At 54.4% G+C, this 57315-nt stretch carries 58 protein-coding genes, 2 tRNA genes and 1 pseudogene (1 of these 61 only partly in view); 32 read left to right on the top strand and 29 right to left on the bottom strand.

Annotated features, from left to right (window positions below; genetic code table 11):
* Both APU11_RS18025 and add read left to right on the top strand, forming a co-directional pair.
* Positions 1 to 1030 carry the 3' portion of a MalY/PatB family protein gene (locus APU11_RS18025; protein WP_038980399.1) on the top strand. It extends 143 nt beyond the left edge of the window, so the window shows 1030 of its 1173 coding nt (coding positions 144-1173); its start codon lies off the left edge, out of view; its stop codon occupies positions 1028 to 1030.
* A gap of 96 nt (positions 1031 to 1126) precedes the next feature.
* Positions 1127 to 2128, top strand: a complete 1002-nt coding sequence (gene add, locus APU11_RS18020) for an adenosine deaminase (RefSeq protein WP_038980397.1) — start codon at positions 1127 to 1129, stop codon at positions 2126 to 2128.
* Positions 2129 to 2172: 44 nt separating this feature from the next.
* Here add and APU11_RS18015 read toward each other — a convergent pair whose 3' ends face one another.
* The gene (locus tag APU11_RS18015) at positions 2173 to 3213 is read right to left on the bottom strand and encodes an oxidoreductase (protein ID WP_029882780.1); all 1041 of its coding nucleotides are present in this window, start codon (positions 3211 to 3213) and stop codon (positions 2173 to 2175) included.
* Between the two features lie 243 nt (positions 3214 to 3456).
* On the opposite strand from APU11_RS18015, the gene blr reads away from it, so the two are divergent.
* From blr to gstA, 12 genes are all read left to right on the top strand, one after another.
* Entirely contained in the window at positions 3457 to 3582 is a 126-nt protein-coding gene (blr, locus tag APU11_RS18010) for a division septum protein Blr (protein WP_168112406.1), read from the top strand.
* A 232-nt stretch (positions 3583 to 3814) separates the two neighbouring features.
* Complete coding sequence (gene ydgT, locus APU11_RS18005; protein WP_013096896.1) at positions 3815 to 4030, top strand: transcription modulator YdgT; 216 nt, start codon at positions 3815 to 3817, stop codon at positions 4028 to 4030.
* An 87-nt stretch (positions 4031 to 4117) separates the two neighbouring features.
* A complete protein-coding gene (locus tag APU11_RS18000) occupies positions 4118 to 4558 on the top strand; it encodes a DUF2569 domain-containing protein (protein ID WP_060578684.1) in 441 nt (146 codons plus the stop codon).
* A gap of 76 nt (positions 4559 to 4634) precedes the next feature.
* A complete protein-coding gene (gene rsxA, locus APU11_RS17995) occupies positions 4635 to 5216 on the top strand; it encodes an electron transport complex subunit RsxA (protein WP_013096898.1) in 582 nt (193 codons plus the stop codon).
* The gene (gene rsxB, locus APU11_RS17990) at positions 5216 to 5794 is read left to right on the top strand and encodes an electron transport complex subunit RsxB (protein ID WP_013096899.1); all 579 of its coding nucleotides are present in this window, start codon (positions 5216 to 5218) and stop codon (positions 5792 to 5794) included. Before rsxA ends, rsxB begins: the two co-directional genes overlap by 1 nt.
* Entirely contained in the window at positions 5787 to 7907 is a 2121-nt protein-coding gene (gene rsxC, locus APU11_RS17985; protein ID WP_058651528.1) for an electron transport complex subunit RsxC, read from the top strand. Before rsxB ends, rsxC begins: the two co-directional genes overlap by 8 nt.
* Positions 7908 to 8960: an electron transport complex subunit RsxD gene (rsxD, locus tag APU11_RS17980; RefSeq protein ID WP_058651527.1), complete on the top strand. Its 1053-nt coding sequence runs from the start codon at positions 7908 to 7910 to the stop codon at positions 8958 to 8960.
* A 10-nt stretch (positions 8961 to 8970) separates the two neighbouring features.
* Entirely contained in the window at positions 8971 to 9591 is a 621-nt protein-coding gene (gene rsxG, locus APU11_RS17975) for an electron transport complex subunit RsxG (protein WP_040023044.1), read from the top strand.
* Positions 9592 to 9593: 2 nt separating this feature from the next.
* Positions 9594 to 10280: an electron transport complex subunit E gene (locus tag APU11_RS17970; protein WP_023622212.1), complete on the top strand. Its 687-nt coding sequence runs from the start codon at positions 9594 to 9596 to the stop codon at positions 10278 to 10280.
* Positions 10277 to 10912 (top strand): endonuclease III, encoded by a 636-nt coding sequence (gene nth, locus APU11_RS17965; protein ID WP_020688297.1) that lies wholly within the window; start codon positions 10277 to 10279, stop codon positions 10910 to 10912. Before APU11_RS17970 ends, nth begins: the two co-directional genes overlap by 4 nt.
* Before the next feature lie 617 nt (positions 10913 to 11529).
* Entirely contained in the window at positions 11530 to 13038 is a 1509-nt protein-coding gene (dtpA, locus tag APU11_RS17960; protein ID WP_013096905.1) for a dipeptide/tripeptide permease DtpA, read from the top strand.
* A 98-nt stretch (positions 13039 to 13136) separates the two neighbouring features.
* Complete coding sequence (gene gstA / locus APU11_RS17955) at positions 13137 to 13742, top strand: glutathione transferase GstA (RefSeq protein ID WP_058651526.1); 606 nt, start codon at positions 13137 to 13139, stop codon at positions 13740 to 13742.
* 86 nt (positions 13743 to 13828) lie between these two features.
* Here gstA and pdxY read toward each other — a convergent pair whose 3' ends face one another.
* The 5 genes from pdxY to anmK form a co-directional block, all read right to left on the bottom strand.
* Positions 13829 to 14689: a pyridoxal kinase PdxY gene (gene pdxY, locus APU11_RS17950; RefSeq protein WP_058651559.1), complete on the bottom strand. Its 861-nt coding sequence runs from the start codon at positions 14687 to 14689 to the stop codon at positions 13829 to 13831.
* Positions 14690 to 14755: 66 nt separating this feature from the next.
* Entirely contained in the window at positions 14756 to 16030 is a 1275-nt protein-coding gene (gene tyrS / locus APU11_RS17945) for a tyrosine--tRNA ligase (protein WP_014831636.1), read from the bottom strand.
* Between the two features lie 125 nt (positions 16031 to 16155).
* Positions 16156 to 16812 (bottom strand): pyridoxamine 5'-phosphate oxidase, encoded by a 657-nt coding sequence (pdxH, locus tag APU11_RS17940; protein ID WP_013096909.1) that lies wholly within the window; start codon positions 16810 to 16812, stop codon positions 16156 to 16158.
* A 57-nt stretch (positions 16813 to 16869) separates the two neighbouring features.
* Positions 16870 to 17193, bottom strand: coding sequence for a C-type lysozyme inhibitor (gene mliC / locus APU11_RS17935; RefSeq protein WP_013096910.1), 324 nt, complete (start codon positions 17191 to 17193; stop codon positions 16870 to 16872).
* A 93-nt stretch (positions 17194 to 17286) separates the two neighbouring features.
* Complete coding sequence (gene anmK / locus APU11_RS17930; RefSeq protein ID WP_029882777.1) at positions 17287 to 18411, bottom strand: anhydro-N-acetylmuramic acid kinase; 1125 nt, start codon at positions 18409 to 18411, stop codon at positions 17287 to 17289.
* Between the two features lie 254 nt (positions 18412 to 18665).
* Between anmK and slyB the strand changes: the two genes are divergently transcribed.
* Both slyB and APU11_RS17920 read left to right on the top strand, forming a co-directional pair.
* A complete protein-coding gene (slyB, locus tag APU11_RS17925) occupies positions 18666 to 19133 on the top strand; it encodes an outer membrane lipoprotein SlyB (RefSeq protein ID WP_013096912.1) in 468 nt (155 codons plus the stop codon).
* A 198-nt stretch (positions 19134 to 19331) separates the two neighbouring features.
* Positions 19332 to 20693 (top strand): GGDEF domain-containing protein, encoded by a 1362-nt coding sequence (locus APU11_RS17920; protein WP_058651525.1) that lies wholly within the window; start codon positions 19332 to 19334, stop codon positions 20691 to 20693.
* Positions 20694 to 20726: 33 nt separating this feature from the next.
* Here APU11_RS17920 and slyA read toward each other — a convergent pair whose 3' ends face one another.
* The gene (gene slyA / locus APU11_RS17915) at positions 20727 to 21170 is read right to left on the bottom strand and encodes a transcriptional regulator SlyA (RefSeq protein WP_020688303.1); all 444 of its coding nucleotides are present in this window, start codon (positions 21168 to 21170) and stop codon (positions 20727 to 20729) included.
* A 186-nt stretch (positions 21171 to 21356) separates the two neighbouring features.
* Here slyA and APU11_RS17910 point away from each other — a divergent pair, with 186 nt between their 5' ends.
* Genes APU11_RS17910 through APU11_RS17900 form a run of 3 tightly spaced genes read left to right on the top strand, consistent with a single transcriptional unit; the run spans position 21357 to position 24483 of the window.
* The gene (locus APU11_RS17910) at positions 21357 to 21593 is read left to right on the top strand and encodes a DUF1656 domain-containing protein (RefSeq protein WP_013096914.1); all 237 of its coding nucleotides are present in this window, start codon (positions 21357 to 21359) and stop codon (positions 21591 to 21593) included.
* Between the two features lie 2 nt (positions 21594 to 21595).
* Positions 21596 to 22456, top strand: coding sequence for an HlyD family secretion protein (locus tag APU11_RS17905; protein WP_058651523.1), 861 nt, complete (start codon positions 21596 to 21598; stop codon positions 22454 to 22456).
* A complete protein-coding gene (locus APU11_RS17900; protein WP_058651522.1) occupies positions 22456 to 24483 on the top strand; it encodes an FUSC family protein in 2028 nt (675 codons plus the stop codon). The genes APU11_RS17905 and APU11_RS17900 overlap by 1 nt, the downstream gene beginning before the upstream one ends.
* Here the strand turns inward: APU11_RS17900 and sodC are convergent.
* The 3 genes from sodC to APU11_RS17885 form a co-directional block, all read right to left on the bottom strand.
* Positions 24462 to 24980, bottom strand: coding sequence for a superoxide dismutase [Cu-Zn] SodC (gene sodC / locus APU11_RS17895; protein ID WP_013096917.1), 519 nt, complete (start codon positions 24978 to 24980; stop codon positions 24462 to 24464). The genes APU11_RS17900 and sodC overlap by 22 nt on opposite strands.
* An 81-nt stretch (positions 24981 to 25061) precedes the next feature.
* Positions 25062 to 25958 carry an aldo/keto reductase family oxidoreductase gene (locus APU11_RS17890; protein WP_038419214.1) on the bottom strand — a complete coding sequence of 299 codons (897 nt, stop codon included), beginning with the start codon at positions 25956 to 25958 and terminating at the stop codon, positions 25062 to 25064.
* A 48-nt stretch (positions 25959 to 26006) separates the two neighbouring features.
* Entirely contained in the window at positions 26007 to 26246 is a 240-nt protein-coding gene (locus APU11_RS17885) for a DUF1289 domain-containing protein (RefSeq protein WP_038420902.1), read from the bottom strand.
* A 148-nt stretch (positions 26247 to 26394) separates the two neighbouring features.
* Between APU11_RS17885 and eptA the strand changes: the two genes are divergently transcribed.
* The 5 genes from eptA to rnt all read left to right on the top strand — a co-directional run bounded on the left by eptA (position 26395) and on the right by rnt (position 31067).
* Entirely contained in the window at positions 26395 to 28020 is a 1626-nt protein-coding gene (eptA, locus tag APU11_RS17880; protein ID WP_058651521.1) for a phosphoethanolamine transferase EptA, read from the top strand.
* Positions 28021 to 28061: 41 nt separating this feature from the next.
* Positions 28062 to 28661, top strand: a complete 600-nt coding sequence (locus APU11_RS17875) for a TetR/AcrR family transcriptional regulator (protein WP_028028082.1) — start codon at positions 28062 to 28064, stop codon at positions 28659 to 28661.
* 53 nt (positions 28662 to 28714) lie between these two features.
* Entirely contained in the window at positions 28715 to 29812 is a 1098-nt protein-coding gene (locus APU11_RS17870) for an alkene reductase (protein WP_013096922.1), read from the top strand.
* Positions 29813 to 29912: 100 nt separating this feature from the next.
* A complete protein-coding gene (gloA, locus tag APU11_RS17865) occupies positions 29913 to 30320 on the top strand; it encodes a lactoylglutathione lyase (protein WP_013096923.1) in 408 nt (135 codons plus the stop codon).
* 96 nt (positions 30321 to 30416) lie between these two features.
* Positions 30417 to 31067 (top strand): ribonuclease T, encoded by a 651-nt coding sequence (rnt, locus tag APU11_RS17860; RefSeq protein WP_013096924.1) that lies wholly within the window; start codon positions 30417 to 30419, stop codon positions 31065 to 31067.
* 43 nt (positions 31068 to 31110) lie between these two features.
* Here the strand turns inward: rnt and grxD are convergent, their stop codons facing one another.
* Entirely contained in the window at positions 31111 to 31458 is a 348-nt protein-coding gene (grxD, locus tag APU11_RS17855; RefSeq protein WP_003832760.1) for a monothiol glutaredoxin 4, read from the bottom strand.
* 338 nt (positions 31459 to 31796) lie between these two features.
* On the opposite strand from grxD, the gene APU11_RS17850 reads away from it, so the two are divergent.
* Positions 31797 to 32570, top strand: a complete 774-nt coding sequence (locus tag APU11_RS17850; protein WP_029882772.1) for a C40 family peptidase — start codon at positions 31797 to 31799, stop codon at positions 32568 to 32570.
* Positions 32571 to 32692: 122 nt separating this feature from the next.
* Positions 32693 to 33274 carry a superoxide dismutase [Fe] gene (gene sodB, locus APU11_RS17845; protein WP_029882771.1) on the top strand — a complete coding sequence of 194 codons (582 nt, stop codon included), beginning with the start codon at positions 32693 to 32695 and terminating at the stop codon, positions 33272 to 33274.
* 35 nt (positions 33275 to 33309) lie between these two features.
* Here sodB and APU11_RS17840 read toward each other — a convergent pair whose 3' ends face one another.
* Both APU11_RS17840 and APU11_RS28140 read right to left on the bottom strand, forming a co-directional pair.
* Positions 33310 to 34476 carry an MFS transporter gene (locus APU11_RS17840; RefSeq protein WP_040023026.1) on the bottom strand — a complete coding sequence of 389 codons (1167 nt, stop codon included), beginning with the start codon at positions 34474 to 34476 and terminating at the stop codon, positions 33310 to 33312.
* Between the two features lie 163 nt (positions 34477 to 34639).
* Entirely contained in the window at positions 34640 to 34729 is a 90-nt protein-coding gene (locus APU11_RS28140) for a YnhF family membrane protein (protein WP_020688313.1), read from the bottom strand.
* Between the two features lie 297 nt (positions 34730 to 35026).
* Between APU11_RS28140 and purR the strand changes: the two genes are divergently transcribed.
* Complete coding sequence (gene purR / locus APU11_RS17830; protein WP_013096929.1) at positions 35027 to 36052, top strand: HTH-type transcriptional repressor PurR; 1026 nt, start codon at positions 35027 to 35029, stop codon at positions 36050 to 36052.
* Positions 36053 to 36068: 16 nt separating this feature from the next.
* Here the strand turns inward: purR and punR are convergent, their stop codons facing one another.
* Positions 36069 to 36980: a DNA-binding transcriptional activator PunR gene (gene punR, locus APU11_RS17825; RefSeq protein WP_013096930.1), complete on the bottom strand. Its 912-nt coding sequence runs from the start codon at positions 36978 to 36980 to the stop codon at positions 36069 to 36071.
* Between the two features lie 115 nt (positions 36981 to 37095).
* On the opposite strand from punR, the gene punC reads away from it, so the two are divergent.
* Together punC and cfa are read left to right on the top strand one after the other, a co-directional pair.
* On the top strand, positions 37096 to 38295 hold the full coding sequence (punC, locus tag APU11_RS17820) for a purine nucleoside transporter PunC (RefSeq protein ID WP_038980360.1): 1200 nt from the start codon (positions 37096 to 37098) through the stop codon (positions 38293 to 38295).
* A gap of 298 nt (positions 38296 to 38593) precedes the next feature.
* Positions 38594 to 39742 carry a cyclopropane fatty acyl phospholipid synthase gene (gene cfa / locus APU11_RS17815; RefSeq protein WP_013096932.1) on the top strand — a complete coding sequence of 383 codons (1149 nt, stop codon included), beginning with the start codon at positions 38594 to 38596 and terminating at the stop codon, positions 39740 to 39742.
* Between the two features lie 32 nt (positions 39743 to 39774).
* Here cfa and APU11_RS17810 read toward each other — a convergent pair whose 3' ends face one another.
* Positions 39775 to 40416: a riboflavin synthase gene (locus APU11_RS17810; RefSeq protein ID WP_040023023.1), complete on the bottom strand. Its 642-nt coding sequence runs from the start codon at positions 40414 to 40416 to the stop codon at positions 39775 to 39777.
* Between the two features lie 226 nt (positions 40417 to 40642).
* On the opposite strand from APU11_RS17810, the gene mdtK reads away from it, so the two are divergent.
* The 3 genes from mdtK (at position 40643) to APU11_RS17795 (ending at position 42327) form a co-directional block, all read left to right on the top strand.
* Positions 40643 to 42016 carry an MdtK family multidrug efflux MATE transporter gene (gene mdtK, locus APU11_RS17805; RefSeq protein WP_013096934.1) on the top strand — a complete coding sequence of 458 codons (1374 nt, stop codon included), beginning with the start codon at positions 40643 to 40645 and terminating at the stop codon, positions 42014 to 42016.
* Positions 42017 to 42169: 153 nt separating this feature from the next.
* Positions 42170 to 42246 (top strand) — tRNA-Val (locus tag APU11_RS17800).
* Positions 42247 to 42250: 4 nt separating this feature from the next.
* Positions 42251 to 42327: transfer RNA gene (locus APU11_RS17795), tRNA-Val, on the top strand.
* Between the two features lie 301 nt (positions 42328 to 42628).
* On the opposite strand, the gene APU11_RS17790 is transcribed toward APU11_RS17795, so the two are convergent.
* From APU11_RS17790 to APU11_RS28495, 14 genes and pseudogenes are all read right to left on the bottom strand, one after another.
* Positions 42629 to 43108, bottom strand: a complete 480-nt coding sequence (locus APU11_RS17790; protein WP_040023021.1) for a hypothetical protein — start codon at positions 43106 to 43108, stop codon at positions 42629 to 42631.
* Between the two features lie 42 nt (positions 43109 to 43150).
* Positions 43151 to 43792, bottom strand: a complete 642-nt coding sequence (locus APU11_RS17785; RefSeq protein ID WP_040023019.1) for a hypothetical protein — start codon at positions 43790 to 43792, stop codon at positions 43151 to 43153.
* A gap of 192 nt (positions 43793 to 43984) precedes the next feature.
* Positions 43985 to 44428 (bottom strand): type VI secretion system baseplate subunit TssE, encoded by a 444-nt coding sequence (gene tssE / locus APU11_RS17780; RefSeq protein WP_040023017.1) that lies wholly within the window; start codon positions 44426 to 44428, stop codon positions 43985 to 43987.
* A gap of 1 nt (position 44429) precedes the next feature.
* On the bottom strand, positions 44430 to 44972 hold the full coding sequence (tssJ, locus tag APU11_RS17775; protein WP_040023015.1) for a type VI secretion system lipoprotein TssJ: 543 nt from the start codon (positions 44970 to 44972) through the stop codon (positions 44430 to 44432).
* On the bottom strand, positions 44947 to 46005 hold the full coding sequence (gene tssG / locus APU11_RS17770) for a type VI secretion system baseplate subunit TssG (protein WP_080396972.1): 1059 nt from the start codon (positions 46003 to 46005) through the stop codon (positions 44947 to 44949). The genes tssJ and tssG overlap by 26 nt, the downstream gene beginning before the upstream one ends.
* Complete coding sequence (tssF, locus tag APU11_RS17765) at positions 45999 to 47765, bottom strand: type VI secretion system baseplate subunit TssF (protein WP_040023011.1); 1767 nt, start codon at positions 47763 to 47765, stop codon at positions 45999 to 46001. Before tssF ends, tssG begins: the two co-directional genes overlap by 7 nt.
* 29 nt (positions 47766 to 47794) lie before the next feature.
* Entirely contained in the window at positions 47795 to 49372 is a 1578-nt protein-coding gene (tssA, locus tag APU11_RS17760) for a type VI secretion system protein TssA (protein WP_060578683.1), read from the bottom strand.
* Positions 49372 to 52788, bottom strand: coding sequence for an ImcF-related family protein (locus APU11_RS17755; RefSeq protein WP_040023007.1), 3417 nt, complete (start codon positions 52786 to 52788; stop codon positions 49372 to 49374). Before APU11_RS17755 ends, tssA begins: the two co-directional genes overlap by 1 nt.
* 21 nt (positions 52789 to 52809) lie before the next feature.
* The gene (locus APU11_RS28395) at positions 52810 to 53991 is read right to left on the bottom strand and encodes a hypothetical protein (protein WP_040023005.1); all 1182 of its coding nucleotides are present in this window, start codon (positions 53989 to 53991) and stop codon (positions 52810 to 52812) included.
* 3 nt (positions 53992 to 53994) lie between these two features.
* Complete coding sequence (locus APU11_RS17745; protein ID WP_040023003.1) at positions 53995 to 54252, bottom strand: PAAR domain-containing protein; 258 nt, start codon at positions 54250 to 54252, stop codon at positions 53995 to 53997.
* Positions 54253 to 54261: 9 nt separating this feature from the next.
* The gene (locus APU11_RS17740) at positions 54262 to 54795 is read right to left on the bottom strand and encodes a hypothetical protein (protein WP_058651519.1); all 534 of its coding nucleotides are present in this window, start codon (positions 54793 to 54795) and stop codon (positions 54262 to 54264) included.
* Positions 54796 to 54921: 126 nt separating this feature from the next.
* Positions 54922 to 55857, bottom strand: coding sequence for an SUMF1/EgtB/PvdO family nonheme iron enzyme (locus APU11_RS17735; RefSeq protein ID WP_155686880.1), 936 nt, complete (start codon positions 55855 to 55857; stop codon positions 54922 to 54924).
* Between the two features lie 30 nt (positions 55858 to 55887).
* Positions 55888 to 56859: an SUMF1/EgtB/PvdO family nonheme iron enzyme gene (locus APU11_RS17730; RefSeq protein ID WP_058651517.1), complete on the bottom strand. Its 972-nt coding sequence runs from the start codon at positions 56857 to 56859 to the stop codon at positions 55888 to 55890.
* Positions 56859 to 57315: pseudogene (locus APU11_RS28495) on the bottom strand (hypothetical protein); the annotation flags it as partial. The pseudogene APU11_RS28495 and the gene APU11_RS17730, both read right to left, overlap by 1 nt.

Genomic DNA, 57315 nt, shown 5'->3' with positions numbered 1-57315 from the left:
TGCGCTACATCAACGTATTGATCACCGCGTGTTTGGCTACAGCCGCTGGAAAAACGAAGAATTCCTGGCCGCGGTGGCGCACTGGTTCCAGCAACGTTTTAACAGCCGGATTGATACTGAAACCGTTGTTTATGGCCCTTCCGTGATCTATATGGTCTCTGAGCTGATTCGCCTGTGGTCGATGCCGGGAGATGGTGTGGTGGTGCATACCCCGGCTTATGACGCGTTTTATAAAGCCATTGAAGGCAATGCGCGCCGCGTGGTGCCAGTGGCGATGGAGAAACAGGCGACGGGCTGGCAGGGAAATATGGCCGCGCTTGAGGCCGCCCTGGCGAAACCGGAAAACAAAATATTGCTGCTGTGCAGCCCGCAAAACCCGACCGGCAAGGTCTGGACGCAGGAGGAGCTGGCGCAGATGGCTGAACTGTGCGCGCGCTATGACGTGGCGGTGATAAGCGATGAAATTCATATGGACATGGTATGGGGAGAACATCGCCACACGCCATGGAACAGGGTCGCGCGCGGTAAATGGGCACTGCTGACCTCAGGCTCCAAGAGCTTTAATATCCCGGCACTGACCGGCGCATATGGGTTAATAGGCGATGAGGAGAGCCGTAATGCGTATCTGAGCGCGCTAAAAGGCCGTGACGGCCTCTCCTCTCCCTCCGTGCTGGCACTGACGGCGCATATTGCCGCCTATCAGCAGGGTGAGCCGTGGCTTGCCGCGCTGCGCGACTATCTGGAAGAGAACCTGAAATTTATCGCACGTGAAATGAACAGCGCTTTTCCGGTACTAAACTGGACGCCACCCGAGGCGACCTATCTCGCCTGGATTGACCTGCGCCCGTTAAATATTGACGATCGCGCCCTGCAAAACGTACTGATTGAGCAGCAAAAAGTCGCCATCATGCCGGGATATACCTACGGAAACGAAGGCATCGGTTTTATCCGCCTGAATGCCGGCTGCCCGCGCAGCAAGCTGAAACAAGGGGTGCAGCGGCTGATTGCGGGTATCAACACGCTCCTGTAGTTTGTTTGCGCAACGGAATATTCCCTTGCGCAAATAGCTTTTTACCTCGTTTTGTTTTTATAATGTGGCGCACTTTAACCAGAAAAGAGTGCGACCATGATTGATACACGCCTGCCTTTAACAGATATTCATCGTCACCTTGACGGTAACATTCGTGCCCAAACCATCCTCGATCTTGGCCGCCAGTACAATTTAACGCTCCCTGCTCAATCGCTTGAAACCCTGATCCCGCACGTTCAGGTCACCTCTAATGAACCGGATCTGGTCAGTTTTTTGAGCAAACTCGACTGGGGCGTAAAGATGCTGGCCTCACTGGATGCCTGTCGCCGTGTCGCTTTTGAGAACATCGAAGATGCCGCCCGTAACGGCCTGCACTATGTCGAACTGCGCTTTTCGCCAGGCTATATGGCGATGACCCACAGCCTGCCCGTTGCAGGCGTGGTTGAAGCCGTTATTGAAGGTGTCCGTGAAGGGTGCAAAGCCTTCGATGTGCAGGCCCGTTTGATTGGCATCATGAGCCGTACCTTCGGCGAAGCGGCCTGTCTGCAGGAACTGGAAGCGCTGCTGGCGCATCGTGACGCGATCACCGCAGTCGACCTGGCCGGGGATGAACTGGGCTTCCCGGGCAGCCTGTTCCTGTCACATTTCAACCGCGCACGTGATGCCGGCTGGCATGTAACCGTTCACGCCGGTGAAGCGGCGGGGCCGGAGAGCATCTGGCAGGCCATCCGTGAACTGGGTGCCGAGCGTATCGGTCACGGTGTAAAAGCGGTGGAAGATCGCGCCCTGATGGACTTCCTGGCCGAGCAACGTATCGGGATTGAATCCTGCCTGACCTCCAATATGCAGACCAGCACCGTGCCCGCGCTGGATAAGCACCCGCTGAAAACCTTCCTTGAGCACGGCGTGCTGGCCTCGCTGAATACCGATGACCCGGCGGTACAGGGCGTGGACATTATCCACGAGTACACTGTCGCCGCACCGCAGGCGGGCCTGAGCCGCGAACAGATCCGCCAGGCGCAGATTAATGGGCTGGAGATGGCCTTCCTCACGCCGGAAGAGAAGCAGGCGCTTCGGGATAAGGTGGCAAACGCGTAACCCCTTTGCCGGGTGGCGGCTACGCCCTACCCGGCCAACAAAACTTATGCCAGACAGAGCGTGGCGCGATGTTTGGCAGATTCAATGCCCAGTTCAATCAACTCCATGATCTGAATCGCCTGGCTGGCTGGTACCGGGTTTTCCCCCGTGCCGTTCAGCGCATCACGCACGGCCGCATAATATGCCGGGTAGTTCCCCGGGCTCGTCAGCAAGGTTTCTTCCACCAGCGTCTCCCCCTCCACTTTGGTCACTACCCCGTCTCGCATATCATATCCCCAGTCTTCCTGAGGCAAACGCTCGCCGTTTTTCAGCCGGTCTTCCTGCGGATCCAGACCAAACTTCACATAGCTCCCCCGCGTGCCGTGAATGATATAACGCGCAGATTCCGCAGCCGCAACCATCGTTCCGTGCAGCACTATCCGCCGTTGCGGGTAGCTCAGGATGGCATGAAAATAATCGGTCGTTTGCGCGCCGGGTCTGAGCTGGGCCAGATCAACCGTCATACTCACCGGCAGACCAAACAGATTCACGGCCTGGTCGAGCAGGTGTGGGGCTAAATCGTACCAGATGCCGCTGCCTGGCCCGGCTTGCTCACGCCAGCGGTTTCGCACCTGCGGCCGAAAGCGGTCAAAGTGCGATTCAAAGAAGGTTATCTCCCCGAGCGTTCCCTCGCTGAGCAGCGCTTTTACCGTGAGAAAATCGCTGTCCCAGCGGCGGTTATGAAACACCGACAGCAGTCTGCCAAGGCTTTTCGCCAGCGCGTCCAGCTCGCGTGCCTGAGACAACGTCACGGTAAAGGGTTTATCGACGACGACATGCTTACCGGCTTCCAGCGCCGCTTTCGCCAGCGGGAAATGGGTATCATTCGGCGTGGGGATCACAATTAAATCGATATTCGGATCATTGAAAAGGTGCTTAGGCTCAGAGACAACCGGAACGGTGGGCCAGTCGGCATGCACCTTGGTGGCATCGCTGCTCGACATCGCCGCCAGCGCCATTCCCGGCGTACCGGCAATTAACGGCGCATGGAATGTTTTGCTCGCATACCCGTAACCAATAAGCCCGACACGGATGCTATCACTCATAGTGTTGCCCTCTCCTGTGATGTTCTTATTTCACACTGGCTAACCTGGCCTCATGACAGATTAAGCATGTGCCATATGACTTAAAATAGCATCCTGCTCCGCTTGTTTTTGTTATATGGGGTTAACCCGCTGATTGTGCTTAAGGGAACCGTTCCCAAAGCACTTGCTGTCTCCCCCCTGGCGCTGTAACATTTGCAACCGGTATTTATGGATAAATTACAAACACGAATTATGACGTCAATTATTAATCGAATCATTGAATTAGCGGGATGGATTGTTCTTGGGGTATCGGTCATTTTGCTTGGCGTTGCCAGCCACATCGATAACTACCAACCGCCGGAGCCTGTCACTGTCGCCCAACCTAAGTAACCGGTTACGGTAATAAAGAGTGACATAATATGTCAGTTACTTATTGCCACTCCTGGTGAACACGGTTAACCTTCTCTTCCAGGCATCATCAGATGCCTGAATCTTTCGCAAAGAAAACTCCTAATTTAGTCGCGTTACCTGAGTGGGCAGTTTACGTCTTTATTAATCCGTTTATTATTCAAACGAATTACCTTAACGGGTATGACTCACTTTTATATGGAAACTTATTAATATGACAGTTCAGGACTATTTATTAAAATTTCGCAAGATCAATTCCCTTGAGAGCCTGGAAAAACTGTTTGACCACCTGAACTACACGCTGTCGGATAATCAGGACATCATCAATATGTATCGTGCAGCGGATCATCGCCGTGCGGAGCTGGTCTCCGGTGGCCGTTTGTTTAACGTCGGCGAAGTGCCTAAGTCCGTATGGCGTTACGTTTTATAAGAAAGTAGCCATCCGCGCGAAATGTTATATACTCTCCGCCCTGCAAACTGGCTGTACAACATTTCGCGCAGATTTATGGGAGAGTTCATGACCGCAACGCCTGGAGAAAGAATTGGAGGCTGGTTAATCGCCCCACTGGCATGGCTGCTGGTTGCCTTATTAAGCGCATCACTTGCGCTGCTGCTTTATACCACCGCGCTGGTTACCCCTCATGCAATCCAGACCCTGATGTCGCAAAGTGTGCCGAATATTACGCTGTGGTTCGTGTCGTTCGTCTTCGCCATTGGCATGTGGTACTACACGCTGTGGCTAACCATTGCGTTCTTTAAACGCCGCAAAAATGTGCCTAAGCACTACATCATCTGGCTGCTCGTTTCCGTACTGCTGGCGGTGAAAGCCTTTGCTTTTTCACCGGTTTCGGACGCGCTGGCCGTTCGTCAGCTGCTTTTCCCGTTACTGGCGGCGGCGCTTCTGGTGCCCTATTTCAAGCGTTCGACGCGGGTGAAGAACACCTTCGTGAATCCGTAATAACCTTACAGATAACCTGTTGTCGCCTGTTGTGGTTTATCCGATAATAGGCGGCTTTTTTATTTCAGGCTGAATAATGACCGATTACTTACTGCTCTTTGTCGGCACAGTGCTGGTTAACAACTTCGTTCTGGTGAAGTTCCTTGGCCTGTGTCCGTTTATGGGCGTGTCCAAAAAGCTGGAAACGGCAATGGGCATGGGGCTGGCAACCACCTTCGTGATGACGATGGCGTCCATCTGCGCCTGGTTGATTGATACCTGGATCCTCATCCCGCTGGGTTTAGTCTATCTCCGTACGCTGGCCTTCATTCTGGTCATTGCCGTGGTGGTGCAATTTACCGAAATGGTGGTGCGTAAAACCAGTCCGGCGCTCTATCGTCTGCTGGGTATCTTTCTGCCGTTGATCACCACCAACTGTGCCGTTCTTGGCGTAGCGCTGTTGAACATTAATCTCGGGCATAATTTCATGCAGTCGGCGCTGTACGGTTTTTCTGCCGCCGTCGGTTTCTCGCTGGTGATGGTGCTGTTTGCCTCTATTCGTGAGCGCCTCGCCGCAGCGGATATCCCTGCGCCCTTTCGCGGAAACGCGATTGCGCTGGTGACCGCAGGTTTAATGTCTCTGGCCTTTATGGGCTTTAGTGGTCTGGTGAAGTTGTAATGAATACCATCTGGATTGCCATCGCCTCCATCAGCGTGCTGGGGTTGGTGTTTGGCCTGATTCTGGGTTACGCCTCCCGCCGATTCGCGGTGGAGGACGATCCTGTTGTTGAAAAAATCGATGAGCTTTTGCCGCAAAGCCAGTGTGGGCAGTGCGGCTATCCTGGCTGTCGTCCCTATGCAGAAGCCGTGGGTATTCAGGGTGAGAAAATCAACCGCTGTGCGCCAGGTGGCGAAGCGGTAATGCTGAAAATTGCAGCGCTGCTAAACGTCGACCCGCAACCCATTGACGGCGATGCACAGGTGCAGGAGCCCGTGCGCGCCCTCGCGGTGATTGACGAAGCGAACTGCATTGGCTGCACCAAGTGTATTCAGGCATGCCCTGTCGACGCCATTGTTGGCGCCACCCGCGCCATGCACACCGTTGTGGCGGATCTGTGCACCGGCTGTAACCTCTGCGTGGCCCCCTGCCCGACGCAATGTATTGAGTTGCGCCCGGTTGAAACGACTACCGAAAGCTGGAAGTGGGATCTTCAAACCATTCCGGTTCGCAATATTCCTGTGGAACAACATGCTTAAGTTATTTTCTGCTTTCAGAAAAGAGAAGATTTGGGACTTTGACGGCGGGATCCATCCGCCAGAGATGAAAACCCAGTCCAGCGGCACGCCGCTGCGTCAAATTCCGCTGGCGACCCGTTTCGTCATGCCGCTGAAGCAGCACATTGGCGATGAGGGTGAGTTGTGCGTTAAAGAAGGCGATACCGTCCTTCGCGGCCAGCCATTGACCTTTGGTCGTGGGCGTATGCTGCCGATCCACGCCCCGACATCCGGTAAAGTGGTGGCGATTACCCCTCACACCGTTGCACATCCGTCAGCCCTCTCCGAACTGAGCGTCATTATTGAAGCCGACGGCGAAGACCGCTGGATAGAACGTGATGGCTGGAGCGACTACCGCGCCCGCAGCCGGGAAGCGCTTATCGACCGTATTCATCAGTTCGGCGTTGCCGGGCTGGGTGGCGCAGGGTTCCCGACCGGCGTCAAACTGCGCGGTGGCGGCGATAAAATTCAGACCCTGATTATCAACGCCGCTGAATGCGAACCCTATATCACCGCCGATGACCGCCTGATGCAGGACTGCGCCGCGCAGGTCGTGGAGGGGATCCGTATCCTCGCCCATGTGCTGCAGCCTCGTGAAGTGCTGATTGGCATTGAGGATAACAAACCGCAGGCCATTTCCATGCTGCGCGCGGTGCTCGCCGGTAGCCACGATATCAGCCTGCGCGTCATTCCGACCAAGTACCCGTCAGGCGGTGCAAAACAGCTGACGCAAATACTCACCGGAAAGCAGGTTCCCCACGGCGGCCGCTCGTCGGATATTGGCGTGCTGATGCAAAACGTGGGTACCGCCTACGCCGTGAAACGCGCGGTGATTGACGGTGAACCCCTGACCGAACGCGTGGTGACGCTGACGGGCGAATCAGTGTCTCGTCCGGGGAACGTCTGGGCGCGTCTGGGCACGCCGGTTCGTCATCTTCTGGAGCAGGCCGGATTCTGTCCCGGCAGCGATCAGATGGTGATCATGGGCGGTCCATTGATGGGCTTTACCCTGCCGTGGCTGGACGTTCCGGTCGTAAAAATCACTAACTGCCTGCTCGCCCCCTCCCCCACCGAAATGGGTGAAGAGCAGGAAGAGAAAGGCTGCATCCGCTGCAGCGCCTGTGCCGATGCCTGCCCGGCCGATCTGCTTCCACAGCAGTTGTACTGGTACAGCAAAGGTCAGCTGCACGATAAAGCGCAAGCGCATAATCTGGCTGACTGCATCGAATGCGGCGCGTGCGCCTGGGTCTGCCCTAGCAACATTCCGCTGGTGCAGTACTTCCGTCAGGAGAAGGCCGAGATTTATGCCATCTCGATGGAAGAAAAACGCGCTGCCGAAGCGAAAGCCCGCTTTGAAGCCCGCCTGGCTCGTCTGGAGCGTGAAAAACTGGCCCGTCAGGAGCGTCATAAGCAGGCTGCCGTTCAGCCAGGCGAGAAAGATCAGGATGCCATTAACGCGGCGCTGGCTCGCGTGCGCGAGAAAAAAGCGACCGCAGCGCAACCTGTGGTGATCTCCGCCGGTGAGAAGCCAGATAACAGCGAAGCCATTGCCGCACGTGAAGCGCGTAAGGCCGCGGCGCGCGCGCGTCAGGCGGAAAAAGCGCAAACAGGGCAACCGGAAGAAACCCGTGTCGATCCGCGTAAAGCGGCCGTTGAAGCGGCCATCGCCCGCGCCAAAGCACGGAAAGCGGGAGAGCAGCAGGTAGTCGTTGAGCAAGAGGCCACAGACCCGCGCAAAGCCGCCGTTGAAGCCGCGATAGCCCGCGCTAAAGCGCGTAAAGCGGCGCAGCAACCGCAACCAGCCACAGAAGAGGCGCCGGTCGATCCGCGCAAAGCGGCTGTCGAAGCGGCCATCGCCCGCGCCAAAGCACGGAAAGCGGCGCAGCAACCACAACCAGCTGCAGAAGAGGCACCAGTCGACCCGCGCAAAGCCGCTGTCGAAGCGGCCATCGCCCGCGCCAAAGCGCGGAAAGCGGCTCAGCAGGAAGTACAACAGCCTGCCGCGAACGACGATCCACGCAAAGCCGCCGTCGCCGCCGCGATTGCACGCGTTCAGGCGAAGAAAGCCGCACAGCAAGCAGTTAACGAGGATTAAATGGTTTTCAGAATCGCAAGTTCCCCTTACACCCATAACCAGCGCCAGACGTCGCGCATTATGATGCTGGTCTGCCTGGCTGCACTGCCGGGTATTGCCGTTCAGTTCTGGTTTTTCGGCTGGGGAACCCTGTTCCAGTTAGCACTGGGCTGTGCCAGCGCCGTAGCAGCCGAAGCGCTGGTGCTGAAGCTGCGTAAGATGAACATCTCCCGTATTCTCAGCGATAACTCCGCTCTGCTGACGGGCCTGCTGCTGGCCATCAGTATTCCGCCGTTTGCGCCGTGGTGGATGATCGTGCTCGGTACGGTGTTTGCGGTGATTATTGCCAAACAGCTGTACGGTGGGCTGGGCCACAATCCCTTTAACCCGGCGATGGTCGGCTACGTCGTACTGCTTATCTCCTTCCCGGTACAAATGACCAGTTGGCTGCCGCCGAACGATATCGCCGCCACGGTGCCGGGTTTTATGGATGCCCTTCAGGTGATCTTTACCGGCCATACGGCGTCCGGTGCCGATATGAATGCGTTGCGTATGGGCGTGGATGGTGTCAGCCAGGCCACACCGCTCGATACGTTTAAAACGTCCCTGCGTGCCGGGCACAGCGTTGAGCAGATCATGCAATCAGCTATCTACAGCGGCGTGCTGGCCGGTGCAGGCTGGCAGTGGGTTAACCTGGCATATCTGTTGGGCGGCCTGTTTCTGCTGCAGCAGAAAGCGATCCGCTGGCATATTCCGGTGAGCTTCCTGGTCACGCTCGCGGTCTGCTCCACGCTGGGCTGGTTCTTCTCTCCTGAATCCCTGGCGAGCCCGCAGATGCATCTGCTCTCAGGTGCCACCATGCTGGGCGCGTTCTTTATTCTGACCGATCCGGTAACCGCCTCGACCACCAATCGCGGTCGTCTGATCTTCGGTGCGCTGGCCGGTCTGCTGGTGTGGCTGATCCGCAGTTTCGGCGGATACCCGGATGGCGTAGCGTTCGCCGTCCTGCTTGCCAACATCACCGTTCCGCTCATTGACTACTACACGCGCCCGCGCGTGTACGGCCATCGGTAAGGGTTTCGCGATGCTGAAAACAATGCAAAAACATGGCGTCACGCTGGCCATTTTCGCTGCTGTCCTCACCGGGATGACGGCACTGGTGAACGAACTGACCAAAACGACCATTGATGAACAGGCCGCAAAGCAGCAACGCGCGCTGTTCGATCAGGTGATGCCGTCTGATTTCTACGATAATGACCTGCAGAAAAGCTGTTTCGTGGTACAGGCGCCGCAGTTAGGTAAAGGCCCGCATCGTCTCTATATCGCCCGTAGAGGCGATAACGCGGTGGGCGTGGTGATGGAGGCCACGGCACCAGACGGGTATTCCGGTGCCATTCAGCTACTTGTGGGTACCGATTTTTCCGGTACCGTGTTGGGTACCCGCGTGACTCAACACCACGAAACGCCGGGCCTTGGGGATAAAATTGAGACACGCCTGAGCGACTGGATTTTGCATTTTGCCGGTAAGGTGATCCACGGCGAAGCGGACACGGCATTTGCCGTCAAGAAAGATGGCGGCGAGTTTGACCAGTTCACCGGGGCCACCATTACGCCGCGTGCCGTCGTGAATGCCGTAAAACGTGCCGGGTTGTATGCAGAAACGCTGCCTGCGCAGATTAACAATCTTCCGGCCTGTGAGGAGTGAGCATGAGCCAGGTTAAAGAGGTCATTGTCCAGGGGTTGTGGAAGAACAACTCCGCGCTGGTACAGCTGCTGGGATTGTGCCCGCTGCTGGCGGTGACATCCACCGCTACCAACGCATTGGGGCTGGGGCTTGCCACCACGCTGGTGCTTACCCTGACCAACCTCTCCATTTCCACCCTGCGCCGCTGGACGCCGTCGGAAATCCGTATTCCGATTTACGTCATGATCATTGCGTCAGTGGTGAGCGTCGTTCAGATGCTGATTAACGCCTACGCGTTCGGTCTGTATCAGTCCCTGGGGATTTTTATCCCGCTGATCGTTACCAACTGTATCGTGGTGGGGCGTGCAGAAGCCTTTGCCGTGAAGAACACCCCGGCGATGTCGGCCCTGGATGGTTTCTCCATCGGAATGGGGGCCACCTGCGCGATGTTCGTTCTGGGCTCACTGCGTGAAATTCTTGGCAACGGTACCCTCTTCGACGGCGCAGACGCGCTGCTGGGAAGCTGGGCTAAAGTTTTACGCATCGAGGTGTTTCATACTGATACGCCGTTCCTGCTGGCTATGCTGCCACCGGGTGCGTTTATTGGCCTTGGCATGATGCTGGCGATAAAATACCTGATTGATGAAAAACGTAAGCGCCGCGCGGCTGAGCGCAGCGTGCAGGAAGGGATACCCGGGAAAGCCTCATGAACAAAGAAAAGCGCATTGCAATCCTCACCCGTCTTCGGGACGCAAACCCGCACCCGACGACTGAGCTGAATTTCACTTCGCCGTTTGAGCTGCTGATCGCAGTGCTGCTTTCGGCTCAGGCCACTGACGTGAGCGTGAATAAGGCCACCGCCCTGCTCTATCCGGTGGCCAATACCCCGAAAGCCATGCTGGAGTTGGGCGTGGAAGGGGTGAAGTCTTATATCAAAACCATCGGGCTGTTTAACAGCAAAGCGGAGAACGTCATTAAGACCTGCCGCATTTTGCTGGAGCGTCATGGTGGTGAAGTGCCGGAAGATCGCGAGGCGCTGGAAGCGTTGCCGGGTGTGGGACGTAAAACGGCGAATGTGGTACTTAACACCGCGTTTGGCTGGCCGACCATCGCGGTTGATACCCATATTTTCCGTGTCGCTAACCGAACCAACTTCGCTCCGGGTAAAAATGTCGAACAGGTGGAGGAGAAACTGTTAAAAGTGGTTCCCGCTGAATTCAAAGTCGACTGTCATCACTGGCTTATCCTGCATGGCCGTTATACCTGCATTGCCAGAAAGCCTCGCTGCGGCTCATGTATCATTGAAGATCTCTGCGAATATAAAGAAAAAGTGTATCCCTGAGCGGCGTTATTCCTTTTTACTTTCGCATCATCAAGACCTTACTAAAGGAAGGCTTAACTAAAAACCTTCCTTTAGGCCGCAAGTTGTCCGCTTATGTTCTCTTATGCCCTGTCAATTGTTCGGTCATTTAACGCTCAAACAGGTTAATAGTTTTTTCACTACCGAAAATTTCTATACATTTGTGATCGCGATCACTCTGATAACTTCATGTTGATTTTTTGTTGTCAGATCCCACCTAAACCCTTTGCCAGACAAGATGTAATCCTTCAATGGCCGCAGATAAGACCACTCATTTTTCAGAATATGGGCTATATGACTGCATTTAACGGCAAATAGCAGAACATATCGCCACACAACCCTCTCCGCCGGTTTTTCGCAGTCAAAAAAACCAACAAAATCCATTGTGTGAAATTTAACGCTGAATAACATTTGCAGAAACCGAGGATTATAGCGGCTCAGTTATATGTAACAGATTATTACAAACGTATTGCCAGACGGGTCAGGATAGTGAACATTACCCGCCGTTTCTCCTCCCAATATAACTATAAAGCGGATGGACTCCGACCATCACGCTATGAACACCCCCGTTAATATGGGATGTAAAAAAAGAGGTATATGTGTCAACTGCAAACAATAAACCAACAGATGAAAGCGTGAGTTTGAACGCTTTTAAACAGCCAAAAGCGTTCTATCTCATCTTCTCTATCGAGTTATGGGAGCGTTTTGGTTATTACGGCCTGCAAGGGATCATGGCGGTTTACCTGGTAAAACAGCTGGGTATGTCCGAAGCCGATTCCATCACGCTGTTCTCTTCATTCAGTGCCCTCGTTTACGGTCTGGTCGCGATTGGCGGCTGGCTTGGTGATAAAGTTCTGGGTACGAAGCGTGTCATTATGCTGGGCGCCATTGTTCTGGCAATCGGCTATGGTCTGGTTGCCTGGTCTGGTCATGACGCAGCCGTAGTCTATATGGGTATGGCAACCATCGCCGTTGGTAACGGATTGTTCAAAGCGAACCCGTCATCCCTGCTCTCTACCTGCTACAGCAAAGATGACCCACGTCTGGACGGTGCATTCACCATGTACTACATGTCCATCAACATTGGTTCATTCTTCTCCATGCTGGCAACCCCATGGCTCGCCGCAAAATTCGGCTGGAGCGTGGCGTTTGCGCTGAGCTTTGTCGGTATGCTGATTACCGTTGTGAACTTCCTGTTCTGCCGTAGCTGGGTTAAGGACTACGGTTCAAAACCTGATTTCGAACCGGTGCATATGGGCAAACTGCTGGCCACCATCGTGGGTGTTGTTATCCTCGCGGCCATCGCCACCTGGTTGCTGCATAACCAGGGTGTTGCACGTGCCGTTCTGGGCGTGGTGGCACTGGGTATCGTCATCATCTTCGCGAAAGAAGCCTTCGCGATGCAGGGTGCGGCCCGTCGCAAGATGATTGTGGCTTTCATTCTGATGCTGGAAGCGATTATCTTCTTCGTGCTCTACAGCCAGATGCCAACCTCGCTGAACTTCTTCGCTATTCGCAACGTTGAGCACTCCATCCTGGGTATCGCGTTCGAGCCGGAGCAGTATCAGGCGCTGAACCCGTTCTGGATCATGATTGGTAGCCCAATTCTGGCGGCTATCTATAACAAGATGGGTGACCGTCTGCCAATGCCGCACAAGTTCGCCATCGGTATGGTGCTGTGCTCTGGTGCGTTCCTGGTGCTGCCACTGGGTACCAAATTTGCGACTGACGCCGGTATCGTCTCCGTTAACTGGCTGATCCTGAGCTATGCCCTGCAGTCTATCGGTGAACTGATGATCTCCGGTCTGGGTCTGGCGATGGTTGCACAGCTGGTGCCACAGCGTCTGATGGGCTTCATCATGGGTAGCTGGTTCCTGACCACTGCCGGTGCAGCCATCATCGCAGGTAAAATCGCAAACCTGATGGCGGTGCCTGAGAACGTGACTGACCCGCTGGTCTCCCTGAATGTATACGGTACCGTCTTCCTGCAGATTGGTATCGCAACGGCGGTTATCGCGGCGCTGATGCTGCTGACGGCACCGAAGCTGAACCGTATGACTCAGGACGACGACAAAGCGACGAAAGCGACCGAAACCGCTACCGCGTAACGTTATTGAGAAACGATGAGCCGCTAATTTATTAGCGGCTTTTTTTTTGTTTGCTTGCGCACTAACATAGCTGAAACCTCAGCAAAAAGGAGTTACCGATGAAACTGTTCTACAAACCGGGCGCGTGCTCTCTTGCTTCCCATATAACCCTGCGCGAGAGCGGCAAAGATTTCACGCTGGACGGCGTTGACCTGATGAAAAAGCGCCTGGAAAACGGCGACGATTTTTTTGCGATTAACCCGAAGGGACAAGTTCCGGCCCTGCTTCTGGATGACGGTACCCTGCTGACAGAAGGCGTCGCCATTATGCAGTACCTGGCAGACAGCGTGCCCGATCGCCAGCTGCTGGCCCCGGTAAGTACGGTTTCACGCTATAAAACGCTCGAGTGGCTGAACTATATTGCAACCGAACTGCATAAAGGATTTACGCCACTGTTCCGCCCGGATACACCGGAAGAGTACAAACCGACCGTTCGCGCCCTGCTGGAGAAAAAGCTGCAGTACGTCAATGAGTCATTGAAGGACGATCAGTATATCTGCGGGGCACGCTTCACCATCGCCGATGCGTATCTCTTTACCGTGTTGCGCTGGGCGCGTGCGGTTAAGCTGAATCTGGACGGGTTAGACCATATCGCAGCATATATGGCGCGTATGGTGGAGCGCCCTGCGGTGGCCGCGGCGCTGAAAGCGGAAGGATTGAATTAACCGGGTCGTTATTGCCCGGCGGCGCTTCGCTTGCACGGGCCTACGGGATTTGTAGGCCGGGTAAGCGCAGCGCCACCCGGCATAGTTTAGAGCTGTGTTGCGCTGAAATAGTGCTCCGGCTGCGCAATACGATCCTGTGCCGCGATCACCTGCAGTTCGTATTCCTGCATCTCTTTCGTCGCAATCATAATTTCGTACACCGCTGCAGTCACATGCTCAAGCGCTTCGCGCCGCGTCGCCCCCTGTAGCAGTTTCACCAGCAACAATCCGCTGGTCACATCTCCCACGCCCACTGGCTGACGCAGGCCAAAATCTACCAGCGGACGGCTGATGTGCCAGGCTTCGTCTTTGGTCACCAGCAGCATCTCAAAGCGGTCTCTGCTCAGCCCTGCACGGGCGAGATGTTTCACCAGCACAATCTCAGGCCCCTGGGCTATCAGTTCACGAGACGCGCTTACCGCCTCTGCTACGCTGTTAACCGGATGCTCGCAAAGGATCTCCAGCTCAATCAGGTTGGGCGCGATGATATCGCTGGCAGGTAACGCATGGCGAACATGGAATTCAGCCACGCCAGGCGCCACAATGCAGCCTTTTTCCGGATGCCCCATCACCGGATCGCAGAAGTATTTTGCTGCGGGATTGGCTGCTTTAGCCTGGCGAACGATGCCGAGGATATGCTCCCCCTGCTCTGCGGAGCCCAGGTAACCACTCAGAACCGCGTCACAGCGTTTGAGCTGGTCGATATCGGCAATGCCCTGCACGATCTCCGTGAGATGCGAAGGCGGCATCACGCAGCCGGTCCATTTGCCGTATTGTGTATGGTTTGAGAACTGTACGGTATTGAGGGGCCAGACGTTAGCCCCGAGGCGGCGCATCGGGAATTCCGCCGCGCTATTGCCAGCATGTCCAAAAACAACGTGGGACTGAATGGCGAGGATGTTCTTCATTTTATGCTTACCAAACCCTGAAAAAACAAAAAGGGCGTGGTTTCCCACGCCCCTGGAGATTTTTATTTATTTCCAGCAGACCAGACAGTAATTTTTCTTACCGCGACGCAGCAGCGTGTAGCGGCCATACAGGCGATCGCTGTCGGCGAAGGTGTATTCCGGGTCAGCCTGTTTTTCACCGTTGATGGTGATGGCGTTAGACGCAATGGTTTTACGCGCCTGCCCACGAGACGGCTGCAGCTCAGAGTCCACCAGCGCCTGCATCAGGTCAGCCCCTTTCTCCATCTCCACCATCGGTACGCCATCCTGCGCCAGCTGCTCGAAGTCAGCTTCGCTCAAATCGCTCAGCGTACCGTTGAACAGGCTTGCGGTAATGCGTTTCGCCGCAGCCAGACCTTCTTCACCGTGAACCAGTTTGGTCACTTCATCCGCCAGCACATACTGCGCGCGTGGTGCTTTACCGCTGTTTTTATCTTCTTCTTCCAGGGCGTTGATGGTTTCAATGTCCATGAAGGTGAAGAACTTCAGGAAGCGGTAAACATCGGCATCCGCGGTGTTGATCCAGAATTGATAGAATTTGTACGGGCTGGTTTTCTTCGGATCGAGCCATACCGCACCGCCTTCGGTTTTACCGAATTTAGTCCCGTCGGCTTTGGTGATCAGCGGCACGGTCAGACCAAACACCTGGTTTTGATGCAGGCGACGGGTCAGATCGATACCGGAAGTAATGTTACCCCACTGGTCAGAACCGCCAATCTGCAGGCAAACGCCGTGCAGTTTGTTCAGACAGGCGAAGTCGTAGCCCTGTAGCAGGTTATAAGAGAATTCAGTAAAGGAGATACCTTGATCGTCACGGTTCAGGCGCTGTTTCACCGCTTCTTTGTTAATCATCTGGTTAACAGAGAAGTGCTTGCCGATGTCACGCAGGAAGGTCAGCACGTTCATGCTGCCAAACCAGTCGTAGTTATTGGCGGCAATCGCGGCGTTATCACCACAGTTGAAGTCGAGGAACGGTGCAACCTGTTTGCGGATCTTATCCACCCACTCCTGCACGGTGTCTTCGGTGTTCAGTTTACGCTCAGCGGCTTTAAAGCTTGGGTCGCCGATCAGACCGGTCGCGCCGCCCACCAGGGCCACAGGCTTATGGCCTGCCATCTGGAAGCGTTTCAGGCATAACAATGGAACAAGATGCCCCAAATGCAAGCTGTCAGCGGTGGGATCAAAGCCGCAATAGAGCGCGATCGGGCCTTGCGCCAGTCGCTCTGCTAACGCTTCCTCGTCCGTCACCTGGGCCACGAGGCCCCGCTCTTGCAATTGTTTAATCAAGTTACTGCTTGCCATCAAATTCTCCATGTATAAACGACTGCACCTTTGCCGGTACACGACTTTTCGCCTGATGCGAAAGGACCATAGAATAAAGCGCAAGCGCGGCGTGCGCTAGCGCTTAAATCAACAAATTTCGGGGATTACGGTGCAAGCCTGTCGATTTTCCAGCCGCCGTTGTCGCGCTGGTATAAAAAGCGGTCGTGCAGGCGATGTTCGCCCCCCTGCCAGAACTCAATCTGCTCGATCGGGATGCGGAAACCGCCCCAGAAGCTGGGCAGTGGAATTTCGCCCTGCTGGAATTTCTGCTTCAGTTCAAGGAATTTGCTTTCCAGCACGCCGCGGGCAGAAATTCGGCTGGACTGTTTTGAGACCCAGGCGCCAATCTGGCTGTCACGCGGGCGGCTGTGGAAGTACTTCACCACTTCCAGTGTGGAAAGGCGCTCCGCTTTGCCTGTGACCATGACCTGGCGTTCCAGCATATGCCAGGGGAACAGGAGACTGATTCGGGGATTGTTCTCTAAATGGTGTGCTTTGCGGCTGCCCAGGTTGGTGTAAAACACCAGCCCTTTCTCGTCATAATGCTTAAGCAGCACGATACGTTGATACGGTTGACCATTTTCGTCCACCGTGGCAACCACCATGGCCGTTGGGTCGGCCAGTTTTGCTTCGCAGGCCTGTTTCAGCCAGCGTTCAAAAAGCACCAGAGGTTCAGCGGGAAGATCCTGGCGACGCAGGCCGCCTTTGGTGTATTCACGGCGCAGATGCGCAATTTGCTGCAGTTCGTCGTTATCAGACATGGCATTAGGTGACGTTGAGATTGGGTGGCGCTATTGTGCGCCGCCCCTGTGAAAATCTCAACGCTTCGGATTTTCGAGCTGGCAATTGTTCAGCACGATGCGGTCGCGTTTGTAGACGGTGGCGCTGTCACCTTTCGACCAGAAGACGTAAATACCGTCGCTGTAGCGCGCGCCGGAGGCGGAGATCCCCTGCTTGAGCGTCAGCAATTTATTGTCATAGACAAAGCTGGCTTCCTGGCGGGGATTATTAAGCTTGACGGTCAGCGGCTTTTCATCACAGCGATATTCCAGCGTGTCGGTCTGCATGCGCTCAACGAGCTGGTTATAGACGCTGCAGCCTGACAGCAAGACAGGTACAGCAATAAGAAGAAGTTTTTTCATGAGCGTATTCCGAAGACTATCCTGGTCCTGGAGGGCTAATGGGCCCTCCTGTTCCCTTTTATTTTACCGGCGACGCGCTGCGCTGAATTTCAGTTAACTCTGATTATGGCGGGGATTGGCCGGGAAAATGGCACCGAGAACGCTGGCTTCGCGTGCGCCGGTGACTGAGGGCAAATTCCCCGGCAGCCCGGCAACGGTGCGCCAGGCAAGCCAGGCGAAGGCCAGCGCTTCCATGTCGTCTCCGCTGATGCCGGCTTCATCGGTGGTTGTCACTTCGGTGCCCGGCAACAACCCGGCAAGGCGCGCCATCACCAGCGGGTTGCGGCTTCCGCCCCCGCAGACCAGCAGACGTTCGCAGCCACCGCTCAAAAGTACCTGTTCTGATATGGAGACCGCCGTGAGCTCGGCCAGCGTCGCCTGAACATCCTGCGGTGCCAGCGCCGGGAACCGAGCCAGCTGACGTTCAAGCCAGCCATAGTTAAAATACTCGCGTCCCGTGCTTTTTGGTGCCGGCAGGGCAAACCAGGGATCGCTAAGCATGGACTGCAGCAGCGGGATAATGACTTTGCCTTCGCTCGCCCACTCCGCGTCTTTATCATACGGTTTACCGCACTGACGCCAGATCCAGGCATCCATCAGCATGTTACCCGGGCCGGTATCATATCCCCGTACCGGCTGGCCCGGGATCAGCATCGACAGGTTGGCAATACCGCCAATGTTAAGCACCATACGGCGCTCTGACGGGTGCCCCAGCAACGCCTGGTGGAAGGCCGGCACCAGCGGCGCACCTTGCCCGCCCAGCGCGATGTCGCGACGCCGGAAATCACCCACGACCGTGACGCCCGTTTTTGCCACAATCTGATTATTATCGCCAATTTGCAGGGTATGCGGCGCATCGCCAGTGGGTTCGTGCCAGACGGTCTGCCCGTGACAGCCAATCGCGACCACATCCTGCGGCCGGAGATTCTCTTTATGCATCAGCGCCAGCACCGCATCGGCAAACAACGCCCCCAGCCTGACATCAAGCTGTCCAAGCTGCGAAAGCGTCAGCTGTTGCCCCTGGCAGATGCTCAGGATCTCCTCTTTCAGCGAAACAGGGATAGGCCAGGTCAGACTTGCCTGTTGTGCCACCATGTTTTCGTCTATGGCGGCCAGAACGACATCTACCCCATCCAGACTGGTGCCAGACATCACACCAATATAGCGACCCGATTTCATGCGCTTTCCTTACGTTGCGTGGGCTAAGGATAACCACTCAACCATAAACAGCCCCGCTTTGCCATCAGGCGATAATATTTTTTAACACTCTCAGTGAGGTAACGCGTCGAAATTTTGTTTATCTCTCGTTAAGTCAAATTCAAGTACAATTTTCCGATTGTTAGTGCAAAGATATGAACGATGGCCCTTTATGCCATATAATTTAGCCATAACGGATGCCCGGATTGGGCGTTTTTGGTGAACAGGAGATTCAAATGATTTTACGTGTACTGGGCGTTTCGCTGATTGGTTTAACTCTGGCTGGCTGTGTGAATGACAGTTCACTTTCTGGCGACGTTTATAGCGCTTCTGAAGCGAAACAGGTTCAGAACGTGACTTACGGTACGATTGTTAACGCACGTCCTGTTCAGATTCAGGGTGGTGACGAGAACAACGTCATGGGTGCCATCGGCGGTGCGGTTCTGGGTGGCTTCCTGGGCAACACCGTAGGCGGTGGTACAGGCCGTTCTCTGGCGACTGCGGCAGGTGCCGTTGCGGGTGGCGTAGCAGGTCAGGGCGTTCAGGGTGCGATGAATAAAACCCAGGGCGTAGAGCTGGAAATCCGTAAAGACGACGGCAGCACCATTATGGTTGTGCAGAAACAGGGCAGCACCCGCTTCTCTGCCGGTCAGCGCGTCGTGCTGGCAAGTAACGGTAGCCAGGTTACCGTTTCTCCGCGTTAATTCATAAAAAGGATGTGGCTGCCAGGCCGCATCCTTTTACAAATAGCATCATTACAATAAATAGTTTTACAAAATTTATTCAGGCAATGAATAATTAACCACGCCTTATCTTGTTCCTGCGCAAAGTATTCCCCTCTCTTTTGCATTAGGCTAATCTCAATTAACTTTTTTATTTATTATTTTCGTTGAAACATACTTATGCTTGCGATCTCCCGGTACGTGAAAAAGCCCTATATTCCATTCTGTTTAGGGTGCATTGTCGTCATAGGAATATTACAAATTTTATTTTTAAAACTGGTCGAATGGGTTCCCTCTTTCTCACCGCTTTTATTCCCTACACTCACCATTTTTTTACTGGTATTCCATCTGTTTATTGCCTGCTTTATGGCCATGAAGTACTGGTGTGACAGAAGACGGTTGTACCTGATTGCTATCGCTTTTGCCTTTGCCGGTTCAGCCATGCTGATGGTGGGTACGCTTACCAGTTTCCCGGCCTGGCTTGATCTCTACCAGCTCAACGTCGTGGACTATAACGATACGATGATCTTCTTTATGTACCGCCATCTGTTAATGGCGGTACTGATGATTGCGTCGGCCCTGCTGTATATCGTCAGGGATAATCCGCTTTCACGTGCGGCGCATATCGCCATTGTTGCCGGTACATTTCTGTTTATGGTGGGCATGGTGCTATTGGCCTGGCTTAGCTCCAGCCACTCATCATTAATGTCGTTAGACCTGGTGGATAATGAAACCCATCAATTTATGGTTCTCTGGAGCCATGCAATAAATATCGTCTTGATTATTCTTTGGGTGGTGACATTAGCAACGCTAATGGTTATTACCCGCGTACGCAATATTTTCTGGGTGGGCGGTAATTTTTTATGTGTCTGTTATATCGTGACGCTCGCGATGCTATTAGCAGGCGGAAACGCCGAGGATATTTCATGGTATCGAGCGCGCTTATTTGAAACTGTTGCGACGTTATTGATTATTTTTGTTCTGCTTTATGATGTCTTTAGACTCTATCGCGACTCACATTTGAAATATCAACAGTCGTATCAAAACTCGATTCGCGATCCTCTGACCCGCCTCTACAATCGCAGCTATTTTTACGACTCGCTAAACCAGGCACTCAGTGCCTGTAAAGCCAGCCGTCCGGTTTCGGTTATTGTCAGCGATCTCGACCGCTTCAAGCGCATCAACGACTGCTACGGCCATCTGCAGGGCGACAAAGTATTGCAGTTTGTGGCGCATCTGCTGATGGATTCCGTACGGCCTCAGGATATTGCCGCACGTATTGGCGGTGAGGAATTTGTGTTGATGTTAACCAACACCTCTTCAGAAGCCGCGTACCAGGTGGCGGAACGCATCCGCCTGAAGCTGAGCAGCTTTGATAAGACCAGCAGCGGGGGACAGCTCCCGGAGCCCATTACCATCAGCATGGGCGTCTTTACGGCAACGTCCGTGGAGACGACAGCTGAAGAGTGTGTGGAAAAGGCTGATAAAGCGATGTATAAGGCGAAAGAGACGGGTCGCAACCGGGTGATCGTCTTCAGATGATAAAAGGCCTTGCGAATGCAAGGCCTGATAAAGTCAGGCGTCGCGTGCCTGCAGGTCGTGAATGTTCTGCTCAAGGCGTCCAATCAGACTAATGAGCATTTCAAGCTCCGCAGGGGAAACCCCGGACAGGATCTCACCGCGCGTTTTGGTAATCACCGCTTCCATTTCAGTGATAATGGGAGCCGCTTTCTCAGTGAGTTTAATCCGCTTGGCGCGACGGTCGCTGGCACAGGTTTGTCGGGAGATCAGCCCCTTCTCTTCCAGTTGGTCAAGCGTACGCACCAGCGACGGCTGCTCAATACCAATCGCCTTTGCCAGTTGAATTTGTGACTGGTCGGGCGGCAGCTGATGAATGTTGTGCAGCGTGACCCAATGCGTCTGTGTCAATTCCAGAGGTTTCAGGCGATGGTCAATCAGAGCACGCCAGACGCGTACCAACCTTGCCAGATCAGAACCTAATGGCGATTCCAATTTCATCTCCTTATAATTAGCTTGCTAAGTTATTATACTGATTTTAGAATAGTGTGCAGCATTTGTATTGCCAAAACAAATGCATTACGACATTCATCAAATTTAAAAGTATGACTTACACTGAAAAGTGATGTTCCATCTCATTAAGACAAGCCATCCCGGCATTCTGTTCACTGCAAAGGATCTCTGCTCGTGACGTTTTTTCATCGCTCAGAGGGGCTGCCCCTTCAGGACCTGATCTTCGGTGCATCAGTCTACTTTCCTCCCCTGTTTAAAGCCGTTCTGGTGGGCTTTGTGATCTGGCTTGTCGCGCATCGTCTGCTCCGCGACTGGATGTATTCTGGCGAGATTTGGCACCCCATGCTGATGGATCTCTCCCTGTTCGCCCTCTCCGTGTCTCTTGGCCTTGCTGTGCTGATTGTGTGGTGATTATGCCCCTGAAAACGCTGAAGTACTTTTCCACCCTCTTTGTCCTGGCTCTGGCCCTGGTTGCCGGCTGGTGGTTATGGAATTTTTATATGCAATCACCCTGGACACGCGACGGTAAAATTCGCGCTGAGCAGGTGAGTATCACCCCGCAGGTATCTGGCAGTATTACGGCGCTTCTGGTTAAGGATAACCAGTTTGTTAAAAAGGGAGATGTTTTATTCCGCATTGACGACACCCCTTACCATATTGCGATCCTTAACGCCCAGGCGCAGCTGGCTAAGGCCCAGACTGAGCTGGCGAAAGCGAACAATGAAGCCACGCGTCGTCGGCATTTATCACAAAACTATATCTCTGCCGAAGACCTGGATACCGCCAACATCAACGTCAAGGCGATGCAGGCCAACGTCAATGTGGCAGAGGCCACGCTCAAACAGGCGCAATGGGAACTGACGCAAACCGTGGTACAGGCCCCTGTCGATGGCTGGGTGACGAACCTCTCTGCCCGCGTGGGTAATTATGCCACCACCGGCCAACCGATTTTCGCGCTGGTCGACAGCCACTCGTTTTACGTCGTGGGCTATTTTGAAGAGACCAAACTTCGCCACATTCGGGTAGGTGCCCCTGCCACGATAACGCTTTATAGCGGCTCGCAAAGGTTACAGGGTCACGTTTCCAGCATTGGCCGTGCCATTTACGATCAGAGCGTTGAAACCGATTCTGGCCTGGTTCCCGACATCAAACCTAATGTCCCCTGGGTGCGCCTGGCCCAGCGCGTGCCGGTTCGGGTTGAATTTGACCGCTTACCGCAGGGGTTAACGCTGGTCTCCGGCACAACCTGTACTGTCTCGATCGGAACACCCTGATGAATGCCTTCTCCTGGCGAAATCTGCCGTGGATGAAAGCAACGCGCCCTCAGTGGCGCTACGCCCTGCGCAACGGCATTGCCATGTGCCTTGCGCTGACCGTCGCCTACTATCTGAACCTTGACGAGCCTTACTGGGCCATGACCTCCGCGGCGGTCGTGAGCTTCCCGACCGTTGGCGGAGTGATCAGCAAAAGCCTTGGGCGCATCGCGGGCAGCCTGCTCGGTGCCACTGCGGCGCTGATCATTGCAGGCCATACCCTGAACGATCCGTGGCTTTTTTTACTGAGCATGGCGGCATGGCTGGGATGCTGCACCTGGGCCTGCGCCCACTTTACTAATAACGTCGCCTACGCCTTCCAGCTGGCGGGCTATACCGCGGCGATTATTGCCTTTCCGGTAGTTAACGTTCTCGATACCACCGAGTTATGGGATATCGCCCAGGCACGCGTCTGTGAAGTCATCGTCGGTATTCTGAGCGGCGGGTTTATGATGATGATCCTGCCCAGCACCTCCGACGGCACCGCGCTTATCACGGCGCTGAAGACCATGCATACCCGCTTGCTGGAACATGCGAGCCTGCTCTGGCAGCCGGATACAAACGATGAGATTCGCCTGGCGCATGAAAAGGTGATTGGTCAGATCCTGACCATGAATCTGTTACGCATTCAGGCCTTCTGGAGCCATTATCGTTTTCGCCGCCAGAATACCCTGCTGAACTATCTGCTTCACCAGCAGCTACGGATGACCAGTGCGATCTCCAGCCTGCGCCGGATGTTACTCAACTGGCCAACGCCACCGGAAAACACCCGCGCCATCATTGAAACGCTGCTCGCAGCCCTTGCCCGCCCGGATGCCGACATCTACACGGTGGCCCGCATTATCGCCCCGCTTGCACCGAAAGATGAGTACGATTATCGCCACCGCGCCTTCTGGCAGCGTCTGAACTACTTTTGCCGCCTGTATCTGCGCAGCAGTCGCTGGATCAAGACCGTTGAAAATGCCACGCCGATAACGGAATTCGCCGTTCCCAGTAGCCCGGCGCTGGCGCGGCACACTGACTATCTGGAAGCGCTGTGGAGCGGTTTTCGAACCTTTTGCGCCCTGACACTGGTGGGGGCATGGAGCATCACCACGCAGTGGGAATCTGGCTCCGCCGCGCTCACGCTGGCCGCCATCAGTTGCGTGCTCTACTCCGTCGCCGCCTCGCCGTTCAACTCGCTTACGCTGCTGCTGCGCACGCTGGTGTTGTTATCGCTGTTCAGCTTTGTGGTCAAGTTCGGCCTGATGGTGCAGATAAGCGACCTGTGGCAGTTCCTGCTGTTTCTGTTTCCGCTGTTAACCACGATGCAGCTTCTGAAGCTGCAAATGCCAAAACTGGCGGGGCTCTGGGGTCAGTTGATTGTCTTTATGGGCTCGTTTATCTCAGTCACAAACCCGCCGGTTTATGATTACGCCGATTTTCTCAATGATAATCTGGCAAAAATCCTGGGCGTGGGTCTGGCGTGGCTGGCTTTTGCCGTATTACGCCCCGGCTCAGACGCGCGTAAAAGCCGACGCCATATCCGCGAGCTTCGTCGGGGGTTTGTCGATCAGCTCAGCCGTAAACCGCATCTGCGTGAAAGTGAGTATGAATCGTTGGTGTACCACCATGTCAGCCAGCTCAATAACAGCCAGGACTCGCTTTCCCGCCGCTGGCTGCTGCGCTGGGGAGTGGTCCTGTTGAACTGTTCCCACGTGGTCTGGCAACTTCGCGCATGGGAGACACGCTCCGATCCGCTGTCGCAGGTGCGCGACGTGTGCATCTCTCTGCTACGCGATGTGATGAGTGAACGCGGCGTTCAGCAACGCCCGCTGGAAGCGACGCTGACTGAACTGCAGCGGATCTGCGACAGTCTTGCTCACCACCATCAGCCCGCCGCGCGTGATTTAGCGTCGATAATCTGGCGGCTGCACTGTTCCCTGTCGCAGCTGGAACAAGCGCCACCGCCGGGGACGATTGGGGATCAGATCACCCCGCAGGCATAGCGTGCCCCACCACCGCCAAGCGGTTTCGGCTGATCGGACATATTGTCGCCGCCGACGTGGATCATTAGCGCCTTGCCTTTCACCTCATCCAGCTTTTTGAGGCGTGGCGCAACAACCGGATCCGTGGCTTTGCCATCATTATTTACCACGAGCACGGGCAGATCGCCCAGATGGCCCATTCCGTTTGGGCCCTCATGCTTACCGGAATGTTGTGGGTCAAGGTGGCCGCCTGCCGCCTCTGCTGCCGAGGGTTTACCCTCTTTTAACGCGGGCTGACAACTCCCCTTCGCATGAACATGAAAACCATGTTCGCCGGGAGGCAGGGCCTTGAGATCGGGCGCAAATTCCAGTCCTTTGTCGGTTTCAGTGATTTTCACTGTGCCGATGGACTGACCTACGCCCTGCGAGGTGACGAGATTCATTTCTACTTCATCGCTGGCTGCCTGCGCCCCTGCGCAAACAACCAGCGTGACCAGTGCCAGAGCAAAACGCTTCATATGACCTCCGCTGGTTATTTTTTGCCTCTTAAGTGTATACCAGAGGCAAAGATTTCACCGGAAAGTCACATTTTTACCGGTTTACGGTACGTCGTAACCGAGCGCAGCTTTGCGGATGCGGAACCACTGCTGACGGCTCATCTGCAGCTCTTCAGCCGCCAGGGCAGAACGCACGCGTTCAATTTTACCGGAACCAATGATCGGTAGCGGTTTCGACGGCAGACGCAGGATCCACGCGTAAACCACCTGTTCGATGTTCTCAGCGTTCAGTTCACGGGCAATGGTTTCCAGCTCATTGCGCAGCGGCTGGAATTCATCGTCATTGAACAGACGACCGCCACCAAGGCAAGACCACGCCATAGGACGGATGCGCAGCTGTTGCAGCTGATCGAGCGTACCATCCAGCAACAATGGCTGATGCACCGGGGAGATTTCCACCTGGTTGGTGGCCAGGGTAAAGGGCAGACGAGACTGCAGCAGCGCAAACTGCGCCGGGGTAAAGTTTGAGACGCCAAAATGACGCACTTTGCCGCTTTGATGCAGCGTCAGGAAGGCTTCAGCGACCTCATCGGCATCCATTAACGGGTCGGGACGGTGGATCAGCAGCAGGTCGATATGATCCGTTGCCAGGTTCACCAGCGACTGCTCGGCGCTTTTGATGATGTGTGCGCTATCGGTAATGTAATGACCAAGGGTATGTTCAGGTTTTGCCGTCGTGGCAATACCGCATTTGGTGACAATTTCCATCCGCTTACGCAGCGCCGGAACCAGCTTGAGGGCTTCTCCGAACGCCGCTTCACACGCATAGCCGCCATAAATGTCAGCATGATCGACGGTGGTGATCCCTAAATCGAGGTGCTCCTCAATGAAGCTCGCCAGTTGCAGGGGGGACATATTCCAGTCCATCAGGCGCCAGTAACCCATCACAAAGCGGGAGAATTCTGGCCCCTGGGGGGCAAGGGTAATACGCTGAACCATAACATTTTCCTCAAGGAAGTGATGTCATGAGTATACGCAATAAGCGTGTTAAAACAGTGAAGGTTGCTGGGGTTCTTCGGTTTCACCCGGCTTGTTTGCACGTATTTTGCGCAGAAACCGCTGGCGGCAGAGGCGAAGCACCTCCTGCTTTTGCATGTCGCTGAAATTTTGCCAGTTAAACCGCTCGTCGCGGGTACGCATACACCCACGGCAATAACCGCGTTCATCCACCTGACAAATCCCCCGGCACGGGCTCTGGATGGGGAAAAACTCCAGCTGCTCTGCCACGTTCACCTCCGAATACCGACACTCACCTACAGTGAAGACGTTAAACGCCCCACGTGCAAGGGCTTTACCACAGTTTTGTGGCATTAAGGTTTCACTAATCTTCCCTCTCTATACTCGCCTCATCAATATGATGACAGGTTTCTTTTCGATGTGGTTAACGAAGAAGTTACAGTGTAACGATATAAAATTCACTCTGGGTTGTGCGCTTTTCTTTACGCTGATAAACGCACTGTTTATTCAACGTAGCTGGGCCATTATTGCCCCGGCAAGGCTTCACGATATTCTTTTTGCCGCGTCCGTGCCGCTGGTGCTGTTCTGCGGCTGGGTGATTGTCTTCAGCCTGCTCAATATCCCCTTTATCCGTAAGCCGCTGCTGATCGTCTTAACCGTCGGCTGTGCCGCGGCAACGTACTTTATGTATACCTATGGCGCGGTGATCGATCAGAACATGATTGTTAACGTGTTCGAAACCAACTCTCAGGAAGCCACAGCGCTGGTCACGCCGCAGATGATTCTGTGGATTGTCATAGCAGGACTGGTTCCTTCCGTGGTGTTGGCGATGACGCGTATTCAAACCGGAAAATGGTGGTATGCGCTGCTGATGCGCGTTGCCGCCATGCTTGGCGCCCTGCTGGTGATCATCCTCGTCGCCGCCGTGTTTTATAAAGATTATGCGTCGCTGTTTCGCAACAATAAGAGCATCGTCAAGATGGTCACCCCTGCTAACTACGTCAGCGCCATGATGAAATACAGCAAAATGCGCTGGTTCGAAGGTGACCAAACGCTGGTGCGTATAGGTGAAGATGCGCATAAAGGCCCGCTGATTGCAGGTCAGAACAAGAAAACGGTTCTGGTGCTGGTTGTCGGTGAAGCCTCACGTGCCGCGAACTACTCGCTGAATGGTTATGGCCGTGAAACGAACCCGGAACTGAAAAAGCAGGATGTCATCAACTTCCCGCAGGCCACGTCATGCGGCACCGAAACGGCCGTTTCCGTTCCCTGCATGTTCTCCGGGATGACGCGCAGCAAATACGATGCCGACCTGGCGCATCACCAGGAAGGGTTGCTCGATGTGCTCAAACACGCGGGAATCAACCTGCTGTGGCGTGACAATGACGGCGGCTGTAAAGGTGCCTGCGACCGCGTACCCCATACCGATATGACCCAGTGGAACCTGGATCAGTTCTGCAAAGACAAGTCCTGTATTGATGATGTGAACTTCTACCGTCTCGACAACGTGCTGGACGGCCTGAAACAGGACACCGTACTGGTTATCCACCTGATGGGCAGCCACGGCCCGGCTTACTATCACCGTTACCCGGACAATTTCCGCAAATTCACCCCAACCTGCGAAACCAATGAGATTCAGGATTGCGATCACCAGGCGCTGATGAATACCTATGACAACACCATTCTGTATACCGACAGCGTGGTTAGCAAAACCATCGATGCGCTGAAGGCACGTCAGGCGAATATGAACACCGCGCTGATTTACCTTTCCGACCACGGCGAATCGCTGGGCGAAAGCGGAATTTATCTGCACGGCACGCCGTATATGCTGGCGCCAGAGCAACAAACGCACATTCCGTTTATGTTCTGGTTATCACCGGACTACGCGAAAAACTTTGGTATCAACGCGCAGTGCCTGCGCGACTATGCTGCAAAAAATGCGGTTTCGCAGGATAATCTGTTCTCTACCGTACTGGGTATGATGGATGTGAAATCAACGGTTTATCAGCAGCAACTGGATATTCTGAACGCATGTCGTCAGTAAACGCCCTTGCAATAGACCGAACGGTCTATTAGAGTTTGGCCATGAGCAGAAATACTGAACACGATACACGCGAACATTTACTGGCGACCGGCGAGCGGCTTTGCATGCATCGCGGGTTTACCGGTATGGGGTTAAGCGAGTTACTTAAAACCGCTGAAGTGCCAAAGGGGTCGTTTTATCACTACTTCCGATCCAAAGAGGCGTTTGGCGTGGCGATGCTGGAGAGGCACTATGCCAGCTACCATCAACGCCTGGCCACCCATTTCGCCAGTGGTGAAGGAAACTATCGGGATCGTGTTCTCAACTACTATCAGGAAACGCTGAACCAGTTCTGTCAGCAGGGCATTATCAGCGGTTGCCTGACGGTAAAACTCTCTGCAGAAGTGTGCGATCTCTCCGAAGATATGCGTGCGGCAATGGATAAAGGTGCCAGCGGCGTGATCGCCCTGCTGGCGCAGGCGCTTGAGAATGGCCGCCGTGAAAAAACGCTGGCCTTCGCCGGTGAGGCGTTAACCCAGGCGCAGGTTTTATATTCGCTCTGGTTAGGGGCGAACCTGCAGGCCAAAATTTCCCGCAGTGCCGTGCCGCTGGAAAGCGCACTGGCACATGTTAATAGCAGCATTACTGCGCCTGGCGTGTAGCAGGCGTTTTTATTTACTTAATTACTAGTCGACTGGTCTACTCAGGAGTCGTTATGTCAGCTGAAAAACTTTTCACCCCACTGAAAGTGGGCGCCGTCACCGCACCAAACCGCGTGTTTATGGCCCCACTCACCCGTCTGCGCAGCATTGAGCCGGGTGATATCCCAACCCCACTGATGGGTGAATATTATCGTCAGCGCGCCAGCTCTGGCCTCATCATCACTGAAGCCACGCAGATTTCCGCACAGGCGAAGGGATATGCCGGCGCACCAGGCCTGCACAGCCCGGAGCAGATTGCCGCCTGGAAGAAAATCACCGCTGGCGTTCACGCCGAAGAGGGTCGCATTGCGGTTCAGCTGTGGCACACCGGTCGTATCTCTCACAGCAGCATTCAGCCTGGCGGTCAGGCGCCGGTTTCCGCGTCAGCCCTGAATGCGAATACCCGCACTTCCCTGCGCGATGAAAACGGTAACGCGATCCGCGTCGATACCTCAACGCCACGCGCCCTTGAGCTGGATGAGATCCCGGGTATCGTGAACGATTTCCGTCAGGCCGTAGCTAACGCCCGCGAAGCCGGTTTTGATCTGGTTGAACTGCACTCCGCGCACGGTTACCTCCTGCACCAGTTCCTTTCACCGTCGTCCAACCACCGCACCGACCAGTACGGCGGTAACGTCGAAAACCGCGCCCGTCTGGTGCTGGAAGTGGTTGATGCCGTTTGTCAGGAGTGGAGCCCGGACCGTATTGGTATTCGCGTCTCCCCAATCGGTACGTTCCAGAACGTCGACAACGGTCCGAACGAAGAAGCGGACGCGCTGTATCTGATTGAAGAACTGGCGAAACGCGGTATCGCGTATCTGCACATGTCCGAGCCGGACTGGGCCGGTGGTCAGCCTTACTCTGAGGCTTTCCGCCAGAAAGTGCGCGAGCGTTTCCACGGGGTGATCATCGGTGCGGGGGCCTATACGCCTGAGAAAGCCGAAGATCTGATTAATAAAGGGTTGATCGACGCCGTGGCCTTTGGTCGTGATTACATTGCCAACCCGGACCTGGTTGCCCGTCTGCAGCAGAAAGCAGCGCTGAACCCACAGCGCCCGGAAAGCTTCTACGGCGGCGGCGCGGAAGGCTATACCGACTACCCTACGCTGTAATCTCTCCGTTGTGCATTGATAGCGGCGGCCTTTCGCCGCTATACTAAAACATCGTTTCTGTTCAAAAAGATACTCTACTCCATTGGTTAATGAGGAAATTATGCGCCTACTTCACACCATGCTGCGCGTTGGCGATCTGCAACGTTCCATCGATTTCTACACTAACGTACTGGGTATGAAGCTGCTGCGCACCAGCGAAAACCCGGAATACAAATACTCGCTGGCATTCGTGGGTTACGGCCCGGAAACGGATGAAGCGGTTATCGAACTGACCTATAACTGGGGCGTCGACAGCTATGAGCTGGGCACGGCGTATGGCCACATCGCGCTGGAAGTGGACAACGCGGCAGAAGCCTGTGAACGCATTCGCAGCAACGGTGGCAACGTCACGCGTGAAGCGGGCCCGGTAAAAGGCGGCACCACCGTGATTGCGTTTGTTGAAGATCCAGACGGTTATAAAATCGAGCTTATTGAAGCCAAAGACGCCGGTCGCGGTCTGGGCAACTGATCCCTCAGGGCGCACTATGCGCCCGTTGTTTTACTGCATCCCACGCCAAAATTTGCCATAATGCGCTCTGCTTTTTTCCCCTTGTAAGAGACCCTGATGTCCGATAACGCTCAACTTACCGGTCTGTGCGACCGTTTTCGTGGTTTTTATCCTGTTGTCATTGATGTCGAAACAGCCGGATTTAACGCTAAAACCGATGCGCTGCTTGAAATTGCCGCCATCACGCTGAAGATGGATGAAGAGGGCTGGCTTACACCGGACACCACGCTGCATTTCCACGTTGAGCCCTTTGAAGGCGCAAACCTGCAGCCAGAGGCGCTGGCGTTTAATGGCATCGATCCGCATAACCCGCTGCGCGGTGCGGTGAGCGAATATGACGCGCTGCACGCCATTTTCAAAATGGTGCGTAAAGGCATGAAAGAGAGCAACTGCAGCCGCGCCATTATGGTGGCGCATAACGCCACGTTCGATCACAGCTTTACGATGGCCGCCGCCGAGCGAGCCTCTCTTAAGCGTAACCCCTTCCACCCGTTTGTGACCTTTGACACCGCCGCACTGAGTGGCCTGGCACTGGGACAAACGGTCTTGTCAAAAGCCTGTATTACGGCCGGGATTGAGTTTGACGGCACGCAGGCGCACTCCGCGCTGTATGATACGGAGCGCACCGCAGAGCTGTTCTGTGAAATAGTCAACCGCTGGAAGCGTCTGGGCGGCTGGCCGCTGGCGATGGGCGACAGCGAAGAATAAAAAAAGCGACCTTTTAAGGTCGCTTTTTTATTTGCGCAGAAAATTACTCTGCGTCCGGCTCTTCGGTTTTGTACTTCGCCGCCGTCTCTTTGATTAGCTGCTGCAGTTCGCCGCGCTGATACATTTCAATCAGGATATCGCAACCGCCAACCAGTTCACCGTCGACCCACAGCTGCGGGAACGTCGGCCAGTTCGCGTATTTTGGCAGCTCAGCGCGGATGTCCGGGTTTTGCAGGATATCAACGTAAGCAAAACGTTCACCACAGGCAGACAGCGCCTGAACCGCTTGCGCGGAGAAGCCACAGCTTGGCAGCTTCGGAGAACCTTTCATATACAGCAGAATTGGGTTTTCAGCGATCTGGCGCTGGATTTTTTCAATAGTGGTGCTCATGTCTTGCTTCCTTTAACTTCTGTTACGGCATTAGTCTGACATTGTAGCGGTTCAGACTGGCATCGGAAAATAACATTTTTGTCACGTATAGCTATTTTATCGCGAGTGGCGAAAAGTTGCATTGTAAATGGTGCTTAACCCTGCGGCAGGCAGGGTTTTGCTTAGGGTGTGAACAATTGTGCGACAAATCGATGAATTTTTTTGCACTTGCTAACGAAACAGGTTTTTAGATTGAAAAATGCTATTAACTTCTCGGGTTTTTATGGATTAGAATCGACGGGCTTTGTAAATCACACGCGGGTATTATTGATGACCTGCATTTATCAGGGGACTGCCCAGTGGCGCGGATAAATAAAATCTCGATCACGCTCTGTGCTTTACTGTTTACATCACTCTCTTTCACGCCAGCGGCAAACGCCTCTCAACAGGCGCGGCACTCTGCTGTGCAAAAAACGCATCTGGCAAAAACCACAGAACGTAAAAAAAAGACTACCAGTAAGAACGAAAAGAAAAAAACAACCGCTCAAACGAAAAAGACCGCCTCCAGCAAATCGAAATCAACATCTTCCCGCACTGCCCTCGCATCGAAACGTAAAGCCTCAAAAACTGCTGCCAACCTCGTAACGGAAAAATGCACCACGCGCAAAGGGCATAAAGCCAAATGCACGAAAGTGACAAAAATTGCCGACGCGCATAAGGTTCGGGTACAGAAAGCGCAAAAAACGGCGATGAATAAGCTGATGGGGCAAATTGGCAAACCGTATCGCTGGGGTGGCACCTCTCCCCGCACCGGTTTTGACTGCAGCGGGCTGGTGTATTACGCCTATAAAGATCTGGTGAAATTCCGCATTCCGCGCACCGCCAATGAAATGTACCACCTGCGCGACGCCGCCCCTGTTAACCGTGGCGAGCTGCAAAATGGCGATCTGGTCTTCTTCCGCACCCAGGGTCGCGGTACGGCTGATCACGTCGGCGTGTATGTGGGTAACGGGAAGTTTATTCAGTCCCCACGAAGCGGTCAGGACATTCAGATCACCTCGCTTAGCGAAGACTACTGGGTGCGTCACTACGTCGGCGCACGCCGCGTCATGACGCCGAAAACCATCCGCTAAACCCTGCCCTGCCGTCACCACGGCAGGGTAAGTTCCTCTTTTGCATACCCTTTCAATTTGCTATCCTGTCCTTGTTGTCTGTGTGGTTATTGGCAACGCAAAATACAATAAGGAGAGAAGCAATGTCGTTCGAATTACCTGCACTACCGTATGCAAAAGACGCCCTGGCACCGCACATTTCTGCGGAAACCCTGGAATATCATTACGGCAAACATCACCAGACCTATGTCACCAACCTGAACAACCTGATCAAGGGCACCGATTTTGAAGGCAAAACGCTGGAAGAGATCGTCCGCAGTTCAGACGGTGGCGTATTCAACAACGCTGCTCAGGTGTGGAACCACACCTTCTACTGGCACTGCCTGGCACCAAATGCTGGCGGCGAGCCAACCGGTGAACTGGCTGCTGCGATTAACGCCGCCTTTGGCAGCTTTGCGGAGTTCAAAGCGAAATTTACCGATGCCGCAATCAAAAACTTCGGTTCTGGCTGGACATGGCTGGTAAAAGAGGCCGATGGCAAACTGGCTATCGTCTCCACGTCTAACGCGGGTACACCACTGACCACCAGCGCGACACCGCTGATGACCGTGGATGTCTGGGAACACGCGTACTACATTGATTACCGTAACGCGCGTCCTAACTACCTGGAGCACTTCTGGGCACTGGTTAACTGGGACTTTGTGGCGAAGAACTTCGCCGCGTAAGAGAGATGCAGAAGGGTTTCCCCTTCTGCGTTTTTTTATTCGGCAGCACAGGCCGCTTCAGGCTGTTTACGACCCGACATCATCACTAACAGCAGGCCAAGCGCGGCAATAATGGCCCCCATCACCGGCACAAAGCTGTATCCCAGACCACCCGAAATCACAGCACCGCCCGCTGCGGCACCAAGCGCATTGCCCAGATTGAACGCGCCAATATTCACCGACGATGAGAGGCCCGGCGCCTCATGCGCGACGCGCATAACGCGCATCTGCAGCGGCGGAACCACAGCAAAGGTGGCCGCACCCCAGACGACCATCGCAATGGCCGCGCCAAACTCATTACGCGCCAGCCAGGGAATGGCAATCATGATGACAATCAGCAGGGTCAGAAAACCCTTCAGCGTTCCGCTCACGGAGCGGTCAGCAAATTTCCCGCCCAGATAGTTACCAATCGAGAAGCCCACGCCAATCAGCACCAGCATCGCGGTGATAAAGATCGGCGTCGCGTGAGTGATGTCATGCAGCACCGGCGAAATATAGGTGTAAAGGGTAAACATCGCCCCGGCCCCCAGCACGGTGGTGAGCAGCGCAGAAAGGACCTGCGGACGCATCAGTACCGACAGCTCTTTACGAACTTCAGGACGCTCACCAGTGCTGCCTTTCGGCAGAGAGAAGAACAAGGCCACCATCGCGACAACGCCCAGTACGGCGGTTGCGAGGAACGACATACGCCAGCCAATGACCTCACCCAGCCAAGTGGCCGCAGGAACGCCGCCAATGTTGGCGATGGTCAGGCCCATAAACATGGTTGCCACGGCACTCGCCTGCTTGTGTTTGGGCACCACGCTTGCCGCCACCACCGACCCCAGCCCAAAGAAAGCGCCGTGGTTAAGGCTTGTCAGGATACGTGACAGCATCAGCGTGGTGTAATCAGGTGAAATGGCGGAGAGCACGTTGCCAAGGGTAAAGATAGCCATCAGGAAAATCAGCGCATTGCGGCGCGCTCGGTGGGAAAGCAACAGCGTCATCAGCGGTGCCCCTACCATCACACCAATGGCATAGGCGCTGATTAACATCCCGGCTGCAGGGATAGAGACGTCCACACCGCGGGCGATAACCGGTAAGAGTCCCATAGGGGAAAATTCAGTGGTGCCAATCCCAAAAGCGCCAATCGCCAGGGCCAGCAGGGGAAAATTGATTTTCATGCGTCAACTCCGGATGCCGTGTCATGTGGTGACACAGAACAAAGAAGCCGAAAGCATGACATCAATCACAAAAAATGAGAAGTTAACAAATTGGCAAAAGATTTTTGCCGGAGATGTAACAATCAGGACGAGCGGGAGAGAGCGAACGCCCCCTCCGCGTAAATCAGTGCAGTGCAGCCGTCAGACCTGCAGCAACAATCAGCGCCAGCACAATAACGGTGGTGAACAGCGAAAACTTCAGATCGGAACTCATCAATTTTTCTCCTTTTAATCCCCCCACGAAAAGTGAGCTTGCTCATTTTTACACAATTTACGTCAAAAATCTTCCAGGATTTAAACGGATAACCACTTTAGCTCTTCCCCTTTTCATCAAGATAGGACAAAATTCCACGCTAAATTTATTAGCGTACCGGCCATTGACCCCCTCCTGACGTCCCGTGTCGTTTTCCTGGCGTGCCGCAATTCAAGATTGCGTGATAAGGGTGAGAGAAGGCAAACGTTTACCTTCAAGGTTTTCAGGAGTTTAGGATATGGTCTGGAGTGACATTTAATGGCAACAATTAAAGACGTAGCAAAACGCGCAAACGTTTCCACTACAACCGTATCACATGTAATTAACAAAACCCGCTTCGTGGCGGAAGAGACGCGCAACGCCGTCTGGGCGGCAATCAAAGAGCTGCACTACTCGCCGAGTGCCGTTGCGCGTAGCCTTAAAGTTAATCACACCAAATCCATTGGTTTGCTGGCGACCAGCAGTGAAGCGGCCTATTTTGCCGAAATCATCGAAGCGGTTGAGAAAAACTGCTTCCAGAAAGGCTATACCCTTATCCTCGGCAACGCGTGGAACAATATTGAAAAACAGCGCGCCTATCTGTCGATGATGGCGCAAAAGCGTGTGGATGGCCTGCTGGTGATGTGTTCCGAATACCCGGAATCTGTCCTGTCCATGCTGGAAGAGTATCGCCATATCCCGATGGTGGTGATGGACTGGGGCGAAGCGCGCGCCGACTTTACCGACTCCGTCATCGATAACGCCTTCGAAGGCGGTTATATGGCGGGCCGCTATCTGATTGAACGCGGTCACCGTGAAATAGGCGTGATCCCGGGGCCGCTTGAGCGCAACACCGGTGCTGGCCGTCTGGCCGGGTTTATGAAGGCGATGGAAGAAGCGCTGATCACCGTGCCGGAAAACTGGATCGTGCAGGGCGACTTTGAGCCGGAGTCTGGCTACCGCGCCATGCAGCAGATCGTTTCTCAGCCGCATCGTCCAACGGCGGTGTTCTGCGGCGGGGACATCATGGCGATGGGGGCCCTATGTGCAGCCGATGAGCTGGGCCTGCGCGTGCCGCAGGATATTTCCGTGATCGGCTATGACAACGTGCGCAACGCGCGCTTCTTCACGCCTGCGCTGACCACCATCCACCAGCCGAAGGACTCCCTCGGTGAAACGGCCTTCAATATGCTGATGGACAGGATCGTCAACAAACGTGAAGAGTCGCAGTCCATTGAAGTTCACCCGCGCCTTATCGAGCGCCGTTCCGTTGCGGATGGTCCATTCCGCGACTACCGTCGTTAATCTCGTGTGGAGCCAGCTAAGCTGGCTCCCGTAGCCATTCCCGGTTAAGCGTTTCGCTGTCTCCCAGATAATCCAGTAGCCATGCCATGGCGGGCGACACATCATTTTGTTGCCACGTCAGGCAGCAGGCCGCATCCGGGAACGGATTCTCCAGCGTCAGCTCGACCCATTCACCGGTATCGATTCTCGGCTTAGCGAAATGGACGGGAACCATCGCGACGCACAGCCCGGCGCTGAGGCAGGTCGCGGAGGATTCCCAGTCCGGCGCTACCACCCGCCGCTGGTTATCAAGAAGCCAGGTAATACGTTTTGGCAACGAGCGCGAGGTATCCTCCAGCACCAGCGACGGCCAGTTGCGCAGCGTGTCGTCACTCAGCGGTCCCTCCAGGGCAGCCAGCGGATGATCGTGTGCCACGACGCATTTCCAGCTCAACATGCCCATATCGCGAAACGCATAGCGCCCCCCGACGGGGATCGCCTGGGTTGCGCCAATCGCCATCTCTGCCCTGCCGTCCGCCAGCGCGTCCCAGACCCCGTTGAATACCTCCTGCGAGACACGAAGTTCAACGTCTGAAAAATGGCGATAGAAATCCACGATCATCTGCCGGGTACGCTCCGGCTTAACGATATTGTCCACGGCGATGGAAAGATGTCCGCGCCAGCCGTTGGCGATCTGCTGGCACTGTTCGCGGGTGATCTGCATTTTTTTGATAACAGAACGCCCTTCTTTCAAAAACCACGCGCCAGCAGGCGTTAATTCCACATCGCGATGCCGCCGTTCGAACAGCGGAACCGCCAGCCACTCTTCAAGCTGCCGCACCGTGTAGCTGATAGCCGAAGGGACGCGGTGCAACTCCTGTGCCGCACCGCTAAAGCTGCCGTTACGCGCGACAGCATCCACCACTTCAAGAGAATAATCTGACCACATTTTCTGCCTGCAAAAAATTTGAATGCAACCGCCAAATATTAGCGTTTCACAACCCGCTTTGCACTCCCTACACTCTGCGCCAGTGTCTACCTGCCTCCTCAAGGAGAATAAAACAATGCAACCCAGGAATGGATTTTTAGTCTGGCTCGGCGGTTTGAGCGTGCTGGGCTTTTTGGCCACCGATATGTACCTGCCCGCGTTTGCGGCGATGCAGGAAGATCTGCAAACGCCAGCCGCGGCCATCAGCGCCAGCCTGAGTTTGTTCCTCGCCGGTTTTGCCATCGCACAGCTGCTCTGGGGCCCGCTCTCCGATCGCTTCGGGCGTAAACCGGTGCTGTTACTGGGCCTGGCCATTTTTGCCGCAGGCTGTCTGGGAATGTTATGGGTACGCGATGCGACCTGGCTGCTGGTGCTGCGCTTTGTGCAGGCCGTCGGCGTCTGTGCCGCGGCGGTAACCTGGCAGGCTCTCGTGACCGACTACTACCCGGCCAACCGTACCAACCGCATTTTCGCCACCATTATGCCGCTGGTTGGCCTGTCACCCGCCCTCGCTCCCCTGCTGGGCAGCTGGATCCTCGCGCACTTTGACTGGCAGGCCATTTTTGCCACGCTGTTTGCCATCACCCTGGTACTGATGCTGCCAGCGTTTGCCCTCAAGCCCGCGCATAAAAAAGAGGCGCATGCTGACGCTAAACCGATCACGTTCCTCTCCCTGCTGAGCGCCAAAGCGTATCGTGGTAACGTCCTGGTCTATGCCGCCTGCTCGGCGAGCTTCTTCGCCTGGCTCACCGGCTCGCCGTTTATTCTGCACGATATGGGATACAGCCCGGCCGCCATTGGCCTGAGCTATGTCCCACAGACCATCGCCTTCCTGCTGGGCGGATATGGCTGCCGTGCGGCGCTGCAGAAATGGGAAGGCCAGCAGATGCTGCCCTGGCTGCTGGCGCTGTTTGCCTTGAGCGTGGGCGCGACCTGGGCCGTTGGGTTTATTCCAGGCGTCGGTCTGGCGGAGATTTTGATTCCGTTCTGCGTGATGGCGGTGGCTAACGGTGCCATTTACCCTATCGTGGTCGCACAGGCGTTACGTCCTTTCCCGCAGGCGACAGGACGCGCCGCGGCGCTGCAAAATACCCTGCAACTCGGCCTGTGCTTCCTGGCAAGCCTGGTGGTGTCAGCGCTGATTGCTACCCCGCTGTTAACTACCACCAGCGTGATGCTGGTCACCGTTGCGCTGGCAGTAATGGGTTATCGCATGCAATCCGCCGCACAGCGCGAGCTTGAGAACCACGCACAGGCGGAGACGTCGCACGCGTAATCACTGGGGAAAATATGTAACATTTCAGTGATTAGGTTGCTAAGAATTTTCTATTGAATCACCAAATTTTGAGGCCTATACTAAATTTGGTTCGATTAAATACGATAAATATTAAGTGTTAACGGGAGCCGGAGTGCTCCCGTTTTACCATGGAAGGCATTTCGGCAAGGGTTATCTCCCTTCCTCTGTTCTACGTCGGATACTAGCCTCGCGGTATTTACCGTGAGATTTCTCACAAACCATAAAAAGCGTCTACGCTGTTTGAAGGTTCTGATCACAGTAAGGTGATGGAGAAGCTATGAGTTCATCGTGTATAGAAGAAGTCAGCGTTCCGGACGATAACTGGTCCCGGATCGTCAGTGAACTGTTAGGTCGTGCAGGCATCACTATCAACGGATCTTCACCCTCCGATCCGCAGGTCAAACATCCCGATTTTTTTAAACGCGTACTGCGCGAGGGATCGTTAGGGCTGGGCGAAAGCTATATGGATGGCTGGTGGGATTGCGAGCGGCTGGATATTTTCTTTGCCAGCGTGTTGCGCGCCGGTCTGGAGAACCAGCTCCCCCGCAATATAAAAGATACGTTGCGCGTCGCCTCCGCCCGTTTGTTCAATCTGCAAAGCAAAAAACGGGCGTGGATCGTGGGCAAAGAGCACTACGACCTCGGTAACGATTTGTTCAGCCGCATGCTGGATCCCTTCATGCAATACTCCTGCGCCTACTGGAAAAAGGCGACAACCCTCGAAGAAGCCCAGCAGGATAAACTGCGTCTGATTAGCGAGAAACTGCAGCTGCAGCCCGGCATGCGTGTGCTGGATATCGGCTGTGGCTGGGGCGGTCTGGCGTATTTTATGGCGAAGCACTACGGTGTCAGCGTGGTCGGCGTAACCATTTCAGCCGAACAGCAAAAAATGGCCCGGGAGCGCTGCCAGGGTCTCGACGTTGATATCCGTCTGCAGGATTACCGCGACCTCAACGAGCAGTTTGATCGCATTGTTTCCGTGGGCATGTTTGAGCACGTGGGGCCGAAAAATTACGACACCTATTTTGAGGTGGTGGATCGTAATTTAAAACCCGACGGCATTTTCCTGCTGCACACCATAGGCTCTAAGCGCACGGACAATAACGTTGACCCGTGGATCAATAAATACATCTTTCCGAATGGCTGTTTGCCTTCCGTTCGCCAGATTGCCAACGCCAGCGAAAGCCACTTCATTATGGAAGACTGGCATAACTTTGGCGCGGATTACGACACCACGCTTATGGCGTGGCATGAACGTTTCCAGCAAGCGTGGCCTGAGATTGCAGACAACTATTCTGAACGATTTAAACGGATGTTCAGCTATTATCTGAATGCCTGCGCAGGTGCGTTCCGCGCGCGTGATATTCAGCTCTGGCAGGTGGTCTTCAGTCGCGGGATTGAACATGGCTTACGTGTGCCGCGCTAAAAAATAACCCCGGATATCCGGGGTTATTTTTTTTATTCTTCTTCGGTGGCCTTTATTATGGCCGCCTCTTTCGCCGCCAGCACACGCTCGACGGTATCCACCACCGCCTGGGTTTGCGGATCGATTTCGATATTCACACGCTGCCCCAGTTTTTTCGCCCCCAGCGTCGTACGCTGTAGCGTTTCCGGAATTAAATGCACGCAAAAACGCGTCGGCGTCACTTCTCCGACCGTCAGGCTAATCCCATCAATACCAATAAATCCTTTATACAGGATGTATTTCATTAATGACGGATCCTGCACTTTAAACCAGATTTGACGGTTATTTTCAGAGGTGACAATTTTCGCCACTTCGGCGGTGGTCATGATATGGCCCGACATCAGGTGGCCGCCAATTTCATCGCTGAACTTCGCCGCACGCTCTACGTTTACGGTATCGCCCACCACCAGTTCGCCCAGGTTGGTGATACGCAGCGTTTCTTTCATTAAATCAAAGCTAATCTGGTTGCCATGAATTTCGGTCACCGTCAGGCAGCAGCCGTTATGCGCAACCGAGGCACCGGTTTCGATGCCATCCAGCATATATTCTGGCAGCTCAACGACGTGGGTACGGAAATTAGGTTTTTCATCAATGGACACCACTTTAGCGGTGCCCTGCACAATACCAGTAAACATGCTTACAACTCCTGTATTTTCCGGACGGTGGTGACACCGTTTAATCCCACCACAATAACAGTTGGAAATACAGGTTGCCAGAGCAGCGCATTTTCTGGCGATTTTTTCACTAGATTAATAGCTAAAGCCCGCTACAATAGCTGGCACCCCCTCTGCTTTTTCTTCTTGCTGCCAGTTACGGCGGCTTTTTTAGTCTCTCATATAACTACAAAATAAAGGTGTTCACGTGCAGAAGTACATGAATGAAGCGCGGCAGTTATTGGCACTGGCTATCCCGGTGATCATCGCGCAGGTGGCCCAGACCGCAATGGGATTTGTGGATACGGTGATGGCCGGTGGCTACAGCGCCACCGATATGGCCGCCGTGGCAATCGGAACCTCTATCTGGCTTCCGGCCATTCTCTTCGGTCACGGCCTGCTGCTGGCACTCACGCCGGTTATCGCCCAGCTGAATGGTTCCGGCCGACGTGAACGTATCGCCCATCAGGTGCGCCAGGGCTTTTGGCTGGCTGGATTTGTCTCCGTACTGATTATGATTGTGCTCTGGAACGCCGGGCATATCATTCGCGCCATGCATAATATCGACCCGGCTCTGGCAGACAAGGCCGTGGGGTATCTGCGCGCCCTGCTCTGGGGTGTACCGGGTTATCTCTTCTTCCAGGTGGCGCGTAACCAGTGCGAAGGCCTGGCAAAAACCAAGCCGGGGATGGTCATGGGCTTTATCGGTTTACTGGTCAACATTCCGGTGAACTATATCTTTATTTACGGCCATTTTGGTATGCCGGAGCTTGGCGGCGTAGGCTGTGGCGTGGCAACAGCGGCGGTGTACTGGGTGATGTTCTTTAGCATACTTACCTTTGTTAAACACGCCCGCTCCCTGCGTGATATCCGTAATGAACGTTCATTCAGCACGCCGGACTGGCACATTATGATGCGTCTGGTACAGCTGGGGCTGCCCATTGCGCTGGCACTGTTCTTTGAAGTGACTCTGTTTGCCGTGGTCGCCCTGCTGGTCTCGCCGTTGGGCATTGTGAACGTGGCCGGACACCAGATTGCGCTGAACTTCAGCTCGCTGATGTTCGTCCTGCCGATGTCGCTGGCGGCCGCGGTCACCATCCGCGTCGGCTTCCGTCTGGGGCAAGGTTCAACTCTTGATGCACAAACGGCTGCGCGCACCGGGCTGGGCGTGGGTGTCTGTATGGCGGTCTGCACCGCGCTTTTCACCGTCGCACTGCGGGAGCAAATTGCCCTGCTCTATAATGACAACCCGGAAGTGGTGATGCTGGCATCGCATCTGATGCTGCTGGCAGCGGTATACCAGATCTCTGACTCCATCCAGGTGATCGGCAGCGGCGTACTGCGTGGTTATAAAGATACCCGCTCCATCTTCTTTATTACCTTCATCGCCTACTGGGTGTTGGGTCTGCCGAGCGGTTACATTCTCGCGCTCACCGATCTGGTGGTGGATCGCATGGGGCCCGCCGGGTTCTGGATCGGCTTTATCATCGGTCTGACCTCTGCGGCTATCATGATGATGCTGCGTATGCGCTTCCTGCAGCGTCAGCCATCCACGGTAATTTTGCAACGCGCCGCACGTTAAATACACAGTAGCCGCCTGCTGGCGGCTACTTTCTCTTCACTTTGCGCGGTAATGAAGCAATCGCGTGAAATCAGAGAGAAAAATGCATTTTGCCTCTTGCCACTGCGGTGCTGTGCCGCTAATATTCGTCCCCGTTGTCACCGACAACACGTTGCGTTCATAGCTCAGTTGGTTAGAGCACCACCTTGACATGGTGGGGGTCGTTGGTTCGAGTCCAATTGAACGCACCATTTTGCGTCTGTAGCTCAGTTGGTTAGAGCACCACCTTGACATGGTGGGGGTCGTTGGTTCGAGTCCAATCAGACGCACCATTTCGTTACCCCCCCGAACTTTCTTGCTAAGTACATTTTTGGCCTTCCTTCTCCCTCCCGTTTTTTTTTCACGTTTCTGCAGACTGTACCACTCGTGGACGCAAAATTTTTCAGTCGCAGGGACTGCATCGTTGCCAAGAGAAAGGGGCAAATGTCTGGACATGCGAGGTGAAAGCGCCATGAAAATAGGCCCCTTGAAAGAATTTGTAGTCATGGAGCCACAAAGGATCTTTGGCGACAATATCACTGTGAACAGTCCGTGGCTGAAACTTGCCACGGAGGCAGGATAATCCCCGAAGGTTCAGGCCAGGCAGTCAACTGCCCGGAAAAAAAGCTCTTCTGTCATGATGGCATTTTCCTTTACCCCCTGGTGCTCACGCCGGATAAACCAGCCCTCTTCCGGCGCCATGCTCAGGTAAAACACCTGGCGGATACCGGGCGCATCAACCCGCATTGTCACACAGCCCCTCTCCGCACCACGACAGAGTTGCTCCGGAATAATACTGACGCTGCGGTCTCCGTTCACCAGGCGAAGGGTGGCGATGTCGTACCGGCATATGCCACTGCTGAGGCTGAATCCAATGGTGCTCAGGTCGTGGATGTGTTTTGTCGCGGTGATGACTTCAATCCCGCTGCCCTCAAACCACCCGCAAATCTGCTGCGTCAGTGCATCCATCCGCTTGCGGAATGCCCGGATTTCCGCTTCCGCTGATGTGGGACCGGGCGGGGTACTGTCGTTATTCTGCTGCACTTTTCTGAAAAATCGTTCTCTGGCTGACACGCTGTCGTCCCTGTTTACTGTTCACATTCTGTTAAAGCAGATTCAGCGCGCCATACGCTGACCTGCCATTTTCTTTTTTCTTCTCAGCCGCTCACGCGCCTTCTTTACTGACAATCGGCTCCGGTGTGGGAACAGTTTCAGCAGGTCCGGAAACAGCAGATGGTCATTTCTGGCAAGGAGCATCCGCTCCTCCTCACTCCATATCCGCTGGCCGGCGCTTTCGCTCCCCTGATACCGGATACCCATATCGCAGGCCTTTAATTTCACCGCATCTGCCGTGCGCCCCGACAGGCGGTCTGCCACCGCAACCCCTTCCTCCGGATACCAGGTCGCCAGAATCTGCTCCTCTTCCCGGATCCAGATCCGGGCACTCACCACGCCCAGCCTGTTCGCCATCCACTGAATCGTCCCCCGGTTGCGGCCCGGCAGCAGCGTCATGACATGCGCATACCCCTTCGCATAATGCACACGGACAATCTCTTTTTCTTCATCGCTCCAGGTTTCGATGGGTTTATTACCGGACGAACACCCCATCAAACGCGCCGCCGCCCTGACGGAGGCGGGCGAGCGCCCGAGCCGTTCTGCTATCACCACGGTCGCTATGCTGCCGTAGTGTTTTTCCACAAAGTCCAGTTCACGCAGGGTCCAGGGTGTCCGGTGGTTGCGGTAGCGGGAATGATTCATCGGGTGCAGTTCCGTGGGGTTGTTTTAACTCAGGGTATAATGGCCCGACAGTATACCCGGGCTATTCCGTTCAGCAGGGCATAAAGGGTAATCAGCTGCTGAGTGCGCTAAGAATGTCCATACCTGCACGCACAGGCAGCGGCCAGATACGTTCGGATTATGTCGTCATGACGGTTTCAGCCTGACTAAAAATCAGAGTACATCATGGGTATCAAGATACTGCTGCTGTTTCAGGTGGCGGATTAACACCTTGCCCTCCGGCATAAATTCCGTACCGTAACGGACCAAACCGATGCCCTTCAGCTCCGCGTCGATGGCATAGCGCAGCTCGCCCGGCTGCGTCTGCTCCTGCATCACCACGGTAATTTTGCTCAGGCGCGGCTCGTATTTCAGCAGCACGGCCGACAGTATAGTAATCAACTGGTGAGCGGTACCCGGCATGCCCTGAAGGATTTTTGTCATATCCGGCAGACCATAGTCCGGCAGGTGCGCCAGCGTACCGGTGCGGCAGTTAAGAATGCGCTGCATATTATCCAGCACTGACAGGATAAGCTGATTCTCCTCGCTGACGCTGTGCAGGTCGAGGCCGCCGGAGAAGTTGCCGAACAGTGTCTCATAGAGGGATGGGCGCGGCATCTCAGTCCTCCTTCAGGGGCTGAAGGATCAGGCGGTTATTACTGGCTTCGATGATGCGTGGTTTGTCCGGGTCGAGATCGTCCCGTGTGAGAACCAGACGCCAGGTATCATTCGTCTGATCCGGCGCCATAAACATCCCCGCTACGGCGACAAACTGCGTCGACTCATCCAGTGGCATATCCAGCGAGACTGATTCTCCCGGTCTCAGACGAATATCTTTTTCGTCCACAAGATCAGCTCTGACGGCCTGGCTGTCATCAGCAAACAGTGACGGATAGTCCGTACTGTCGAAGGCCTTACGATCTTTCAACTGATAAATACGCACGACCGTCGCAAGCGATGCCCCTTTCGCGTTGTTATTCACACCTGATCGCGCCTGAATATCCAGATGCAGGGTTTTTATCTGTTTGTAAAAAATGGACTTCGTTACTGAAATCGTCCCGTCCTTGACGGTCTGCGTCAGGCCACAACCGGTTAAGGCTGTCGCGAGTGCTAATGCCAGCAACGTCATTGTGGTATTACCAACGGTAATTGCCATCTTCATCGCTCTCCCTTCGGTGAATATTTTCCTGAACGCGCTGATAACGTCCCAGGTTAATGGTGATAATGTCATGTCTGTTTTGTTGCGAACTGAGCGGCCGGAGCACTGCCGTGCGCCCGATCTGTACGGCCTGATTTTCGTCGCAGGCCAGCCGGGCATCCGGCAGCAGGTTCCTCGCCACGCACAGCTGTAACCGCACGTCGAGATGTGAACCGAGAAATACATGCAACAGCGCCATTAAATCGCCGTGCAGTTCTCCGCTAGGCAGCCAGCCACACACTTCTTCGGGATTACAGGTGGACAGACGCAGCAACACCTGGCCGTTAACATCTGTTCCGTACGTGCCCATCACGGGGCGGTGGTGCAGGTTGACCGGGTGCTGCGTACGCATGGCAAGCTGATGTTTCAGCGGAATGCGGCAGCGGTCATGGTGATACACCTGAGCGCGGGTATCCGGCGCCAGTAACTGCACCAGCGCCTCCATCCCCTCTGCCGTTCGTCCGGGTAATAGCATGACCGGCAGCAGCGCCAGAAAACGTGACAGCGGCGCGGCGATATTTTCCGCACAACCGGCTATCCCCAGCCCGGCCAGCCCCAGCAGGTATTGCGAGGTGTTATCGGTCCCACCCGCTTTATAGGTTGCAGGATATGAATACTTGCGCCAGATACGGTAATACTGGGTAATCAGCCGGTGGTTAAAGATATCGAGAAAATCCCGCGTCGCTTCATACCCTTCACGGCGCTGCGCGATATCGTCAACATAATGCGTCGGCAACGGCGACTCCACGCCGTACAGCCCTATAAAGGTGATGCGGAACGACGGCGGCAGATGCGGGTGCTCCGGTTCCGGGTCTTCCATGCCCCTGATTTCTCCAGCAGGAAAGCCCATCCCCGGATGCGGTCGAAAGCGCACCGGCTCCAGGCCGACCCGCCAGTCGCTGCCGGGCAGCGGCGCCTCCGGCAGACTCTGCTCCAGCAGCTGGCAGAAACGGTAAAAATTCATGTACGGCAACTGATGCCGAACCCGGTTTAGCATCCGGGCAGACGCGGACTGTGGTTCTCTTTCCACCGGATACACTTCCCTTCTGGCTGAATAATTAGCGTGAGCTGGTTAAACTGGTTCATATCGGCATACAGGGCAAAAAAGCGGTTCAGCATTTCCCCAAACAGATGTATATCTCCTTCGCCAGTGAAGCCGTTGCTATCGAGCGTCACTTCCACATCCAGACCGCGCAGTAAAAAACCCTCTTCAAATCGCTGAATACGGTGATGTCTGACCTCCTGAATGGCGTCCAGACGGCGGTTGTTCAGCTCATCATCCCGCCAGTTATAAAGGGCGAGCGTGCCCCGTAGCACGGCAGCGCTGCTCATCATATTTAGAAAGCGGGTGCCGAGATGGCTCATCACCCGCCAGTGAAAGCGATCCTCCGCTGGCGGGTACGCCGGGAGCGTTGGTTTGCACAGATTGCGCACGGTAAGGGGCGTTCCGGATACCTGTTCGCAGTGGTCCAGTAGCGTGCTCTGTAGCGCCCGGCGCGGTAACTGGCCATTGGTGCCGGTGATGCGCAATGAGACCGTTTCCCGCGCAATCTCCCGGTCGGCCTCCCATTGCCCACCCCCCAGTATCAGCCAGGTGTCGTGCATCCCGCTCACACCCCGTTTCACTCGGGTGTGGTAATAGCGTTCCGGTGCGTAGCGGCGCATCATCCCGCCCTGATGACGAAAACTGGTGAACGGCACATAACGCGCATTCCCGGTGCGTCCGGAGCCAGTGACGCTATCCACGGAGTAAATCTCAGTATGCCCGTCCTGAAGGCGCTTCGGACGCAGCAGGTATTCGTTTTCCAGACCGCTGATGGTCAGCGGGTCAGCCTCGAGCGTGAACAGGTTAATCACGGGCACACAGTGCAGACGCAGTATATCGCGGGTCACCGGCAAATCGCTCTGCCAGACCTGGCTGAACACTACCTCGATATCGAAATGTGCTGTCCCCGGCGGGAGCGTGATGCTGTCCAGACCATTGAGATGCACGAACATAAATTTTTCGCGGAAGGTGAAATATTCCAGCAATAACTGATAACCGCTGAATGCGCTGCCCCCCTTCGGCCAGAGACGATCCTCTTCGCCAAAGCCACCCGGCGAAAACCAGCCGTCGAGGCGGATGCGGTCCGTTTGCCCTGGCAGGCGCAGGTACAACCCGGCCTGACGTTTTGTCAGCCACAGATGGAGTGCCGTGCCCGTAACGGCGTCTTCCCCAAGGAAGAGCGGCAGGCGTTTCAGGCTCACCTGCGACCAGTCCGTCTGGCCGCTACAGGTAAAACGGAGCCGCAGGGCAGAGCGGCCGTCCGGCTCCGTGGTCATCACCACGTCCGACACCGCCATCGGGTTCAGCGTCACATCGCGGGTGGTGCGGTAGCGGCAGACGGTATTTTTTGGCCCCACTGGACGGGAAAAGATTTCCAGTCCGGCGGGGATAACGTCATCCATTTTCATCGACGGCACGTCCGGGCTGAACGCCACCACCGACAGCGAAGGAATGGTCCGCATATAGTGCGGCCACAACATGCTGACCAGCCCTTCCGTTAGTTCCGGCAGGTCATCATCGATTTTTTTGCGCAGGCGGCCCATGGAAAAAGCAAAACCTTCAAACAGGCGCTCAACGTACGGGTCCGGCGTACCGGCCTTGTCCAGGTCCAGCATCGCCGCCCGATCAGGGTGAGTCTGTGCGAATTCCTTCGCCGCTTCGCGCAGGTAACGCATTTCAGCGTCAAAATAACGCAGGGTTAAATCATCCATTTATATTCTCAGCGTTCAGGGAGTTGACGTCAGCCGCACAGTACTGCAGCTTTCACCGGGTCTGTCGCAACCAATCCGGCCAGCAACTGTTCCATTAAGGGGCTCAGGCGTGCCCTTTCAGCCTCACTGCGCCCGGCCTTCATGCGCAGCAGCTTCAGACGGCGGGCTTTCACCTCAAACAGCAACCCGGGCTCCCACTGCGTGAGCGTGACGGCGGTCGCCCCGCCGTCCAGTTCACCCAACAGGTGCAGCGCCAGTTCATTTTTCCCGGTCTGTTCCGCTACGCGCGCCATCAGCAGGCGCAGCAGCCAACGGTTGCGGGTCGATGTGATACCCGGACGGTTCTGCAGCCACACAAGCGCAACCTCTGCTCCTTCGCTATCCGCAAGCGCCAGAGCCTCCGGCTCCAGTTGCAGAATGTCGTCATCACCCGGAACGACCGCAGAACTGAACGTATGGTTCTCCGTCCAGCCTGCCGGGTTATCCAGTACCTGCTGCTGTATCCAGTTCAGCGTCACCTCGTCGGCAAACGGCGTGCCGTCATTAAAGGCCAGCGTCTCCAGCCCAGCCAGGCGTGAGAGGAGCCCCTTCAGGTCGGACTGAATAATGGCCGCCTCGTTTTCATAACCGGATTTCACCAGCGCCTGATGCAGGTACCACTGCACATCCAGCCACAGGTGATTAGCCCCTCGCGACAACAGGCTGTCTGCCTCTTCGATCAACTCCCGCCAGCTCTGCTGCAGATACAGACGTTTCAGCAGCGCCCGCTGGTCGGGTTTTGGCTGTTCAATGCGGGTCCGACCGTCCGCCAGGAGCGGTGGCAACTGGCGCAGGGTATCGTGACGCAGGTTTTTTATCAGGCGGTGAGCGGCCAGCCAGCCGTCCGGCTGGTTTTTCAGGTAATCAGCCAGCACACGGGCCTGTGCCAGAAGCTCCTGGCCTGACACAATGCCACTCAGCAAGGGCACGCTGGCCTCTGTGGCGGCAGTATGGCCAGTGTCGCTGACGTTTTGCGGTACCACAGCCTGCGGACCACCGGATTTTTGCAGCCGGGCTTCCAGCGCAGTATAAAGCGCAGCGGGTAAAGGCGTTTCCGCGCCCTGCTCCAGCAGCATCAACGCCCCCGCAATACGTTCATTGTCGGAATTGTTGACTTCCGGATAACGCGACAGACTGTTGAGCATTCTGGAACTGGCAAGCCACTCCAGCGCCCCCTGACGGCTGCGTTCACGCTGTGGATGCAGTTGTGTGTCAAAACGCAACATCAAAGCAGCCATCAACTCAAGACCATCCGCCAGGCCTGCCTCACCATCACGATGCAGGCGCGCCCAGGCGTAATAAGAAGCCACGCGGATATCTTTCGTGGTGGTGAGCAGCAGCTTTTCGCCCAGCCGACACACCAGGTCCGCATCCGGGCCGGAGAATTTACTCACCTCCTCCCGCATTTGCTGGAAATCGTCATCATAGCCCGGTTCGTCCCCGGTCGGATTATCAGCTGACAGCGGCTGTAACCAGTTTTCCCATAACGCCAGACGCTGTTGCGTCCTGGTAACCACGTCAGCCTCAATAGCCTGGCAGGCGTTTATCAGTGTCTGAACCGTTGCCATCAGTACGTCTCCTCTGTCGTGTCTTCGTCCTCTGGCAGGTGTTCATTTGCCGGTGCGCTGACGCTGAATATGGTTTTCGGAAGGGTGAAGTTACGTAGTTTCAGTAACGCCAGCGGCCCTTCTCCCGCTTCGGTGCGCAGGGTGTAGTTCAGCGGCCTGCCGTCCGGAGCCTTCCAGCTCAAACTCCAGCTACTGCCTGACCCTGGATACGCGCTAACCTCAGCCTTATCCAGCAGGCGTATCCAGCCCCATGCACCGGACATGTCGGCATATTGCCGCGTACCGGCCTGGGTACTTATCCAGCTCAGGGCTGCGCCCGGTGCTTCCGTGTCCGCAGGCCAGGATATTCGCTTCCAGGCAGGCATCTGATTCATATAGGTAAGCCTCTGGCTGTCAATCACAAGCTGGGTCTGCATAATGCCATCAGCCGTACCGGGGCGAAGCTCAAACGACAGCCCGGCCTCCCCACGAGTAAACACCACATCCGAAATGTGGCTCAGTGTATCCACCGCCTGTAAGAATTTGGGATTAAAGGTCAGGCCCTGAGCATTGATGCTGTCCGGCACCCAGTGACTTCCTTCCTTATGCAACACACCATTCAGCCGGGTCTGTAAGAAACGGGTGATACGACCGGAATCAGCATTGAGGTACTTCGCCAGTAGTGGCAGGGAAACGTCGCTGCTGGCATCCTTAAAGGGATACCGTCCGGCAAAGGCCGTGTTCCAGTCGTCAACCACCGCGCTCTGCCATTGCGCATTTAGGCTTTCTGCCGCAGGCGTCAGGACCTGTTGCCAGGCCTGCTCCATCGGGCGCACAAAGACCGTCTGCCCGAAACCGCCCCACTCCTGCCCCAGTCCCGCCGCTACCAGGCTGCCGTAATCGCGGGTTTCGGTTAAATCCACCGCCTTACCCTGGAACACCGTCTGCGCCAGCGCCTGGGTCATTGCCTGTGGGTCGGTGGCATTGGTCACCTGTTGCAGGCGCAGGCGCACCTGAGTTACGCGGGTGAGGAAGGTCTGCAGGTTCAGACTGCTGGTCTGTGTTCCCCCCTCGCGATTGTCCATCAGCGCCAGCACCGGGCCGAAGGTGGCATCCAGCGGACCGTGTGTCCCCCCGCTCTGGTCAATGACCGGCTGTTTATTACTGCCGAGCAGGTTTCTTGCAGATTTAACCAGTGAATCCGCTATCGCTTCACCAGTCTCACCGGTGCGACCCTGCACACTGAGGGTGTTCATCAGCGCCACCAGAGGCGACTGACGGACATCCGCCATCAGGGTGAGTTGGTCAATGGCATCTGACAGGGTGGCGGTTTTTCGAAGCCGCAGGCTGTTGAGAAAATCCAGCCAGGCGCCGCTGTAATCCGCGAAATAGCGTGCCGTCAGGCGTTGTTTCAGCGCCTCCGGCGAGACCTGCTGCATCATGTGTTGCTGGCTGTCACTCAGCACCCAGTCCATTTCTTCGCGACGTTCCTTTACTACATTATCGATGGCGGGCTGTACCGCTTCGTCCCAGGCCTGTCGGGTAAACATCCCCGGCACGACCCCATCGGTGGTGAACAGGCGCGACGCCTCCGTGTCGCCGGTCATGTCCGCCAGACGCATATCGGCATACTGGTTCGCCACCTGCGCGAGCATCTTCTGGTAGAGCGTGGACTCGCTATTGCGCCTCCCCATCTGGCGTATTAACAAAGTTCGGGCCTGGCTGACCAGCATATCGTCGGCATGCAGACGCCACTGAGGATGTGACATGAAGCTGGCGCCGTAAAAGGCCAGCAGCGAAGGCCCACGGCCCTGCCAGACGCTTTCTGTCACGCCTGAACGCTGCGGCCAGTCGTGCATCAGCGTAGCGGAGAACCACGCGGCGTCCATTTTTTTCGGACGCGCGAGCATCAGATAAAGTTTTAACTGGTCGTAAGCTGATTTTGCCAGCCGTTCACGCAGCGGACTGTCCGGCGGGAGCTCCACGAATGCGTTCAGCGCCTGGCGAAGATGGTTTGCAGCCGCATCGCGCAGCAGCGGCAGGGCGCTTTCGCCGTAGCGTGGAAACAGCGCCGCCAGCAGGGCATCGTTCTGGTTTAAGCCGCCGCGCGCATACCAGGGCACGCCGTGTTGCGCACGGTACTGTAAACGAGCAAGGGTTTTCTGCAGGTCAGACAGGGCGTGCAGACGCGCGGTCAGCGGCTGCTTCTCTGCAACGGCCTGCCGGACCTGCTCCTGCGCCGTCGCCACCAGGTGACGGTTGGCGACAAAGGAGACGGCCATGGATACGCCCCAGAGCACCATCAGCACCGCCACGCTCACGCCCGCCATCTGCGTCCAGCTGACGCCGGGTTTACGCGGGCGAAGATCTGCCGGTAAGGCCTGTGCCGACGCCGGGATGGCATCCCAGCGGTTGTCTTTGCCCCAGTGATGAGCAACGCTGCGCACGCCGCCGACCGTGACCGGACTGAACACCACACCGGCCAGCGGCAGCGGGCGATACGGGTTGAGCAATACCGATAAGGGGCCGGTCAGCGTTTCCGGCTCGCGGGTCAGCTGGTCGACCAGGCCGAGTAAAAAACCCTGCTGTGGTTTGTCGCAAATCTGCTGAATACCCTGCGCGGTGAGGGCCGGTATCAGGTCGCTTAGCTGGCGGGCCAGGGCCTCAGGTTTGCAGGCCGCTGACAGCTGGCACCCCACCGGCTGGGTAATCCGCCCCTGCTGCTCTCCGGCTCGCGGATGCAGCGACCAGACATACAGCGGCAGTTTCCAGCCCAGCGCGTCATAGCGCCCCTTCAGGGCGTGAGCCAGGGCGTCTATGGATTCAGGAGTCAGCGGCGTTGCCGGTTCAGCATCTGAACCCGCGAGGCGGTCAAACGCGGAGGTCACCCACACCATGCCATCCGCCGGGCGGTGGCGCAGTTTACGCAGCGCAGTAAGCCAGTCGGCATCCGCCGGTGCTGCCGGGTCACCGCCCCACAGCAGCAGCGTCCCCTGGTCTTCCTGCCAGAGTTCCTGCGTGAGTTTTGGGGTGAGCTGTTCGACGTCTGAAGCGCTGCCGGTTATCAACAGGATGCGGAGCTTGCGGCGCCAGCGACGACCGTATGTATGGCGAAGATACAGGCGTATATTTTTGAGCGTTTCGCTGTGTTTTTCTTTATCTGCACGCTTTGCTTCTTCCTGTTGATGACCTGTATCCGATAATTCACGAAGTTGCCGGATAAAATTCAGTGAGATGAGCCACTGCCACAACCGGAAAAATAAATCATCACAGAGCAGAATAAACAGGCAAAACCCGACCACTGCCAGCGATACTGTCTGTTTTTTCTCTGTAGTACGCAGTTGAACGAGGGGATTTTCAGCCCAGATGAGGAACCCGCCCACAGCCGCAATCAGCAGGATAATTAACCATGTACTGAGGCGTTTTTTCTTTTTCACATCACTATCCTTTGCGTAACATTATGCCGGACGGACAACAGCCATTTGCGTGGTTTTATCGCCAACAAGTAGCCACTGAGCCAGCCCTGAAGCAACCGCATGTTCACAGGCACAAATCAGGGTGATATTGCCCACCGCAGCCCCTGGCATGCCAAGAGAGTCATCCAGAACTTGTTCTCCTTTTCTTGCGGATATGTGTCCTGATTTATCCATCGCCTGAAGAACAGTTGCCAGCGCATCGCTTTTTACCTGCGTACGCCAGAAATACCAGGGCAATCCGGGTGTGATATCTCCCCAGCAAGCCACATCTGCGACCGATTCATCCGCGTCCTTTAACACAACCGGACGGTGTATCCACATTTGCGGTTTTACATGCTGGCGCTCCAGCCACGCAGAAGAGGCCAGCAAAAGAGCAGATACAGATTCAGTCTGCTGGTCACGGGCCTGCAAAAATAAGTTGATTTCTACACAGAGAAACAGCGTTTCATCCTGCTGGTCGAGCCATTCATCAATCCACATCAGGCCGTCATTTTCAGTATTGGCACTGACGTCACTGACAGAATATGACGCAGGAAAAACAGCCTGCCAGGCCATGATAATCTGCTCATTTTCCAGTGTGCCATCATGATGAAGACGAACAGAGAGTTTACCGGTGAACTGCGCCAGCTCGGTATGCAGTTGCCAGATGACGCTGGTCAGCTTCGATTCCAACCGTGACCGATACCCTGTTTTACTGAATGTTTTTAATGGCGGAGAGAGTGAGGCCGTAGTCAACACAGACTGGAGGACCGGGGAATATTGTGTCTGGCGCGCATTTCCTCCCTGTAAAAGCGCTGCGGCAAGTTTATTGCTGGCAACCGGCGTGATGTAACTCATCCCCAGAACACCAACAGCCTGCCGTCCCAGTAATATCCGTTCTTCATATTGCTCCCGGTGTAAATGGTTCCACCACAGCACACGATCGCGCTCATTCTCATAACTCCGCCTGCGGATAATAAAACCTGACAGACCAGTCAAAAAAGGCATGATAAGCGTACAAAACCAGAACCAGGCAGAGTGTGTGGATAACCCGGCAGGCCAGAAGGAAAGAACCAGAACCGCCCCTGCTATCACGCACAGAACAATGACGACCAGCCAACGGGTTTTATCCGGAGGAACGGGTAATGGTTCCTCCTTCGGGATCTGTTTAAGATCAACTGGCATATATCAGCGTTTCCCTGCATTGGGTAATGAAGAAATCAGCGTGCAACCGCAGCCGCAACGATGACCGTGAAGAGCAATGGGTTTGCCATTAATTTTCGATCCTTCATCACCTTCTGCAATATATGTTTTGCCATGAACAGGACAGAAGACTTTATCCATTAGACAGGCAACTTCCAGCCCCATAAATTTCACACCGGAGCTACCTTCAAGCACAGTGCCACCATGAGTGGTTTTATCATTAATGCGAATTACACCCTGCATAATCTCTCCTTAGACCAGATAATACACTGTCACGAGTAACACTACCGCAATAAAAATCATCCAGACCAAACGGGTTCCATACTTATCAGCAAGACTTTTTTTGAGTATCCATCCGGATTGTTCCACAATACCGAAAACAGGATTTTTTATATTTGCCGTACTGAATTTATAAGAGTACTGCTCTCCAATAGTACCATTTGTTTTTAACCCATATGATTTTCCAAAACTAAACTCTTTACGGCTACCCCACCGAACTTCCTTTTTGAAACCACATCTTTTTGCGTTTATCTCCGTTTCTATATCAATTGATTTCTCCCGGTAACTCACCAGGCTCTTTTCCTCATCAAACCGTAATATCAACTCATACTGTTTTTTTAGTCCGCCAATGCCAAATAACTCAATCCATTTCGCATCCACAATTTTCCATGAAGCAATTAGCTTATCTTTTTTCTCAATCACAGAAAATGGGATGTCGGCATTGTAGTTCAGCTCCAGAAGCCGGAATTTTAGTTCAGATAAGGAAACTGGTTGTTCACTATTCATATCACCCTCAATTATTATTAAAAACACCCTTTCGTTCTTAATGCGGTTTATATGTTGTCTTAATCGTATTGTCACAGCCACCGATAAAAAAAGCCACAACAACGCTGCGACAATATATTACCAATTTCATTTTATCGGCTCAGGTGAATTGACTACACAACGAACAGTAGTACCATCAGGGTAATAATTGTCTTTAATGTTATAACCACGGAAAAATGTCAACCCCACATCTCCTGTTGGGTCTGGATTACTCCCCCCACGCCGTACCTTTCGGTATTGCCCCGTATCCTCATCTTTATTAACGGGTTTATTCGGTCCTTGCGGGTCCTTTTTAGATGAATTGTTAAAGTAGTCAGGATCATACCAGTCCTTCACCCACTCATATCCATTCTCAGCCATACCATATAGTCTAAGAGGAGATGGTGGATATTTATCGACAGGAAAATGGATTAGAGATCCATTTATCCCAGTAGTATCCTCGGCTATTTGCCGATCTTCATCGGTAGCATAATTCTCGCCTTGACCACTTTTTTCATCCTCTCGCCAGGTGCCATCATCCGTTGCCACCAGAATATACTGACCCCGACTGCGCGCTGCGTACTCCCATTGAGCTTCTGTTGGAAGTGAAAAAGGGAGCCCGGTTTCCTTTTTCAGCCAGGTACAATAATTATCTGCTTCAGTCCATGTCACTATGGCCGGACTATTTTTAAGATGTGTCATTTCAGCTAACATTTCATTTTCGTATTTTTCTTTGAAATTCTGCTCAGGTAAACCTGCTATTTTGAGATAAAATCTGTAATCCTCATGGGTTACTTTAAATTTACTAATAGAATAACCTGTAAGTTCCACTTCATGAAGTGGCCTGGTGTCTTTCTCCGGTGAACAATAAGGGCCACCGTTACGCATCTTTTTGCAGAAATCTCCCATCCAGAATGTACCGCCTTTTACATACACAAGATCGGTTTTGACACGGTTTATATATTTCTGTAATTCTGCCTGTTCCTGCGGTGTATGCTGTACTGTCTTAGTAGCGTTATCACAGCCACTAATAAGCAAAATCAAAAAAAATACTATATAGATAAATTGTCTGTTTCATTTTATGGGCTCAGATGAATTGACTACACAACGAACAGTAGTGCCATCAGGGAAATTATTGTCTTTAATGTTATAACCACGAAAAAATGTCAAACCCACATCTCCTGTTGGATCTGGATTATTTCCCCCTCGCCGTACCTTCCGGTATTGACCTGTTTTTTTATCTTTAATAACAGGTTTTTCTGGACCTTGTGGGTCCTTTTTAGCTGAATTGTTATAGTAGTCAGGATCGTACCAGTCCTTCACCCACTCATAACCATTTTCTGCCATGCCATACAACCCAAACAGAGTCGGTGGGTATTTATCGACAGGAAAATGAACAGATGTACTATCAATTCCCGTTTTTTCCTCAACTGCTTGGCGATCTTCGTCGGTGGCATAATTTTCACCATAACCAGTTTTTTCATTTTTCCGCCAGGCACCATCATCCGTTGCCACCAGAATATACTGTCCACGACTGCGTGCTGCATATTCCCACTGAGCCTCAGTTGGAAGCGAAAAAGGGAGCCCGGTTTCATTTTTCAGCCAGGCGCAATAATTATTTGCTTCTGTCCAGGTCACGATAGCTGGACTATTTTTAAAATGGGTCATTTCAAAAAAAACATCATCATAACTCTTCTTTTTAAAATACTGCTCTGGTAAACCTGCTATTTTGAGATAAAATCTGTAATCCTCATGGGTTACTTTAAACTTACTGATAGAATAACCTGTAAGTTCCACTTCATGAAGTGGCCTGGTGTCTCTCTCCGGTGAACAATAAGGGCCACCGCTGCGCATTTTTTTACAAAAATCCCCCATCCAGAATGTACCGCCTTTTATATACACCAGATCGGCTTTAACACGGTTTATATACTGTTGTAATTCTGTCTGCTCCTGCAGTGTATGCTTTACTGGCTTAGCTCCGTTATCACAGCCACTGATAAGTAAAAAGAGAGTTACACTGCATAGATATAAAGCACGTTTATTCACTATTTATTCCCTTCCCACTTTTGTTTATATTGAGGATTCACCGGTTCAAAATAACATAACGATGTATAAAATGGATTATCATCACAATGTAACGCATATTGTTTACTGCAGTTTGGTGAAAACGCATAACCCCAGGCTGGATTACTCTTCAGGCGTTTAACTACCTCTTCAAAATCCCGTAGATTTAGCCTGTCAATAATATCCTCCAGTTCTTTATCCCGATTAAATCCTATCTGTAGAAATATTTTTAAATTTTTCTGAGCCAAATCAACTATTGCATCTTCATTACCGGGAAAAACAGTGCCATCTTTAGTGATTCGAGTCAGCACTTTCTTCCATTCCCGCTTAGTTTGAATACTGGATAAAATATATAACACTGCCGTTTTGCGTTTATTATTTGTATCAGGGAGAAATCCATCGCCCTGATTATTAATATCGATATGATCATATGCGCCA

Origin of the sequence: Enterobacter sp. 50793107, from assembly GCF_001463365.1 — a bacterium.
GTDB classification, from domain to species: Bacteria; Pseudomonadota; Gammaproteobacteria; order Enterobacterales; family Enterobacteriaceae; genus Enterobacter; species Enterobacter cloacae.
Note: the sequence above shows the minus strand (reverse complement) of the source record. Positions and strands in the feature narration are given on the sequence as shown.

Bases quoted from the DNA above. Each gene is read 5' to 3' on its own strand.
- APU11_RS17745 (WP_040023003.1), bottom strand. From the start codon at position 54,252: ATGCAGGGTGTAATTCGCATTAATGATAAAACCACTCATGGTGGCACT.
- rsxG (WP_040023044.1), top strand. From the start codon at position 8,971: ATGCTGAAAACAATGCAAAAACATGGCGTCACGCTGGCCATTTTCGCT.
- APU11_RS17875 (WP_028028082.1), top strand. From the start codon at position 28,062: ATGAGCAGAAATACTGAACACGATACACGCGAACATTTACTGGCGACC.
- rsxB (WP_013096899.1), top strand. From the start codon at position 5,216: ATGAATACCATCTGGATTGCCATCGCCTCCATCAGCGTGCTGGGGTTG.
- APU11_RS17870 (WP_013096922.1), top strand. From the start codon at position 28,715: ATGTCAGCTGAAAAACTTTTCACCCCACTGAAAGTGGGCGCCGTCACC.
- grxD (WP_003832760.1), bottom strand. From the start codon at position 31,458: ATGAGCACCACTATTGAAAAAATCCAGCGCCAGATCGCTGAAAACCCA.
- APU11_RS17840 (WP_040023026.1), bottom strand. From the start codon at position 34,476: ATGAAAATCAATTTTCCCCTGCTGGCCCTGGCGATTGGCGCTTTTGGG.
- gloA (WP_013096923.1), top strand. From the start codon at position 29,913: ATGCGCCTACTTCACACCATGCTGCGCGTTGGCGATCTGCAACGTTCC.
- tyrS (WP_014831636.1), bottom strand. From the start codon at position 16,030: ATGGCAAGCAGTAACTTGATTAAACAATTGCAAGAGCGGGGCCTCGTG.
- sodB (WP_029882771.1), top strand. From the start codon at position 32,693: ATGTCGTTCGAATTACCTGCACTACCGTATGCAAAAGACGCCCTGGCA.
- cfa (WP_013096932.1), top strand. From the start codon at position 38,594: ATGAGTTCATCGTGTATAGAAGAAGTCAGCGTTCCGGACGATAACTGG.
- APU11_RS18015 (WP_029882780.1), bottom strand. From the start codon at position 3,213: ATGAGTGATAGCATCCGTGTCGGGCTTATTGGTTACGGGTATGCGAGC.
- slyB (WP_013096912.1), top strand. From the start codon at position 18,666: ATGATTTTACGTGTACTGGGCGTTTCGCTGATTGGTTTAACTCTGGCT.
- APU11_RS28140 (WP_020688313.1), bottom strand. From the start codon at position 34,729: ATGAGTTCCGATCTGAAGTTTTCGCTGTTCACCACCGTTATTGTGCTG.
- punC (WP_038980360.1), top strand. From the start codon at position 37,096: ATGCAACCCAGGAATGGATTTTTAGTCTGGCTCGGCGGTTTGAGCGTG.
- APU11_RS28395 (WP_040023005.1), bottom strand. From the start codon at position 53,991: ATGCCAGTTGATCTTAAACAGATCCCGAAGGAGGAACCATTACCCGTT.
- APU11_RS17920 (WP_058651525.1), top strand. From the start codon at position 19,332: ATGCTTGCGATCTCCCGGTACGTGAAAAAGCCCTATATTCCATTCTGT.
- APU11_RS17740 (WP_058651519.1), bottom strand. From the start codon at position 54,795: ATGAATAGTGAACAACCAGTTTCCTTATCTGAACTAAAATTCCGGCTT.
- tssG (WP_080396972.1), bottom strand. From the start codon at position 46,005: ATGCTAAACCGGGTTCGGCATCAGTTGCCGTACATGAATTTTTACCGT.
- APU11_RS17905 (WP_058651523.1), top strand. From the start codon at position 21,596: ATGCCCCTGAAAACGCTGAAGTACTTTTCCACCCTCTTTGTCCTGGCT.
- APU11_RS17810 (WP_040023023.1), bottom strand. From the start codon at position 40,416: ATGTTTACTGGTATTGTGCAGGGCACCGCTAAAGTGGTGTCCATTGAT.
- purR (WP_013096929.1), top strand. From the start codon at position 35,027: ATGGCAACAATTAAAGACGTAGCAAAACGCGCAAACGTTTCCACTACA.
- tssA (WP_060578683.1), bottom strand. From the start codon at position 49,372: ATGGCAACGGTTCAGACACTGATAAACGCCTGCCAGGCTATTGAGGCT.
- sodC (WP_013096917.1), bottom strand. From the start codon at position 24,980: ATGAAGCGTTTTGCTCTGGCACTGGTCACGCTGGTTGTTTGCGCAGGG.
- APU11_RS17785 (WP_040023019.1), bottom strand. From the start codon at position 43,792: ATGAATCATTCCCGCTACCGCAACCACCGGACACCCTGGACCCTGCGT.
- punR (WP_013096930.1), bottom strand. From the start codon at position 36,980: ATGTGGTCAGATTATTCTCTTGAAGTGGTGGATGCTGTCGCGCGTAAC.
- rsxA (WP_013096898.1), top strand. From the start codon at position 4,635: ATGACCGATTACTTACTGCTCTTTGTCGGCACAGTGCTGGTTAACAAC.
- ydgT (WP_013096896.1), top strand. From the start codon at position 3,815: ATGACAGTTCAGGACTATTTATTAAAATTTCGCAAGATCAATTCCCTT.
- nth (WP_020688297.1), top strand. From the start codon at position 10,277: ATGAACAAAGAAAAGCGCATTGCAATCCTCACCCGTCTTCGGGACGCA.
- APU11_RS17900 (WP_058651522.1), top strand. From the start codon at position 22,456: ATGAATGCCTTCTCCTGGCGAAATCTGCCGTGGATGAAAGCAACGCGC.
- APU11_RS18000 (WP_060578684.1), top strand. From the start codon at position 4,118: ATGACCGCAACGCCTGGAGAAAGAATTGGAGGCTGGTTAATCGCCCCA.
- slyA (WP_020688303.1), bottom strand. From the start codon at position 21,170: ATGAAATTGGAATCGCCATTAGGTTCTGATCTGGCAAGGTTGGTACGC.
- add (WP_038980397.1), top strand. From the start codon at position 1,127: ATGATTGATACACGCCTGCCTTTAACAGATATTCATCGTCACCTTGAC.
- tssF (WP_040023011.1), bottom strand. From the start codon at position 47,765: ATGGATGATTTAACCCTGCGTTATTTTGACGCTGAAATGCGTTACCTG.
- tssE (WP_040023017.1), bottom strand. From the start codon at position 44,428: ATGCCGCGCCCATCCCTCTATGAGACACTGTTCGGCAACTTCTCCGGC.
- gstA (WP_058651526.1), top strand. From the start codon at position 13,137: ATGAAACTGTTCTACAAACCGGGCGCGTGCTCTCTTGCTTCCCATATA.
- APU11_RS17890 (WP_038419214.1), bottom strand. From the start codon at position 25,958: ATGGTTCAGCGTATTACCCTTGCCCCCCAGGGGCCAGAATTCTCCCGC.
- mliC (WP_013096910.1), bottom strand. From the start codon at position 17,193: ATGAAAAAACTTCTTCTTATTGCTGTACCTGTCTTGCTGTCAGGCTGC.
- rnt (WP_013096924.1), top strand. From the start codon at position 30,417: ATGTCCGATAACGCTCAACTTACCGGTCTGTGCGACCGTTTTCGTGGT.
- tssJ (WP_040023015.1), bottom strand. From the start codon at position 44,972: ATGAAGATGGCAATTACCGTTGGTAATACCACAATGACGTTGCTGGCA.
- anmK (WP_029882777.1), bottom strand. From the start codon at position 18,411: ATGAAATCGGGTCGCTATATTGGTGTGATGTCTGGCACCAGTCTGGAT.
- pdxH (WP_013096909.1), bottom strand. From the start codon at position 16,812: ATGTCTGATAACGACGAACTGCAGCAAATTGCGCATCTGCGCCGTGAA.
- rsxD (WP_058651527.1), top strand. From the start codon at position 7,908: ATGGTTTTCAGAATCGCAAGTTCCCCTTACACCCATAACCAGCGCCAG.
- rsxC (WP_058651528.1), top strand. From the start codon at position 5,787: ATGCTTAAGTTATTTTCTGCTTTCAGAAAAGAGAAGATTTGGGACTTT.
- APU11_RS17970 (WP_023622212.1), top strand. From the start codon at position 9,594: ATGAGCCAGGTTAAAGAGGTCATTGTCCAGGGGTTGTGGAAGAACAAC.
- eptA (WP_058651521.1), top strand. From the start codon at position 26,395: ATGTGGTTAACGAAGAAGTTACAGTGTAACGATATAAAATTCACTCTG.
- pdxY (WP_058651559.1), bottom strand. From the start codon at position 14,689: ATGAAGAACATCCTCGCCATTCAGTCCCACGTTGTTTTTGGACATGCT.